This is a genomic window from Deltaproteobacteria bacterium (assembly GCA_028818775.1).
In the GTDB taxonomy this organism is placed as follows: domain Bacteria; phylum Desulfobacterota; class Binatia; order UBA9968; family JAJDTQ01; genus JAJDTQ01.
Genome location: JAPPNE010000107.1, coordinates 1 through 44,958 on the forward strand (window position 1 = coordinate 1; position 44,958 = coordinate 44,958).

Annotated in this window: 38 protein-coding genes and 1 tRNA gene; 19 read left to right on the forward strand and 20 right to left on the reverse strand. The window is 67.4% G+C overall.

Going from position 1 to position 44,958, the window contains the following annotated elements:
• Positions 1–180 precede the first annotated feature (180 nt).
• The 5 genes from OXU42_12650 to OXU42_12670 all read left to right on the forward strand — a co-directional run bounded on the left by OXU42_12650 (position 181) and on the right by OXU42_12670 (position 5,137).
• Positions 181–1,065, forward strand: a complete 885-nt coding sequence (locus OXU42_12650; GenBank protein MDE0030237.1) for an ABC transporter substrate-binding protein — start codon at positions 181–183, stop codon at positions 1,063–1,065.
• An 82-nt stretch (positions 1,066–1,147) separates the two neighbouring features.
• Positions 1,148–2,188, forward strand: coding sequence for an extracellular solute-binding protein (locus OXU42_12655; GenBank protein MDE0030238.1), 1,041 nt, complete (start codon positions 1,148–1,150; stop codon positions 2,186–2,188).
• 49 nt (positions 2,189–2,237) lie between these two features.
• The gene (locus OXU42_12660; GenBank protein ID MDE0030239.1) at positions 2,238–3,338 is read left to right on the forward strand and encodes a prolyl oligopeptidase family serine peptidase; all 1,101 of its coding nucleotides are present in this window, start codon (positions 2,238–2,240) and stop codon (positions 3,336–3,338) included.
• Positions 3,339–3,399: 61 nt separating this feature from the next.
• Positions 3,400–4,437 (forward strand): tripartite tricarboxylate transporter substrate-binding protein, encoded by a 1,038-nt coding sequence (locus OXU42_12665; GenBank protein MDE0030240.1) that lies wholly within the window; start codon positions 3,400–3,402, stop codon positions 4,435–4,437.
• Positions 4,438–4,510: 73 nt separating this feature from the next.
• Positions 4,511–5,137, forward strand: a complete 627-nt coding sequence (locus OXU42_12670) for a GNAT family protein (GenBank protein MDE0030241.1) — start codon at positions 4,511–4,513, stop codon at positions 5,135–5,137.
• A gap of 4 nt (positions 5,138–5,141) precedes the next feature.
• On the opposite strand, the gene OXU42_12675 is transcribed toward OXU42_12670, so the two are convergent.
• Positions 5,142–6,272 carry an amidohydrolase family protein gene (locus tag OXU42_12675; GenBank protein ID MDE0030242.1) on the reverse strand — a complete coding sequence of 377 codons (1,131 nt, stop codon included), beginning with the start codon at positions 6,270–6,272 and terminating at the stop codon, positions 5,142–5,144.
• A gap of 230 nt (positions 6,273–6,502) precedes the next feature.
• Here OXU42_12675 and OXU42_12680 point away from each other — a divergent pair, with 230 nt between their 5' ends.
• From OXU42_12680 to OXU42_12695, 4 genes are all read left to right on the forward strand, one after another.
• A complete protein-coding gene (locus OXU42_12680; GenBank protein ID MDE0030243.1) occupies positions 6,503–7,702 on the forward strand; it encodes an iron-containing alcohol dehydrogenase in 1,200 nt (399 codons plus the stop codon).
• 3 nt (positions 7,703–7,705) lie between these two features.
• A complete protein-coding gene (locus OXU42_12685) occupies positions 7,706–9,829 on the forward strand; it encodes a hydantoinase/oxoprolinase family protein (GenBank protein ID MDE0030244.1) in 2,124 nt (707 codons plus the stop codon).
• Positions 9,830–9,847: 18 nt separating this feature from the next.
• Complete coding sequence (locus OXU42_12690) at positions 9,848–11,941, forward strand: hydantoinase B/oxoprolinase family protein (GenBank protein ID MDE0030245.1); 2,094 nt, start codon at positions 9,848–9,850, stop codon at positions 11,939–11,941.
• A gap of 285 nt (positions 11,942–12,226) precedes the next feature.
• Positions 12,227–13,378, forward strand: coding sequence for a helix-turn-helix transcriptional regulator (locus tag OXU42_12695; GenBank protein MDE0030246.1), 1,152 nt, complete (start codon positions 12,227–12,229; stop codon positions 13,376–13,378).
• Here the strand turns inward: OXU42_12695 and OXU42_12700 are convergent.
• Entirely contained in the window at positions 13,375–13,821 is a 447-nt protein-coding gene (locus tag OXU42_12700; GenBank protein MDE0030247.1) for a hypothetical protein, read from the reverse strand. The genes OXU42_12695 and OXU42_12700 overlap by 4 nt on opposite strands.
• Positions 13,822–14,171: 350 nt before the next feature.
• On the opposite strand from OXU42_12700, the gene OXU42_12705 reads away from it, so the two are divergent.
• Complete coding sequence (locus tag OXU42_12705; GenBank protein MDE0030248.1) at positions 14,172–14,600, forward strand: hypothetical protein; 429 nt, start codon at positions 14,172–14,174, stop codon at positions 14,598–14,600.
• Between the two features lie 44 nt (positions 14,601–14,644).
• Here OXU42_12705 and lipA read toward each other — a convergent pair whose 3' ends face one another.
• From lipA to OXU42_12720, 3 genes are all read right to left on the reverse strand, one after another.
• Positions 14,645–15,565, reverse strand: coding sequence for a lipoyl synthase (gene lipA / locus OXU42_12710; GenBank protein ID MDE0030249.1), 921 nt, complete (start codon positions 15,563–15,565; stop codon positions 14,645–14,647).
• Positions 15,566–15,781: 216 nt separating this feature from the next.
• Entirely contained in the window at positions 15,782–17,077 is a 1,296-nt protein-coding gene (locus OXU42_12715) for a hypothetical protein (GenBank protein ID MDE0030250.1), read from the reverse strand.
• A gap of 80 nt (positions 17,078–17,157) precedes the next feature.
• Positions 17,158–18,462: a nucleoside permease nupX gene (locus OXU42_12720; protein MDE0030251.1), complete on the reverse strand. Its 1,305-nt coding sequence runs from the start codon at positions 18,460–18,462 to the stop codon at positions 17,158–17,160.
• Between the two features lie 232 nt (positions 18,463–18,694).
• Between OXU42_12720 and OXU42_12725 the strand changes: the two genes are divergently transcribed.
• Positions 18,695–19,774, forward strand: coding sequence for an amidohydrolase family protein (locus OXU42_12725; GenBank protein ID MDE0030252.1), 1,080 nt, complete (start codon positions 18,695–18,697; stop codon positions 19,772–19,774).
• Between the two features lie 32 nt (positions 19,775–19,806).
• Here OXU42_12725 and OXU42_12730 read toward each other — a convergent pair whose 3' ends face one another.
• The 7 genes from OXU42_12730 to OXU42_12760 all read right to left on the reverse strand — a co-directional run bounded on the left by OXU42_12730 (position 19,807) and on the right by OXU42_12760 (position 27,333).
• Positions 19,807–19,989, reverse strand: coding sequence for a hypothetical protein (locus OXU42_12730; protein ID MDE0030253.1), 183 nt, complete (start codon positions 19,987–19,989; stop codon positions 19,807–19,809).
• A 124-nt stretch (positions 19,990–20,113) separates the two neighbouring features.
• Positions 20,114–22,081 (reverse strand): tripartite tricarboxylate transporter permease, encoded by a 1,968-nt coding sequence (locus OXU42_12735; protein ID MDE0030254.1) that lies wholly within the window; start codon positions 22,079–22,081, stop codon positions 20,114–20,116.
• Positions 22,082–22,193: 112 nt separating this feature from the next.
• The gene (locus OXU42_12740; GenBank protein MDE0030255.1) at positions 22,194–23,249 is read right to left on the reverse strand and encodes a hypothetical protein; all 1,056 of its coding nucleotides are present in this window, start codon (positions 23,247–23,249) and stop codon (positions 22,194–22,196) included.
• A 20-nt stretch (positions 23,250–23,269) separates the two neighbouring features.
• Positions 23,270–24,073 carry a VOC family protein gene (locus OXU42_12745; protein MDE0030256.1) on the reverse strand — a complete coding sequence of 268 codons (804 nt, stop codon included), beginning with the start codon at positions 24,071–24,073 and terminating at the stop codon, positions 23,270–23,272.
• Between the two features lie 142 nt (positions 24,074–24,215).
• Complete coding sequence (locus OXU42_12750) at positions 24,216–24,668, reverse strand: VOC family protein (protein MDE0030257.1); 453 nt, start codon at positions 24,666–24,668, stop codon at positions 24,216–24,218.
• An 8-nt stretch (positions 24,669–24,676) separates the two neighbouring features.
• Positions 24,677–26,008: a hypothetical protein gene (locus OXU42_12755; GenBank protein ID MDE0030258.1), complete on the reverse strand. Its 1,332-nt coding sequence runs from the start codon at positions 26,006–26,008 to the stop codon at positions 24,677–24,679.
• The gene (locus tag OXU42_12760; GenBank protein ID MDE0030259.1) at positions 26,005–27,333 is read right to left on the reverse strand and encodes a glycine/betaine/sarcosine/D-proline family reductase selenoprotein B; all 1,329 of its coding nucleotides are present in this window, start codon (positions 27,331–27,333) and stop codon (positions 26,005–26,007) included. The genes OXU42_12755 and OXU42_12760 overlap by 4 nt, the downstream gene beginning before the upstream one ends.
• Before the next feature lie 276 nt (positions 27,334–27,609).
• Here OXU42_12760 and OXU42_12765 point away from each other — a divergent pair, with 276 nt between their 5' ends.
• From OXU42_12765 to OXU42_12790, 6 genes are all read left to right on the forward strand, one after another.
• Positions 27,610–29,109 (forward strand): hypothetical protein, encoded by a 1,500-nt coding sequence (locus OXU42_12765; GenBank protein ID MDE0030260.1) that lies wholly within the window; start codon positions 27,610–27,612, stop codon positions 29,107–29,109.
• 93 nt (positions 29,110–29,202) lie between these two features.
• Positions 29,203–30,423, forward strand: a complete 1,221-nt coding sequence (locus OXU42_12770) for a Rieske 2Fe-2S domain-containing protein (protein ID MDE0030261.1) — start codon at positions 29,203–29,205, stop codon at positions 30,421–30,423.
• A 20-nt stretch (positions 30,424–30,443) separates the two neighbouring features.
• On the forward strand, positions 30,444–30,761 hold the full coding sequence (locus OXU42_12775) for a cupin domain-containing protein (GenBank protein MDE0030262.1): 318 nt from the start codon (positions 30,444–30,446) through the stop codon (positions 30,759–30,761).
• Positions 30,762–30,803: 42 nt separating this feature from the next.
• Positions 30,804–31,889: a hypothetical protein gene (locus tag OXU42_12780; protein ID MDE0030263.1), complete on the forward strand. Its 1,086-nt coding sequence runs from the start codon at positions 30,804–30,806 to the stop codon at positions 31,887–31,889.
• Between the two features lie 80 nt (positions 31,890–31,969).
• The gene (locus OXU42_12785; protein MDE0030264.1) at positions 31,970–33,664 is read left to right on the forward strand and encodes an iron ABC transporter permease; all 1,695 of its coding nucleotides are present in this window, start codon (positions 31,970–31,972) and stop codon (positions 33,662–33,664) included.
• Positions 33,665–33,721: 57 nt separating this feature from the next.
• Positions 33,722–33,805 (forward strand) — tRNA-Leu (locus OXU42_12790).
• A 91-nt stretch (positions 33,806–33,896) separates the two neighbouring features.
• On the opposite strand, the gene OXU42_12795 is transcribed toward OXU42_12790, so the two are convergent.
• Genes OXU42_12795 through OXU42_12810 form a run of 4 tightly spaced genes read right to left on the reverse strand, consistent with a single transcriptional unit; the run spans position 33,897 to position 39,047 of the window.
• A complete protein-coding gene (locus OXU42_12795; GenBank protein ID MDE0030265.1) occupies positions 33,897–35,831 on the reverse strand; it encodes a molybdopterin biosynthesis protein in 1,935 nt (644 codons plus the stop codon).
• A gap of 12 nt (positions 35,832–35,843) precedes the next feature.
• Positions 35,844–37,097 (reverse strand): molybdopterin-binding protein, encoded by a 1,254-nt coding sequence (locus tag OXU42_12800; protein MDE0030266.1) that lies wholly within the window; start codon positions 37,095–37,097, stop codon positions 35,844–35,846.
• A 38-nt stretch (positions 37,098–37,135) separates the two neighbouring features.
• Positions 37,136–38,248, reverse strand: coding sequence for a deoxyhypusine synthase (speY, locus tag OXU42_12805; GenBank protein MDE0030267.1), 1,113 nt, complete (start codon positions 38,246–38,248; stop codon positions 37,136–37,138).
• Positions 38,249–38,297: 49 nt separating this feature from the next.
• Entirely contained in the window at positions 38,298–39,047 is a 750-nt protein-coding gene (locus tag OXU42_12810; protein MDE0030268.1) for a VacJ family lipoprotein, read from the reverse strand.
• Between the two features lie 152 nt (positions 39,048–39,199).
• On the opposite strand from OXU42_12810, the gene coaBC reads away from it, so the two are divergent.
• The gene (gene coaBC / locus OXU42_12815) at positions 39,200–40,432 is read left to right on the forward strand and encodes a bifunctional phosphopantothenoylcysteine decarboxylase/phosphopantothenate--cysteine ligase CoaBC (GenBank protein MDE0030269.1); all 1,233 of its coding nucleotides are present in this window, start codon (positions 39,200–39,202) and stop codon (positions 40,430–40,432) included.
• A 4-nt stretch (positions 40,433–40,436) separates the two neighbouring features.
• Here coaBC and nbaC read toward each other — a convergent pair whose 3' ends face one another.
• The 4 genes from nbaC to OXU42_12835 form a co-directional block, all read right to left on the reverse strand.
• Positions 40,437–40,979, reverse strand: coding sequence for a 3-hydroxyanthranilate 3,4-dioxygenase (gene nbaC / locus OXU42_12820; protein MDE0030270.1), 543 nt, complete (start codon positions 40,977–40,979; stop codon positions 40,437–40,439).
• A gap of 29 nt (positions 40,980–41,008) precedes the next feature.
• Positions 41,009–41,908 carry an NAD(P)-dependent oxidoreductase gene (locus OXU42_12825; GenBank protein MDE0030271.1) on the reverse strand — a complete coding sequence of 300 codons (900 nt, stop codon included), beginning with the start codon at positions 41,906–41,908 and terminating at the stop codon, positions 41,009–41,011.
• Positions 41,909–41,981: 73 nt separating this feature from the next.
• A complete protein-coding gene (locus OXU42_12830; GenBank protein ID MDE0030272.1) occupies positions 41,982–43,211 on the reverse strand; it encodes a Rieske 2Fe-2S domain-containing protein in 1,230 nt (409 codons plus the stop codon).
• 31 nt (positions 43,212–43,242) lie between these two features.
• Entirely contained in the window at positions 43,243–44,073 is an 831-nt protein-coding gene (locus OXU42_12835; GenBank protein ID MDE0030273.1) for an NAD(P)-dependent oxidoreductase, read from the reverse strand.
• Positions 44,074–44,364: 291 nt separating this feature from the next.
• Between OXU42_12835 and OXU42_12840 the strand changes: the two genes are divergently transcribed.
• Entirely contained in the window at positions 44,365–44,877 is a 513-nt protein-coding gene (locus OXU42_12840; protein MDE0030274.1) for a TRAP transporter small permease subunit, read from the forward strand.
• Positions 44,878–44,958 lie beyond the last annotated feature (81 nt).

A 44,958-nucleotide genomic window follows, 5' to 3' on the forward strand; every position in this document is an offset into this window, starting at 1 on the left:
GGGTTCCCCGCGGCCTCTCGGGGGGGGGGCCCGTGCAGGCGTCCCCCACCCCCGGGGGGGGGGGGGGCCCCCCCTCCCCCGCGGCCCCCGGGGGGGGGGGGGGGGGGGGGTTTTCTGGGGGGGGCCCCCCGCTTCCGTTGAAGCCGGAGGCGCGTGGGCGCGTCCCGGCAAGGAGTTCCCATGGAGCTGACACTCGCACACTACCGCAACCGCTTCTGCATGTTCCGCACCTACTACGCGCTGGCCGAGGGCATCGTGAAGCCCGAGGGCTTCGATCTCAAGGTCATCGAGGTGGCCGATCCGCCCAGCCACGAGCTGGAGGAGGTGCTGATCCGGGGCGAGGTGGCGTTCGCCAACGTCTATCTGCCGAACTTCCTCAAGCGCAAGCTCGGCGGCGCCCCCATCGTCGGCCTGTCCACCGAGTGGAAGTCCACCGCCAAGGGCAACGGCGTCTTCGTGCTCAAGGACGGGCCGGTGCAGACGCCCAAGGACCTGGAGGGCCGGCTCATCGCCAGCCACCACTCCGATCCCCACGCCATGCACTGCTACCTGCTGCGCAAGCACTACAAGGTGGACGACTCCACCATCCGCTGGGAGTCCCATCCCCAGGAGGAACTCGTGTCCATCCTCAAGGAGGGCAAGGCCGACGCCGTCACCCTCATCGACCAGGTCTTCTGGCACGGCGAGAAGGACCCCGACGTGCGCTGTCTCTACACCGACGGCGACGCCTGGCGCGGCCTCCACGGCCTCCCCGAGATCATCAAACACATGCTCGCCACCCGCGAGGACCTGTTGCAGGAACACCCCGAGTTTGCCGGCCAGATCCTCGACGCCTGCCGCAAGTCCATCGCCTACAGCGACGCCCACCTCGAAGAGGTCGCCGACAAGTTCATCGCCAGGTACGGCGGCGACAAGCAGGACATCCTCGCATCCGCCGGCTACCCCAAGATCGAGTTCACCTTCACCGACACCGAGCGCAAGGAAGCCGAAGCCACCATGGAGATGCTCATCGAGACCGGCCGCCTGGAGGGAAGGGTGGACCTGTCGACGGCGTTCGTGTCGTGAATGTCAAGGTCTTGACGCTCACCCCATAGCTCTATAGGGTGGGCCGCACATCACCGTCTCAGACGAATCGAGGGAGGTTTCCATGCGAAGCTTGATTGCAAAGATATTGGCATTCTCACTGGGCGCGGCTCTGTGTTTCTCCGGCATGGCGCTGGCGTCGAGCGCCGATCTGGTGGCCGCGGCGAAGAAGGAAGGCAAGATCCGGGTCATCATCTTCTCCAGCTACAAGAAGGCCGCCCAGGAGTTCGAGAAGAAGTACGGCATCACGGTGGAGGGTACCTACGTGGGCGCTCCCGACATTCTCCGCAAGGTGAGCCAGGAATCGCAGGCGGGCATATTCGCCATCGACGTTTTCGCCACCTCGCCGGGACCGCTGAGCGGGCTCAACCACTGGACGCAGCCCTACAAGCCCGCCGGATACGAGAGAGTGGCCCACGTCATGGAACCGCTCCCCAAGGAGTGGAACCAGATCCCGCTCTTCAACCACGTGGTGGGGGCGTCCTACAACAAGAAGCTGGTGCCGCCGGACAAGGCCCCCCGGAGCATCCAGGACCTGATCAAGCCCGAGTACAAGGGGAAGATCATCTCCCGCACACCGTGGCTGGGCTCCAACTATCTCGTGCACATCGCGTCCTTCTACTCGTGGTTCGGAGAGAACGAAGAGAAGTGGGCCGACTACTGGACCAAGTTCAAGGCCAACGTGGCACGGTACGAGCCCAAGTGGGGCCAGCTCCACGCGGCAGTGGGACTCAAGGAGTTCTCGCTGGGTATCTTCACGCTGCCCTACACGCCCTACACGTTCGGGCGGAGCTATCCCGACCTCGGCTACTCCACCTTTCGGGAACCGGCCATCTGGTGGCCCAACATGGCGGCCATCCACAAGAACGCGCCCCATCCCAACGCGTCCAAGCTGTTCGTCGATTTCCTGGTGAGCACCGAGGGCCAGAACATCTTCCGGGATGAAGGGCTGCTCGTCGCCGACAAGACCGTGGAGCCCCTGGATGCGCTCAAGAAGGAGTTGACGGGTGTCAAGTTCTTCGACCCGTCGCCGCAGATCATCGCCCGCGAGGTGAGCCAGAACGGGGCCGAGTGGAAGGCGCGCATCCAGAAGCTCTATCAATAAACAGCTTCCGATAGCCTGAAACGGCGGTGCCGGAACGACGCGAGGGGCCATGTTCGAATTCTTCCCGGGGAACCGGAGCTGGTCCTTCGCGTGCATCCGGCTGCTGGCCGAGAGCTACTACGGCGGCGGCGAGTTCAACGAGATCCACCGCACCGCGCAGCGCATCAAGCCGGGCGACGTCGAGAGCTGGCACGCCGAGTGGCTCGAGACGGCGGAAAGGGTGGGCGCCCACGGCCGCGAGCAACAGGCCGCCGGCCATCCGCAGAGCGCGGTCAAGGCCTTCTTCCGCGCCTCCAACTACTACCGGGTGGCCGAGTTCCTGCTGCCCTTCACCGACGACCGGAAGATCCCCACCTACCGGAAGTCCACCGAGAGCTTCCAGGCCGCCGCGGCGCTTTCGCCCGGCATCGAGCGCGTGGAGGTGCCCTACGAGGACACCGCCATGCCCGGCTACTTCTTTCACGCTCCCGCCTCGGCCGGAGAGAAGCCGCCCGTGCTGATCTTCACCGGCGGCGCCGACTCCACCGCCGAGGAGGTCTACTTCGTCGGCGGCCCCGAGGCCGCCAAGCGGGGCCTCGCCCTGCTCATCGTCGACGGCCCCGGACGCGGCGGCATGCTCCGGCTGCGCAACAGCCTCGCCATCCCCGACTTCGAGCGTCCGATCACGGCCATGGTGGACTACCTCGAAGCCCGCGGCGACGTGGACATGAACCGCGTCGCCCTCATGGGCATGAGCATGGGCGGCTACTACGTCACCCGCGCCGCGGCCTACGAGAAGCGCGTCCGGTGCTGCGTGTCCCACTTCGGCCCCTACGACTGCTACCGCGACATCTACGAGTACTACGAGCCGCTGAGGGGACAGTTCCGCTGGATCACCGGATCGGACAGCGAAGACGAGGTGCGCCGCCGCCTGAGCCGGTTCACCCTCGCCGGCAGCATCGAGAAGGTCGAGTGCCCGCTGCTCATCCTCCACGGCGAGGACGACATCATCACCGACCCCCGGTGCGCTTACCAGACCTACGACGAGGCCCGGTGTGAGAAGGAGCTGCGCTACCTCCGCGCCGGCGAACCCGGCGCCGTCCACTGCTCCTACGACAACCACGCCGAGATCTTCCCGTTCATGCACGACTGGGTGGCGGCGCGTCTTTGAAGATGTGTTATAAGGGACCATGCGTTGTCCCATCCGTTCAACCACGACACGGGAGGCCCTCATGACCAGGAAGATCGTGCGCTCGACGTTCGCCGTGCTCTTGGCTCTGGCCCTGTCCGGCGTCGCGGCCCATGCCGCGGAAAACTTCTACGCCGGCAAGACCGTCCGCATCATGGTCGCCTATTCGCCCGGCGGCGGGTTCGACGCGTACTCGCGCCTTCTGGCGCGCCACCTGCCCCGGCACATTCCGGGCAACCCCACGGTGGTGGTTCAGAACCGGCCGGGGGCCGGCGGCCTCATCACCGCCAACTTCATCTACAACAAGGCCAAGCCTGACGGTCTTACCATCGGCCACTGGGTCGGCGGGCTGATCCTGCAGCAGTACCTGGGCAACAAGAAGGTGCGATTCGACGCGGCCAAGATGGGCTGGATCGGCGCGCCGGTGCGGATCACCAACGTGTGCATGACCCACAAGAAGAGCGGCGTCGTCGACCTGGCCTCGTGGCGCGCGGCCAAGCAACCGGTCAAGTTCGGCGGCAGCCAGCCCGGCTCTACCCTGTGGGACATCCCGCGCATCCTCATCGCCCACACGGACCTGCCCATGAGGCTCATCGAGGGCTACGGCGGCACCGCGCCCGTGCGGGTGGCCGCGGAGAAGGGCGAGGTCGCGGGCGTGTGCGCGAGCTGGGAAGGGCTCAAGAACCCCTGGGCCGCGCAGCTCGCCAGCGGTGACGTGCGCGTGCTGGCCCAGTTCGTGGACAAGCCTCACTCGGAGTTGGCCGGCATTCCCCTGACCAACGACGTGATCAAGTCCGACGTGGGGCGGCAGGTGATGAACATCGTGATCCGCGACATCGGCGGCGCCCTCAACCGGCCGTACTCGCTGCCTCCGGGAACTCCCAAGGACCGGCTGATGGTGCTGCGCCGCGCGTTCGACGCGACCATGAAGGACCCCGAACTGCTCGCGGAAGCGAAGAAGTCCAGGTTCCCCATCACTCCGGTCTCCGGCGAGGACGTGGACAAGCTCGTGGCCGGTGTCGCCGGTCTGCAGCCCGAGTTGCTGGCCACCATCAAGAAGACCTTTGCGCCCAAGAAGTAGCGGGCTACCCCGCTCAGGGGCAGGGGGGAAGAGCTTCGGGTCGAGGCGCCTTCACCCGTCGGCGACTCGACTCATGGCTCAATCTCCGGGACTGGCATACAGCATCCACACGCCGCGCTTGATCCTGCGCTGCTGGCATCCCACGGACGCCAACCTGTTGCAGCGGGAGATCAACGACAACCTGGAATACCTGCGCCCCTGGATGGACTGGGCCCAGCAGGAGCCGGAGTCCCTGGAGATGAAGACGGAGCGGCTGCGGCATTTCCGGGACGACTTCCTCTCGCGGCGGGAATTCGTCTACGGGATATTCGCCCCGGACGGCCTGCGCATCATCGGCGGCACCGGCCTGCACACCCGCGAGAGCAAGGACGCGCGCGAGATCGGCTACTGGATCGGCCGGTCCCACGCCAACAAGGGCCTGGCCACCGAGTCCACCGCCGCGCTCACGCGGGTGGCCTTCGAGGTCAACCGCGTGGAGCGCCTGGAGATCCGCTGCGACCCGCGCAACAGGGCCAGCGCGCGGGTGGCCGAGAAGCTCGGCTACGTTCACCGCGGAACGCTCTACCGCAACAAGACCGACGCCGAGGGACGCCTGCGGGACACCATGGTGTGGAGTCTGGACGCGGAGGAATATCCCGACAGCCGTGCGTCGGGCGCGTCCGTGGCCGTCTACAACCGCGGGAAAGTCAGGATACTTTAGGCGTCTACTGGATATCGTACAGCCGCGCCACGTTGTCGGCGGTGAGGCGCCGGCGCATCTTGTCGCTCAACTCGCCCATGGTCTGCTGGATGAACTCCTGGGAGTCGGGCCAGATGCCGTCCCGGTGGGGGTAGTCCGAGGCCCAGCAGAAGTTTTCCGGAGCGTACTCCTCGGCCAGGCGCGCGCCGACCTTGTCGTCCTGGAAGGTGGCCCACATCTGGCGCCGGAACAGCGCACTGGGCGGTGTGCTGATCATCCCCTCGTACTCGCCTTCCCGGAACTTGGTGTCCAGCCGCTCCAGCACGTACGGGATCCAGCCGATGTGGCTCTCGGCCATGACAACCTTGAGGGCGGGATGGCGCTCCAGGGTGCCGCACAGGATGATCGACACGAGACACTCGTCGGCCTGCATCGCCACCACCGCTACATGGGCTTCCCGGGAAACCTTCGGGATATCCCCCCTGAGCTTTTCCTCCGCGCTCCGGGGGCCGACCGTGGTGGTGCCGTGGCCCGCGCCGATGTGGAAGGACAGCGCCACTTCCTCCTCCTCGGCGGCGTCCCACATGGGTTCCCACATCTCGTGCCAGATGGGCGCGGGGCCGTTGAAGAAGTCGAACAGCGCGCCCTTGAGCCCGAGCCCGTTCCTGCCGATGCGGCGGATCTCCGCGGCCGCGGCGTCGGCGGAATGGGCGGGGATGTCGGCGATGCCGATGAAGCGGTTGGGATCGTGCTCGCAGAACTCGGCGATGAAGTCGTTGTAGGCCCGGTAGGTCGCGGTGATAACGTCCGGGTCCTTGATGCTGTCCTCGACGAAGCGGATGCCGTAGATGACCTCGGCGGCGATGCTGTCGATGTCCAGGTCCCTGGCCCTGAGCTTCGGATCCGAGGGATGGGTGGGTTCCCACCCGGCCTCGCGCATCCTGCGGCCCCGGTGGTTGGTCATGGGCTGCCGCCCCATCCAGGCCCGGTGTCCTCCCATCATGGCGCCGTCCCCAACCCACGTGGGTTTGCCGTCGACGGTGTGCACGTTGGGCACGCGGTCCTTCAGCTTCGCCGGCGCGCGGGACCGGAACGTATCCTCGTCGAGGTAGAAGAGGTCCATGTGTCCGTCTGCAGAGATGATTCGGTCGCTCATGATCGTTCCCTCCGGTTCCCACTTCTCTCACAGTCTTCCGGTACTGGCAAGTCTGACGACGTCGTGTCGCCCCCGCCGGGAGCCCGTGTCAGGCCCGGGATGACGGAGGGCGGACCCAACGTCATCCCGGGCCTGACGCGGGATCCGGGGCATGCCCGTGCCGAACGGCCTTCCCGATTTGACTGGCTCGATCGGGCGTGCAACCATCCCGGAACCGAGGAGGACCATCCATGACCACGACGGCCAACGATCTCCAGGGCGAATGGCGCGACCGCGCCGCGGTGCCGGACCACGTGATCTGGGGGCCTGGATCGCATGAGCGCCTGAAGGGGCTGCTGGAAGAGATGGGTTGCGGCCGGGCGCTGCTTCTGACCAGCGGTTCGCTCAAGAAGCGCACGCCGTGGGTGGACAGGATCGTCGACGGGCTGGGCGGCATGGTGGCGGCGGTCCGCAGCGACAGCGCGGAGTTCACCCCCGACTGGCTGTGCTTCGACACGGCCCGGCAGGCGCGGGAGGTCGAGCCCGACGTCATCGTCACCGTGGGCGGCGGCAGCGTGGCGGACTGGGGCAAGGCGGTGGCGTTCATCCTCGCCCAGGGCCTTGAATCGGTAGAGGAACTGGACGGGTATGTGGCCTCCCCGGACAACCAGCGGCTGGCTTCGCTGCCCCGACCGCCGATACCGCAGGTGGCGATGCCTACCACCCTGTCGGCCTCGGAAGCTACCTGGTCGGTGACCATCAACCGCCCGGAGCGCAAGTTCAAGGACCACGTGCGGCACCCGGACCTGGTGCCCAAGGCGGTGATCCTCGACGCCGCCATCGCCTCGTCCACCCCGGCCGGCCTGTGGTGCGCCACCGGCCTCAAGGCCATGGAGCACGTGGTGGAGAAGCTCTACACCGTGGACCGCAACCCCGTGGTGGACAACATGTGCCTCAAGGCCGGCGAGCTGCTGTACCGCTACCTGCCGCGCTGCAAGGACAACCCCGAGGACCTGGAGGCCTTCACCCAGTGCCAGGTGGCCCTGGTAGGCGTGGGCTTCCACGGACGCGGCGTGCACAAGGGACTGTCGCAGGTCATCGGCTGGCAGCTCGGCGCCTACGGCGTCTCCCACGGCCACACGTCCTGCGTCATCCTGCCCCACGTGATGGAGTTCAACCGCTCCATCAGCCTCTCCGCCCAGGCCGCTCTCGGCCGCGCCCTGGGCGGCGACGCCGCCACGGACGACGAGGCGGCGGAGAACGCGCAGGCCGCCGTGGCCGGGCTGGTGCGGGACCTGGAGCTGCCGAGCCGGCTGCGCGACGTCGGGATCCCGCGCGAGGACCTTCCCGAGATTGCCAGGAAGGTCATCGTGTCGCCCAACATCATCTACAACCCGAAGCCGGTGACGCAACCCGGGGAGGTTCTGGGGGTGTTGGAGAGGGCGTGGTAGCCAATGGTCTTGAATGCATCGCCAAATCGGTACTTAGTCGGCGTCGACATTGGCGGCACCTTCACCGACTGCGTTGCCATGGATGCGGGCGGCACCATGACCGTGGGCAAGGCGCTGTCCACGCCGGACGACTACTCGGTCGGGGCGCTGAATGCGGTGCGTGACGCCGCCGGAAACCTCGGGCTCGGAGACGAGGACGAGCTGCTCGCGTCGGCCCGCCTCTTCTTCCATGCCTGCACCATCGGCGACAACGCGCTTCTAACAGGATCGGGCGCGGTTACCGGCCTGATCACCACCAGGGGGTTCGCCGACACGCTCCGCATCATGCGCGGGCGCTTCACGGACGGAGTGCCCGAGTCGGAGATCTTTCATCTGTCCCGGCTCGACAAGCCCGCGCCCATGGTGCCGCGTCCGCTGGTCAAGGAGGTGGACGAGCGGGTGGACTACAAGGGGGCCGTGCTGGTGCGGCTGGACCCGGCCCAGGTGGCAAGGGTCGTGGAGGAGTTGGTGGCGGACGGCGCCGAGGCCCTCGCCGTGAGCCTTATTTGGTCCGTGGCCAACGAAAGCCACGAACGGGCCATCGCCGACATGGTCGCGGGGAGCCACCCGGAAGTATTCCTCAGCCTCTCCAGCGAGGTGGCGCCTTACCTGGGTGAGTACGAACGCACCGCCACCACCGTGTTCAACGCGTGCATCGGGCCGCGCATCTCCACCTACATCAACCGGCTCGGGGCACGGCTTCAGGAGCGCGGGCTGGCGGGCGAACCCCTGATCATGCAGTCCTACGGCGGCGTGCTGGGAGTCGATGCCACCGCCCGGAACGCCATCGGCACCATCGAGTCGGGTCCCTCGGCCGGAGTCACGGGGAGCGCTTGGCTCGGCCGGCTCATGGACCTGCCCGACATCCTGGCCACGGACATGGGCGGCACCACGTTCAAGGTGAGCGTCATCCGGGATGGGGTCATCGAGAAGGACTACAAGCCGGTGCTGCTGCGCCACCAGATCTACGCCACCAAGATCTGGGTCGAGTCCATCGGCGCGGGCGGCGGCAGCATCGCCTGGACCGATGCCAAGACGGGGCTGCTCAAGGTGGGGCCGGAGGGCGCCGGCGCCCAGCCGGGCCCCGCGTGCTACGGCCTCGGCGGCGCCGAGCCCACGGTCTCCGACGCCGACCTCGTGCTCGGCTACCTCAATCCCGACTACTTCCTGGGCGGGCGCCTGTCGCTGGACGCCGGGCGCGCGCGGCGCGCCATCGAAGAGAAGGTCGCCGAACCCCTGGGCCTCTCGGTGGAGGCCGCGGCCGGCGGCATCTACCGCATCATCAACGCGCACATGAGCGACCTGATCCGCCGCGCCACGGTGGAGCGGGGCTACGACCCGCGGGACTTCACGCTGTTCGCCTTCGGCGGTGCCGGGCCGGCGCACGCGGCGCGCTACGCCGCGGAGCTGGGCATCAGGCAGGTGGTGGTGCCGCTCACGGCGTCGGTGCACAGCGCCACGGGGCTGGTCAGCTCGGACGTCGTCTACCAGTACGGCAAGTCGGACCGGATGCAGGTGCCGGCGGAACCGGAGCGCGTCAACCGCGCCTTCGACGAACTGGTGCGGCGCGCCCGCGCCGATCTGGCCAGCGCCGGCTTCGAGGGCGGCAGCGTGCGCATCGAGCGCAGCCTCGACATGCGCTATCGCTACCAGGTGCACGAGTTGAACGTGGTCATGCCCGAGGGTACGACGCCCCTTTCGGAAGAGATGCTCAACGGCGTGTACGAACGTTTCGACGACCTGTACGAACGGACCTACGGCCGCGGCTCCGGCTACCGCGAGGCGGGGAAGGAGATCATGAACTTCCGCCTCACCGCCACCGGCGTGCTGGACAAGCCGCGGATCCAGTCGTACCCTCTGTCCTCGGCCGCTCCGGACGCCGCGCTGAGGGGCCGCCGCCGGGTTTTCTTCGAGGAGTTCGACGAACCACGGGACACCCCGGTGTACGACTTCGACGCGTTGCGTCCGGGGAACGAGACGGCCGGTCCCGCCATCATCGAGACCCCGGTGACCACCATCGTGGTAAACCCGGCGGATCGGGCCGTCATGGACGCCTACCGCAACGTCCGGCTCCTCGTCGGCGGTTGAGGCACGAAAGGGATTCCCATGGACACGCGCATACACGGCGTCGATCCCGTCACCTTCGAGATCCTGTCGCACCGGCTGCACCAGGTCACGCGCGAGATGGGCATTACCCTGGAGCGCACCGGCGGCACCGTCAACACCACCCAGCAGCGGGACTACATGGCGTCCCTGTACCGCCCGGACGGCGACATCCTCTCCGCCGGGGCCACCCTGGGACAGCACGTGGTGTGCGCCTCCTACGCGGTGAAGCGCATCATCGAACGCTTCCCGCCGGACGAAATCTTCGAGGACGACGTCTTCCTGCTGAACGATCCCTACCTCGCCGCCATCCACCAGTCGGACATCTACGTGGTCTCGCCGATCCACCATGGCGGGCGGCTGGTGGCCTGGAGCGCCACCTTCGTGCACGTGAACGACGTGGGCGCGCTGTCGCCGGGCGGGGACTCGCCCGACGCCACCGAGATCTTCCACGAGGGGCTGCGTGTTCCCGGCATCAAGCTCGTGGAGCGCGGCGCGCTGCGCCGGGACGTCTTCGACACCCTCACCAACATGACGCGCCAGCCGGGCATGGTGGGGCTGGACCTCAAGTGCGAGATCGCCGCCAACAACGTGGCCAAGGCGCGCCTGCGGGAGATGTACGCGCACTACGGCGCCGAGCTGCTCGATGCCGTGGCCGGCGAGATGATCCGCTACACCGAGGCGATCTTCCGGGAGCGCATCGCGTCGTTCGAGGACGGCGAGTGGACCGAGGAACTGGCGCTGGAGGCCCAGGACACCTGGCGCATGAAGGTGGCGCTGCGCAAGCGCGGAAACCGGCTCATCTTCGACTTCACCGGCACCGACCCCCAGGCGGTGACCGGCGTCAACCTGCCGTTCCACGGCACCGCCGGTTTCTGTTTCGCCGCGGTGTTGACCACGCTGGTGCACGACCTTCCCAAGAACCACGGGGTGATCCGGCCGCTGGAAGTCATCGCTCCCGAGGGCACGCTGGTGAACGTCAGCTATCCCGGCCCGGTGTCCCTCAACACCACCTCCTGCGGCTTCAGCATCGGGTTCCTGGCCAGTTCCGTGCTGATGCAGATGCTCGGCACCCACGAGCACTGGCGCGACGAGATCGTCACCCCCAACGCCAGCCACCGGAACGGCAAGCACTCGGGGCTGAACCAGTCCGGCCGCTACTGCGTCTTCAATCTCGCCCACGGCGCCATGGACGGCAACGGCGCCCGCGCCCACGCCGACGGCATCGACTCCGGCGGCAACTACATGAACTGCCCCAACGCCGAATGGTTCGAGCTGAACTTCCCGGTGCTCTACCTGTTCCGCCGCCACGCGACGGACTCGGCCGGGCCCGGACGCTACCGCGGCGGCCTGGCCGTGGAGACCGCGCACACGCCCCACGACGCCCCCGAGGGGCGCCTCGGGGGCGTGGCCTACGGCGTGGCCGGACTCAGGAACTCCGGCCACGGCATGTACGGCGGCTACCCCGGCGCGCCCAGCGTCATCGTGCTGCGGGAAAAGACTCGGGTGCGCGAGGTCATGAGCCGCGACCGCAACGCCGTGGACCTCGACGAGGTGGGCGGCACCGAGCGCGTCCTGCCGTACTGCAACTTCGAGTTCAACGACGGCGACGTGCTCTACATGCGCGTGGCCAGCGGCGGCGGCTACGGCGACCCGCTGACGCGCCAGCCGGACCGGGTGCGCGCGGACCTGGTGGACGGAGCGGTCTCGGAGGGCGCGGCGCGGGACATCTACGGGGTTGCATTCAGGCCCGAGACACGGGAGGTGGACGACGCGGCAACCGAAGCGTTGCGGCGACGCCTGCGCGGTGGGGACGGCGCGTTGCGGGAACAAGACGGAGCGCGGGACAAGGCGAACCGCGCGGCAAGCCGAGCGGCGGTCGTTCCCGGCGGGGACGACACGACGCCGTGCCCGCGGTGCGGCTCCGCCAACGCGCCGATTCAATCAGAAGCGGACGGCGCCCTCGAAGAGCATACTTTCCCACCGACCGAGGCAGGCCCGCTCATGAGCGACCTTCACGGCCGCTACCTGTTCGAGAAGCTCTACTGCCCGTCGTGTCATGTCCTGCTCAAGGCTCACATGGTGTCGGTGACATGACCGCAGTCACCATTGACGCCCGGAAGCCGCGCGGCGGCGCCCGTCCTACGCCCGGACCGACGAAGCCCTTGCCACATGGACTTGGTCCGCCCAAGACGCGGCAGTAAAGTGCCAATCCTCCCCAATTTTGGGGAAGCGCGAGGCCGCGAAATCGGCTTACGTTCCAAGAACCTGTCGGCGAGTCGTTTCCGAATCGATCGCGAGGTTGGTTGTTCGGTGTAGGCTCCTGGTGCTGGAAACAATGGGAATCGGGTCCACGGAAAGTCGGCCCGGAACGGCGCGGTCATGAACGAAGAGGGGACCTTCGAGCGCATCCTCGCTTCGCTGCACGAGGCGGCGCTCGACCCTGCCCGCTGGCCGGGCGCGTCCTTGCTGATCGACGAAGCCTTGGGCACGCACGGCAGCAGCTTGGTGTGTGCCGAGGGCGAGTCGGTAGAGGACATCCGGTTCCATCTGTTTCAGACCTACTTCCGTGGAGAACGGCACCCGGAAGTGGAGCGTCTCTACTTGGAGACCTATTATCCCCTGGACGAACAAGTACCCCGCGTGTTGCGCGCGCCCTTCAACCGGTTGTTCCGCATCACCGACTTCTACACCGAGCAGGAGCTGAAGACCTCCGAGGCGTACAACGCGCACCGGACCCACGGCCATGCCGGGGATGCCATCGAAGTGCGGCTCCGAGGGTCCCACCGCTTGCGCATCCTATGGCAAGTCAGCGACCCGGTGGACGGGGACGGCTGGTCGTCAGGGCAACTCGACCGTATTCGAGGTCTCCTTCCGCACATCCGTCACTTTTTGCGCGTGCAGCAGACTCTCGCCGGCGCCGATGTCCTGGGGGAGCCGCTCACGGACCTGCTCGAGGTCTCCGGGCTGGGCATCATGCAACTCGACGGGCGCGGGCGGATCGTGGCGGTGAACGACCATGCCCGGGATCTGCTGCGGACCGGCAACGGCGTGCTCGACAGGGACGGGTTGCTGTGCGCCCGCTTGCCGCGGGACAACGACGGTCTCCAGAGGCTCCTGAACCGCGCGTTGCCGCAATTCGGAGTTCGAGGCGCCGGCGGGTCGACGGTCGTGACACGCGCGGATACGCTGCTCCCGCTGGTGCTGCATGTGCATCCGGTGGAATGGCAGAAGACGGACTTTCCGTTCGCGCCGGTGGGGGCGCTGGTGCTGGTCGTGGACCCGGTGAGCGGGACCGCCTTCGACCCCGCCTTGGTTGCGGCGGCCCTCGGTCTCACCGGGATGGAAAGCCGGGTCGCGATACTGCTCGCCCAAGGCATGAGCGTGCGCGACATCGCGAAGACCACGGGCCGCAAGGAGAGCACTATCCGCTCCCACGTGAAGCACATTTTCGCCAAGCACGGGCTCTCCCGGCAGGCGGAGCTGGTGCGCCTGGTGGGCCTTCTGGCCCGCGCTCCCAAGGCCGGACGTTAACCGTCTGGATCGAGGGCCAGAAGGTCACGGTAAGCGCGAGATTCCCGCTCCCCGTCGTGACCATCGCGCCGGTCGAGTACACGGCTGGGTTCCGGGTCACGGCGCACTGGTGAGCGCCGACGTGCCAGGACAGGTGGCGATGAGCGGACCGGAAGGGACGCGACGCGGCGTGACCGGCACCGGGCCGGCCTCGCGCGGGGTGCGCCGAACGCGTGCCAGACGGTAGACGCGGTGAAGGGGTTGACGGTGTCGGTCAGACCGAACGGAACCGCCATCTTGCCGATGCTGGCAAAGAAGGGCGTCCGGTCAAGGTTGCCGAACAGGACATAGGCCCGCCGGACCTGGACCTGGTTGCGTTCGAGATCGGTATTCGTGCCCTTCCCGAAACTCTGTTCCGGGTCGAACAGCGTCACCGCGTGGCCCGAGATCCAGTCGCCGAGCATAGCTGTTGCCCCAACCCCCCGCTATTGCCGCAGGCTCGGCGCGAAACGCCGCTACCTCCCCTGACGACCGACGGCGACAATCGTATCTTGTCCCTCTTGATCACATGTCTCCCTTGTCTGTACGGTTCGCGCCGGAGCCGCCTCCGGAGACGTTGATACGGAAGATAAAGCCGATTGCGCGCCTTCGCGCTTCACCCATATTGGGGAGACTAGCGCATTTCTTGCCGTCTCTTTCCGCTGAGCGCCTCCAGCCCCCTTGACCGGACGCGGTACGGAATGCGGCGGCCGGCTCGGTGTCTCCGTCCGCACGGCCGTGGCGAGCCTCGAGGGCGAGGGCGAACGCCGGCTGGGTGGAGGCGGGCTTCGGGCTGCGCTACGTTGCCTCGGCCCGGGGGCTCACGGTGGAGGGCCGCGTGCGCGGGCTGCTCACGCACTCGGACGGCACCTACGAAGAGTGGGGCGCGGCCCCGGGCGGCGCGGAGCGGTTGTGGACCGCGGCTCCCGCCCCGGGTCTCGCGCCGGACGAAGCGTTCGCGGCGAAGGCCGGGCTCAAGGCGGAACTCGGCTACGGCCTGCGCCCGCCCGCGGGCGCCGGCGTGCTCACGCCCTACGCGGGCTTCTCCATGGCCGGCAACGGTGCCGCACGCACCTACCGCATCGGCACACGGTGGACCGCCCAGCCGGCGTTCGCCCTCGCCCTCGAGGCTCGCCACGGCCGTGCGGACGGAGACACCGAGCCGGCCGTCGCTGCCCTGCTCCGCGCATCGTTCCGCTGGTAGCTCTCGGCCGAGCGGGTCGCGTCTTCATTGCGACCGCCTGTCCGCTAAGTCTCGGTATCGTTCTGTTCCTTGGGCACGGAGGCGAGCATTCTCTCCACGAAGAACTCTGCGGCTTTGTAGGAGCTGCGCACCATGGGGCCGGCAGCGACGTAGCGGAACCCAAGCGCCACCGCCTGCTCTTCGTAGTCCCGGAAACGGTCCGGGTGCACGAACTCCGCTACGGGGAGGTGCTTCCGTGTGGGCCGGAGGTACTGGCCGAGGGTGAGGATGTCTACGTTGCGGGCGCGCAGGTCGTGCATGGTGGCGAGGACCTCGGCGCGGGTCTCGCCCATGCCGAGCAGGATGGCGCTCTTGGTGTAGATGCGCGGGTTCAGTGCCTTGACGTTCGTGAGCACGTCCAGGGTTTGCTCGTAGCCGCAGCGCCGGTCGCGCGCATAGCGCGTAAGGCGGCGGACGGTCTCGATGTTCTGTCCGATGACCTGGGGCGCGACGTCCACGACCTTCCCGAGGGCGCGGATGTCGCCGCGAAAATCCGGGATCAGTGCTTCGATGATCAGCTCCGGGCAACGGCGCCGGGTCTCGTGGATGGTGTCGGCGAAGGCCCCGGCGCCGCCGTCTTCCAGGTCGTCCCGGTCCACGGAGGTGAGGACCACGTAGCGCAGGTCCATGCGCGCCAATGCCTCGGCCACCCGCCTGGGCTCGTCCGGATCCACGGGCGTGCCCGCCTTGGCGGTCTTTACCGCACAGAACCGGCACCCGCGCGTGCACACGTCACCGAGGATCATGATGGTGGCCGTTCCCGCGCGCCAGCACTCGGCCAGATTGGGACAGCGCGCCTCCTCGCACACGGTGTGCAGCTTGAGCCCGCGGAAGTTGTCCTTGAGGCGGTTGTAGTCGGGACCGGCGGGCAGCCGCACCTTGAGCCACGGCGGCTTGCGCGCCGTCTGTGCAAGCGTGTCGATCATCGTGTTTCCAGCCTAACCCACGAACCGCGAAATGACCACCGTACTTCGGACACGTCATTCCCGCGGAAGCGGGAATCCAGGCCGGGGGAGGCCGGAAACGCCGCTATAGTGCCCCGCCACCACCCCTGGATTCCCGCTTTCGCGGGAATCACGGAAAGGGGAGTTAGGTGCTGTTTCGTGGTTGGGCCGGGCCTTGACGCAGCCTGTTTCGGGCCTTCAGCGCGTGAAGAACCCCTCCACGATGGCGTCGTGCCACAGCCGGCACACCGGGGGGATGATGCCGCGCGGGAGGTCGTCGTAGGTGAGGCCCCAGGTATGGATCCCGGCGCCCAGGGAGACGCAGGCCACCTTGGGCGCCGGGTCCATGGCGGCGTAGAGCGGCTGCGCGTCGCAGCAGCGCCGCAGGGTGACCGTGTCGTCGTCCAGGCCGTGCAGCGAGAGCATGGGAGGGACGGGCTTGGCGCCGGGACCGGACAGCTCCCGCAGGTAGCCGAGATAGCGGGCCACGAGCCGTTCCTCGTCCGCGCCGCTCATCTTCAGGCGCCGGGCGGTGACGCGGGCGGCTTGGTCGAGGGCGCCGGCGCCGTTCTTGTGGACGAAGTCCTCGGCCTTGAAGTTGGTGCGCTTCTTCGACACCTCCCACTTCTCCATGGTGAGCTCCATCAGCATGGGCAGGCCGTAGCCCTTGTCCTTGAGCCCTTCGTAGAGGTAGCGCGCCGTGTCGCGCCAGGTGCGCAGGCGCAGGTGGTTGAAAGGGAACTCCCAGCGGTCGCCGGTGGTGGCCGTGTAGATGTAGGCGAACGTGGAGGAGCCGTAGCCGAGCACGCCCTCGACATTGGAGACGCGTTGGGCCGTGATCATGGCGAACGGTCCGCCGGTTGAGTGGCCGTGGACGTAGAGGGCGTACTCGGACGGGTCGAACTCGCGCCGGCAGCTCTCCCGCAATGCTTCCTCGAAGGCCACGGGCCACGCGGCCATGCGGTGATAGAACTCGGTGCCCTCCCGCGCCACCAGCGAAATGACGGTGCCGTAGCTCTCGCGCCGGGCCTCATCGCGCGCCACTTCGTACTGGTCGCGCGTGATGCGCGTTTCCTTGGTCCACAAGGGCGTCCGGCCGCTGCCGTCGGGCTCGAGCGTATCGCCCGGCCAGTCCCTGGAGGGGTCCGGCAGGTAGAGGCGCCCGGGAAAGGTCATGAGCGTGACCTTGAAGCCGAACTTCGTGGCCAGCATGCGCGCCACGGGCTCCAGCGACTTGAAGTCCGAGGTGCCGCCGTGCAGCAGGAAGATGCCGGCGCGCCTGCCGTCCGGGGCCTTGGGGATGCGCGCTGGGTCTTCCGGCGCGTAGGTCATCGTGCCGATGTCCCAGTCCATCTCCAGGGCGCGGATGCGGAAGATGTCCTCGCGGTTCCCCACCGGGATGTCGGGCAGGTCGAGGGTTTCGCGGGAGAGCTTGACCACCTCGGGACGGGGGATGGTGTCCGGGGGCGCCCACGCGCCGTTGCCAGCATTCATTCGTTACCTCCAATCACAATCCGTTCGCCCTGAGCGTAGCAAAGCGAAGTCGAAGGGCGCCATCTTCGGGACGCAGGGGCTCACATGCCCAGCAACCCTTGCTGCCCGTAGTAGTAGAAGCCCGCGACCGCGCCGGTCATGAGGGTCGCGAGGGTGGCGCCTACGAGGGCGCGGAGTCCCAGCGCGGACAGGTCGCCGCGGCGCGCCGGGGCGAGGGCGCCGATGCCGCCGATGAAGATGCCCATCGAGGCGACGTGGGCGAAGCCGCACAGCGTGTAGGACAGGACCAGGATACCGCGCGGCGAGATCGCGCCGTCGGCCGCGAGCCTGCCCAGCTCCTGGTAGGCGACGACCTCGGTGAGGATGGCGCGCCCTCCGAGCAGGCGGCCGGCGGCCGTGAGATCGGTCTCCGCAAGACCCAGGAGCCACGCCAGGGGCGTGAAGATCCAGCCCAGGAGGCGCCGCAGGTCCACGGGTCCGGCGAGAGCATCGCTCAACGGCGCGGTGAGCTTGAGCAGGCCGTAGTCGATGAGGGCGACGAAGCCCAGGATGGCCACGAGCAGGGTGCCGATGCCCGCCGCAAGCTTGAGCCCTTCCCAGGAACCGTCCATCAGCGCCGCCATGGTGTTCTGCTTGCGTCCGCTCTCGGCCATGGGCGGCACCCCACCCAGGGTGTCCGGAGTCTCGGTTTCCGGCAGGATCAGCTTGGACACCAACGCCGCGGCCGGTATGGACATGACCGAGGCCGAGACGAGGTGGCCGGCGATGAGCGGAAAGCTGTCCTTCAGAAACAGCACGTAGAGCGCCAGGGTGGTGGACGCCACCGTGGCCATGCCGCAGGTGATGAGCGTGAGCAGCTCGGAGCGCGTCATGCGGTCGAGATACGGCCGCACGGTCATGGCCGACTCCACGCCGATGAAGATGTTGGAGGAGCCCGCCAGGGACTCGGCCCCGGAGAGCCCCATGGTGCGGTGAAACAGGACCGCGAAGAGCTTCACCACCGGTTGCAGGATGCGCAGATGGTAGAGCGCGGCCATGAGCGAGGCGAAGAACACCACCGCCGGGAACACCTGCGCCGCCAGGATGAAGCCGATGGACGGCGACCCGCCCGCGGTGGTCTCGCCCGGGTTGAGCGCCAGCGGGCCGAAGAGGAAACGCGCGCCCTCGTTGCCCGCCCGCAGGATCGTGATGACGGCGTCGTTGATCCATATGAGGGCCGTGCGGGTCCACGGGATCCAGAAGACCACCGCCCCCAGCACCAGCATCAGGCCGCCGGCCGTGAGCACCGTGCGCCAGGGGACGGGCCGCCGGAAGCCGCCCGCGGCCCAGGCCAGAAAGGCCAAGGCGATGAGGCCTCCGAGGGAACCCAGGTTGAGCCAGCTCATGGGTTCCACCGTTTAGCGCGACGTGATCGGGCGCGCAAGATTCGGTCCGCGCGACGCAAGCTGCGATTCACACGGGTAGTGGTTCAGTTTGGTGGCTACTTTCGCGCGACGTTTCTTGACAATCTCCCGTGGAGCGGGTTAATACCCGAAACATCCGGCGCGACACGAATCAGCGAGTCGGCGCCGCGCTCCTCACGCACAACCTTACAACAGGGCCGACCAGGAGGTTCCCATGGCGAACAAGTATCAGATCATCGACGGCGACGGGCACGTGGTGGAGGACATGGAGGCCATCACCAGCCGCTTCCCGGAAGCGGTGCAGCAGCAGATGCGCTGGTCCAATCCGTTCCCGCCGCTGGATCACCTGCACTCGGCCAACGCCCACAAGCTCCCGGAGGGCTCGTTCCAACAGGTGGGTTACGACGGCTGGGTGGAATTCCTGGAAGACGTGGGCATCGACCGGACGGTGCTCTATCCCACCGTGGGCCTGTCCTACGGCAAGGTGATCAGCCAGGACTGGGCCATCGACCTGGCGCGCGCCTACAATGACTGGATCGCCGAGAACTACGTGAAGAAGAGCCCGCGCTTCCAGGCGGTGGCGCTGATTCCGCTGCAAGAGCCCGCGGAGGCGGTGAAGGAGCTGCGCCGCGCGGTGGAGGAACTGGGAATGTGCGGCGCCATGCTGCCGTCCACGGGAATCCAGTTGCACCTGGGCCACAAGTACTACTGGCCCATCTACGAGGAGGCGGACAGGCTGGGCTGCTGCATCGGCATCCACGGCGGGGCGCACGAGAACCTGGGCATGGACGACCTGCATCCCTACGCCCCGGTGCACGCCCTCGGCCATCCCTTCGGGCAGATGATCTCCATGGGCGGCATCGTCTTCAACGGCATCTTCGACCGCTACCCCAACGTGCGCATCGGCTTCCTGGAAGGCGGCGTGGCTTGGCTGCTGATGTGCCTGGAGCGCTTCGACCGTTCCTACGAGACCCACATCCAGCACGATCCCCGGAGCGAGTTCCTGCAGCTCCGGGGCGGCGAGGCGGTGAGCGATTACGTGAAACGGCACATCGAGGAAGGCCGGATCTTCGTGGGCTGCGAGGGCCACGAGCCCGACCTGGCGCACGCCATCCGCACGGTGGGCAACAAGCCGTGGGTCTACTCGTCGGATTTCCCTCACGAGGTCAACAACGAGTTCTGCAAGGAAGAGCTGGGCGAGGTGATCGAGAGCGATGAGCTGACCGACGATGACAAGGCCGCGGTGCTGTCGCGCAACGCGGAACGTTTCTACAACCTGCCGGCGGGACTGTAACGTCGACGAGGCGCGGGAGGAGATTCCCGGGTTCACTGATCCCGGAGAATCTTCTCCAGCTCCTTCCGTTCCCCCTCCGTTATCCGGCCGCCACCCTGGGCATTCTCTCCCGGTCGGCGTGAAAAGTCGATCCCGTCGAACCGGAAGGCCACGAGGCTCACGATTTCGTGCCGGTAGAGCCAGCCGAGCATCACCGCTAGTATGATTACCGGCAACAGGAGCCATCCGCGCCATCCCTGAGGTTTCCTCTTGCGCGTCCGCGGTCGTTTCCTGTTGGCTCTGGCCATTGGGGCTGAGATTCCCTGTCCAGCTTTTCGATCGATTGGCGTGTTGCGCCCCTCAACTCCAACTCGAGATCAGCAGAGGCTCGGGCCACAGCACGTGCAACAACTCATCGAATACCAGATAGAGGTAGCCTTCGGCCAACGCGCCCAGCAGCAGGGCCGTGCGCCAGCGGGCGCCGTAGGCGAAGGCGTAGCCGGCGGTGAAGAGCGGCAGCGTCACGTGGAAGCCGATCAGGAGGATGCCTCCCACCAGCGCGGCGATCCAGAGGATTACCTCTCCGGTGCGGCGCAGCACGTCGGGCAGGCCGCTGTCGGTCGCGGCCTCGGCCGCGGATCCGCCAAGGTGCTTCCGGATACGCAGGATGTCCAGCGTGACCTGGAGCAGCGCTAGGGGAATGCCCACCCCCGCCAGGGAGTAGATGATGAGCGCGCTCCGCAGCGGCCACTCTTGCGCGACGCTCGCCCCCCACGCCAGCAGCGCGATGAAGCCCAGCGTGTACAGGATGTTGCCGGCGCGCAGCCGGGGGTCGTCCGGCGGCGCGGCCGGGGCGTCGCCGCGCTTGGCCTCGCGCCGCTTGCGGATAACCGGCAGCATGAGAGTGAAGACCACCAGCGCCAGCAGCAACATCACCGAGGGGCGCAGCAGCCAGGCGAAGTCGTAGCGGGCGATGGAGAGCCAGAGGTAGGTCTCCATCTGGAACCCCAGCACCGCGGCCACGAGCACCGGAGGACGGGGCCAGTCGAAGAGCTTCATCAGGTAGCCGACGGCCGAGAAGACCAGGAACGCGTACAGGTCTTCGTGGGCGTAGCTGGCGGCGAACGAGGCCGAGGCGCACAGCACCAGGGTCACCGGCACGATGACGTAGAAGGGCTGGAGCGAGAGCCGGGCGAAGGTGCCGGCGAAGCCCATGGCCAGGCTGGTGGCCATGAGGTTGGAGATCACCAGCACCCACACCATGGCCAGGGTCAGGTGAAGTTGGTCGGTGAGCATGCGGCTGCCGGGATGGATGCCGACGGAGACAAAGGCCGCCAGCATGATGGCCAGGGACGTGCTGCCCGGGATGCCGAAGGCGATGGTGGGGATGAGCGCGCCGCCTTCCTTGGCGTTGTTGGAGCTTTCCGGCGCGATGACGCCGCGCACGTCGCCGGTGCCGAAGCGCTCGCTCTGCTTCTCGGTCTGCACCGCGTGGGCATAGGCGAACCAGTCGGCGACGCTGCTGCCGAGGCCCGGCAGGACGCCCACCCATACGCCGATGGCGCTGCACCGTACCACCATCCACCAGTGCCGGAACACGTCCTTGATGCCTTCCACGAGGCCGCTGCCGAGGTCCTCGGTCTCCGAGATGCTGGTGCGTCGCACCGCCAGGTCGATGAGCTCGGGCACGGCGAAGAGGCCCAGCCCGATGAGGATGACGTTGACCCCTTCCCACAGGTAGGCGGTGTCCAGGGAGAACCGTTCGATGGCGGTCTTCTCGTCCACCCCCACCGTGGCGATGAGCAGGCCGAGGATGGCGGCCAGGAGCCCCTTGAGCGGCGCCTTGCCGCTGAGGACGCCGATGGCGCTGAGGCCCCAGACCACCAGCACGAAGAACTCCGGCGAGCCGAAGCTCAACACCAGCGGGCGCAGGATCGGCAGCGACGCCACAAGCACGATGGCGCCCAACACGCCGCCCACCGCCGACGCCATGAAGGCGGCGCCGAAGGCGCGCTTGGCTTCGCCCTTGCGGGCCATGGGGTAACCGTCCAGGATGGTGGCCTGGGAGCCCGCGCTGCCGGGCACGGCGATGAGCACAGAGGGGAAGGTGTTGGCCGTGTTGGATACCGCGCCGATGCCCAGCAGGAAGGCGATGGCGTGGTAGGGGCTCATGGTCAGGCTGAAGGGGAGGACCACGGTGAGGATGAGCAGCACGCCCACCCCCGGGAGCGCCGCGAACACGCTGCTGAGGAGCACGCCTCCCACCATCAGCAGCATGGCCTGGGGCTCCAGGATCCCCAAGAGGCCCTGATAAGCGGCCTCGATCATGTCGTTATCGGCTTTGACCCGGCGGCCCGCCGGCGCCCATGGTCAGGGCGGCGCGGCAGGCTGCCGGAACCTGAAGGAGCCCTTTGGGGGCCCGTCAGGGAGGAGTTCCCGATCAACGCTCTGGGACGTCGTACTTCTTGCGCAGCTTCGACGCGTATTGGAGGACTTCCTTGGGGACGTCGACGATCTGCGGGATGCGCTTGTTCAGCGACTCCCCGGTGACGGAAGTGAGGTCGAGGCTGAACTGCTTGCGCGCGAGCTTGAGGAACTCGGGGTCATGGACGGCCTTCTGGAAGGCTGCGCGGTAGACCTTGACATATTCCGCCGGGGTCTTCGGGGGCAGCGCCTGCCACTTGTCAATGGTCGACGGGCCCATCCACGACTCGTACCCTGCCGTGGCCAGCTTGCCGATTTTCTTTTCGGCCATGAGTTCGGGGAAGATGGGTACATCCTTGAACGACGAGCGCGGCGAGTACCCGTCAACATTGCGGACGCCCTCCTGGGCGATGAGGTTGATGACGCCGGCCTCCTTCAACTCGTTGATGATGTAGGCGTTCTGCGTCCCCAGGACGTCGATCTCTCCCTGGCTGATGGCCTTGACCAGCGCACCCGTGCCGGGATAGCCGACGATCCACTTGAGGTTCCAGCCCAGGAACTCCGCGCCCCACACGTTCATGGCCTGCCATGCGCGCGCGCCGCTGATGCCGCCGACGTTGACCTTGGCCGCTTTCTTGTCCGTCAGCCGCTTGTGGGCGTCCTTGCGGATGAACAGCACGCTGCCGCCGCGGTGAATGCCGCCGATGGCGATGAACTTGCGCGGGTCGTACTTGATCACCTTCCGCCGGAGCACGTGGGGCTGAATCGGGCTCGAGTCCGTCTGCATGAAAGTCATGCCGTCCGGCTTGATGCGGTTGGCCAGGTAGTTCGCCGCCTTGATCTTGCCGCCGCCCGCCCCCATGTACTGGTAGACGAAGCGCGGGTTGCCGGGCAGGTACTTCTGCATGAAACGGTTGATGAGCCGCCCGGAAAGGTCGGTGCCGCCTCCGGCGTTGGAGGCGACGATCACCTTGATGGTCTTCCCTTCGAAGGATACGTCGGCCAGGGCCGGCGCCGCCGCCACGGCCCACAGAGCGCAGGCCAGAATCGCGCCTGAAAGAATGCGTGCCATCTCGCACCTCCTTTCTTGGGTCAGTGCTCGCTGATATCGATCATCACGCCGTCCGGGTCGGCGAGCTGGTATTCGCCGAACTTGCACTTGGCGAACAGCTCGAGCCGCGCCTCCGCCTCCGGCCCCGCGCCCACCGGACCGGGGCTCAGGTAGGGGTTGCGCTTGGACAGCTCCTCGAGCCGGTCCTTCACCGCCTGCACGCTCTCCACCTTGAAGCCGATGTGGTCCAGCGCCGGCCGCTCGATGCCCGTGCCCGCGTAGTCGGAGATCTTCCACGGCGAGATGATCAGGGTCACCCGGCCGTCGGTCAGGTAGCAGTTGGGATCGTCCGCGGGCTTCTCCGTCTCCAGCAGGTCGAACACCTCGCGGTAGAACTGCGCCACGCGCTCGGGCTCCACCGCCCGCAGGACGAAGTGCTTCACGTAGCGGTCGGCCTCGCGGTCCCCGTCCACGTACACGTCCCGGCGGTTCTCCATCCCTTCCTGGGAGAGGTCGAACACGTTGCCCGCCGGATCGTGGGTGCTCAAGCCGGCGAACGGGCGGTTGCCCGGACGCTTGAGGATATGCACCTCCGGGTACTTCTCGGCCATGCGCGCGGCCACGCCCTCGACGTCGTCCACCTCGAAGCCGAAGTGGTCGAACCCCCCCTGGCGACCGGGCCGGCGCGGGTTGATGTTGATGCCCACGTAGCCGTCGCTCACCACCGAGGCGCTCTCGATGCGCGCGCGCTCGGCGGTCTTCATGCCGAACACCGCCTGGTAGAACTTCTCCTCGATGGCGTAGTTCTCGCTTACGATGGCCAGATGCTTGATCCTCGTCGCCATGTCGTCCCTCCCTTTGCCGAAATTGCTCTCTTCGCGTCCTGCTCAAGCACGAATGCGACAATGCACTAAAGCTCCCGCGCAAGCAAGGGCGAGGCGGAAGCCGCGAATACGTCCCAAAAGGCCGCCAACGCAACGGCCCGATTCACGACCCGGCTGCCGCGTCCCAATCGAACATGCGCCGCCGCCTGCGCGAGTTGAAGTTGATCACCTCCAGCAGCAGGCCGTCGGGGTCGGAGAAGAAGGTCGCGTAGTAGTCGGGGGAGTACTGCGTGTAGGCCTGCGGTTCGGTGGCCTCGATGCCGGCTGCGCGAAGCTCACGGCAGCCCCTGTCCACGGCTTCTTCGTCAGCCACGCGGAAGCAGAGGTGCGAGGGCGCCGCCGTGGCCGAGCCCGGCTCCACTGAGGCGTCCTCGCGCGCGACGATCCAGTAGGTGAGGTGCCGGTTGTCGTAGCGCGCCCGTGGCGACACCTTGTCGGAAGCCCTGCCCTTGCGGAAACCCAGGATCGGCATCACCGTGTCGTAGAACGCCTCCGCCACGGCGAGGTCCCGGACGGGAATGAAGATATGGTCGATGCAGATGACTTCAACGGGCATGGCAACTCTCAGTGCGCCCGGCACGTCCAGTCGCGGGCGCCCCACAGGTCGGTGCCGCCGATGATCGCGTCGGTGGCGTCCAGCGTGATGGCGTCCAGGGCCGAAACCACGGGGGCGCCGGGGTAGTTGAGCACCTGGAGTTCCCGGTAGGCGCCGGCCACCCGGTCGGCGGGCGGAAGCTCCAGGATGCGGTCGCGGCTGCCGGTGCTCACCACCGCGTCGGCGTGGGTGTCGTAGAACAGCAGCGGCGAGTCGATGCCCTCCTGTCCGCCGTACTCGTACGTGACCAGCACCGTCCTGATGCCCTTCTCCTCGCATGCGCGCACCGTCAGCATCACCTCCAGGAATGCGTTGCCCGAGCCGAGCCAAGTGATGAGGGCAGCGTCCGCCCCCAGCGCTCGCGCCACTTGCGACGCGTTGTGCGCCGCGACTTCCTTCTCCCGGAAGACCTCGAAACGGATGCGCTGCAGGATGACGCCAGCGAAATCGACCCGCTTGCCGTGCTCCCGGGAAAGGCGCATGGCCAGCGGCTGGTTTTGCCAGTCCCAGGTGGTGGGGTAGTAGGCGATGGTCTTGAGGGTGTTGCCGGTGACCGCGCCGTCCATCAGCTCGTTGGGGTGCACCACGGTGGCCAGGGACTCGCGCACCGGCAGCCCGTAGTATCCCAGGCCGGTGGGCAGGTGTTCCGACTCGGTGATGCAGCCCACGATCACCACGGCCTTGGGCAGATCCGCGTTGCCGTGCGCGGCGCCGAACGTTTCGACGTTGGCGGGTTCGGCCGCGGCCGTGGTCTCGGCCAGCCTCTGCGCAACGCGGTACTCGGCGGCCTGGATCACCTGGTGCGCCTCGGCCTCGATCAGGTCCGACGGCAGCCGCAGGTTCAGCACCAGGCTCGGAACGCGGCTGAAGCCCGACAGGTCGGCCCCCGGCCCCCACATGTCCAGGATGGCGCTCCGCTGCGCGGTGGTGCCGGTGCGGATGGTTCCCTCGTAGGCGGCGGTGGTGATGAGGGTCATGCCCGTGAGACGGTGGGTGCGGCCTCGGCCCACGGGCGCCACGGGACTGGTGATGCCGGGGAACACCTGCGTGTCGCCGCCCACCTTCACCCTGGGCTCCACCACGTCGCGGATGCCGGTGACCCGCACCCGCTCGCCCGGGCGGACGATGTCGAGCCCGGCCTCGAGGATACGGGGATCCCGCGACGCCAGCTCCACCAGCTCGGCTTCCGCCACCTCCAGCGCGCCGCCGGCGTATTGCAGCGTGCCGCCGAAGCGAAGCTCCCGCACCGGGAACTCCGCCAGCTCCAGCAGCCTCGCGTGCCGGGCGTTGCCAGCGCTCATGACGCCGCGTCCGGCGTGAACACGGTGCTCTCCTCCACCTCTTCCTCGAGGGCCTTGAGAGCGGTCTCGACGATGGACTTGCGCAGCTTCTCGTCGACCTCCGGCGGCAGGCTCGGGTCGCCGCACGGATGGGGGATCTTCACGCCCTTGACGATGCGGCTGGCGCCCACCTGTTCCGCCAGCGGGAACATGGCGCTGATCATCGACACGGGAACTCCGGCACGGTCCAATTCCTTGCTGATCACAGCTCCGCTGCGACTGCAGGTCCCTCACGTGCTCACCAACAGCGCGGCGTCCACGCTGTTGGCCTTGAGCTCCGCGGCGATCTCCTCGCCCACCCGCTTCATGGCCGCGGGCGAGCCCTGGTTGCCGGGTATGACGTAGTAGGCGGGGTAGAGATCCTCGTACTTCCCTTCCTGCTGAAGCTCCCGCAGGGCGTCCAGGGGAACGCCGTAGAGCGGGTTGGCGTTCATGTTGGCCACGTTGTAGCCGCCGTGGACCGCTTCCCACATGCCCGGCTCCATGGTCTTCAATTCCGCCACCGGATACTTGCGCCAGAACGTATTGCGGAAGGTCTTGAAGCCGTCCGGGTTGCCCCACGGCACCACGCCGCTGGTGGTGACCAGGGCGATCTTGGCCCTGCCCACGTCCTTGACCGCGGCGGCCGGCGCCACCCGGTCCCAGGTCTGCATGGGAATTTCGGTGGCGAAGGGTTTGCCCTCGATCTTGTCCAGCAGCATGTCCAGAGCCCGGTCCGCGCCGGTCCGGCCGCTGCGCTCCTGGAAGCGGATGCCCCGCGGCAGGTAGCCCTCGTCCTCGGCCGCGCCCACGGGTTCATCCTGGAGCCGCCTGAGAACGAAGCGGGCGAGTTCTTCCAGCGCCTTGCTCATGCCCGCCGCGGTCTCCGTGGTGGGGAAGAGGAACAGCCGCGCGTCGTGGTACTCGCGGTACGCGTCCACCGCCGGGTTGTCCTCGTGCATGGCGGTCACGCACACGCGCTCCAGTTCGGCCGCGACCATGTGGCCGATCTCGACGCAGGCCAGCCCGTAGCGCCCGGCGTTGAACGCCGGCCCCAGCACCACCACGTCCGCCTCGGCCGCCACGATCTCCCGCAGCAGCGCCGCCCGCGCCTCCTTGGGCTCTTCGTGGAAATGGTTGTCGCCGAAGTAGATGGTGGGCGCCACCTCCGCCTGGCCCTCCAGCAGCCGCTGCAGGCCGCGCGACGGGCCGGCGAGGGCGTCCAGGGTTCCGGCGGGGACGTCCGCCTTCTCCTCCCCGCCGATGCCGGCGAAGAACTGGTTCACGACGTGTGCCACGCGCTTCATGTTGGGCCTCCTTGCCGTTGCGTCACCGTGCCGTTTGCTGACTGCGTCTCACGGCCCACGGTAGCGAAGAGGAGTACGCCGCGCAAGGGTGCGCCTGGGGCGCTTTGACAGGTCTCGTTCGCCTGCGTATGGTTGCCGCCGGGCAAGATGGCGCCCTTCGACTTCGCTTCGCTACGCTCAGGACGAACGGTTACGGGACTCCTGACGAAGCGAGGTGGAAGGGCGCCATCGCAATCGATCAGGATCTTTCACACGAAGAGGTCGATCGCGGAAACCATGAAGGTGCGTGGAACCATGTCCCTGTCCGTGGTCGCCGCGTTTGTGGCGGTCCTGTCTCTTGGCGGCGCCGGCTTGTGGCTACGCGGGGCGGGAGGTGAACCGCCGCCGGCCCCGGCCGACTCCACGGCGCCACCCGGCGTCCGGCCGGGAAGCGCTCCCGCGCTACCGCTGCAACGTCCGTCTGACGCGGTCTACGCGCCCACGATCCATCTTGACGACTCACTGCACGTGAACCCGGGCGTAGCGCCCGCACCGGGATCCCTCGACGTCGTGGGTGAGCATGGAAACGTCCGGGTGGCGTACGGCCATGTCGCCGACGGCGCGGGCGCGCGCAGGCTGATCGAGTATCTCACGGCCGAAGCCGAGGAGACTTCCGGCATCCGCAAGCCGCACCGCGTGAGGATGACCGTCCGCGTGGTCGAGGGAGCGACTCCGGAAATGGTCGATCATACGGTGCGCGCGGTGCAGTGGATCAACGCGGCCCTGCCGCGGCAGCACCGGTTGAGGTTCGACGGCGTTCTCATCCCGCGCGAGGTCGCCGAAGGATTCGGCACGTTCAAGTGTGAGGATGTCCCGTGTGATCGGCCTCCCATACCGAACGGGGAGATCTTCGTCCGGTTCGCGCCGGCGGAAGTATGGCTCGGGGCCGAACGCGCGGCGGAGGCTCCGCACGTTTCGGGGCAGGGCGAGTTCGACGGCTGGGTCTTGAGGCGCGGTACGGGTGAGCACCGTCGCTCCCATTGGGCGGGCCAAGTGTGGATGGACCCGGCGCGAGCCGCGGGCGAAAACCGTCTGCATGTCCTGGCGCACGAGATTTTGCACGTGCTCGGGCGCCATCACGCCGACCCCGAGCGGTTCCCCGAATCGGTCATGCGTCCCGTGTACGGACCGGTGAGTCCGGGCGAGATACTCGATCCGCTGGACCGCGAGGTCCTTCTCGCCGTCCACGGAAGGCTCGCGCCCGGCGCGATGCCCAAGGACATCGCCCGCGCCCTGGAGTCCTGGGAGGACACCTCGACGCACGTCCTGGGGGAGTTGGGTCCGGCAGGCGCGGCGGTGGCGTTCGGCGCCGGGCGCCGGAACGGCCTGGCGCGGGCATGGGCCGCGGGACCCGCGTCGCGCACCCATGCCGCGGAAGACAGGCCTCTCTCCGGGAAGACGACCTGGACGGGCCGTGTCTTGGGATTCACCCCGGACGGCGAGCTGGTAGGCGGTGCAGCCTATCTCGCGGTTGGATCCGATACCCTCGACGGCGTGCTCCGGGTCACGGCGTTGGAGTCTTGGCCGAAGGGACAGCCACCGGGCGAAGTCGGCACCGGCGCCCCGTTGGGCGACGGCGAGATCAACTACCGGGTCCGCGTGCGCGGAAGCAGCTTGGTGAGCACTGACGGCGACGGCGGCCAAGTCACCGCCGCATTCTTCGGGGACGCCCGCCAGGGAATGGGCGGTGTCGTCGAGCGCGAGGACCTCACGGCAGGCTTCGCGGGCCGGCGTTAGCGCGCCTGTCGACCGTTGACGCGCCGCGAACACTTGGCCTATAGGTGAACTGACTCCGGCTGACACACTGGACCGGACGGGAGGTGGTTCACCATGGCGATGACGACGCGGGAGGAGAACGCGCTCCTCACCCAGACCGGGCGGGGCACTGCCATGGGCGAGTTGCTCCGGCGTTACTGGTGGCCGGTGGGCATCTCCGCGCACCTGAAGGACAAGCCCACGTTCATCCGGGTGATGGGCGAGGACTTGGTACTGTTCCGGGACGGCAGGGGCCGGGCCGGGGTGCTGGGAGCGTACTGTGCGCACCGGCGCGCGAACCTGTGCTTGGGGGACGTGGAAGCGGGCGGCCTGCGCTGCCGGTACCACGGGTGGCTCTACGACGTCGAGGGCCGTCTCCTGCAGACTCCCGGAGAGCCCCCGGAGAGCACGCTCAAGGACGGCATCCGCCAGCTCGCCTATCCGGTGGAGGAACTGGGCGGCCTCGTCTTCGCTTATCTCGGCCCCGAGCCCGCGCCGCTCCTTCCCCGCTACGACTTCCTCGTGGGCGACGGCGAGACCTACGTCACGGTGCAGGGTCTTCAGGACTGCAACTGGCTCCAGTGCGTGGAGAACGGCCTCGACCCCGTGCACCCGAGCTTCACCCACGGCGGCGCGTGGCCGGACATCGCCAGCACCGAGCCCGACCTGGGATTCGAGGAAACGGAGTGGGGGCTCGTCTACAAGGCCTACCGCAAGTCCGACAAGGCCGGTGAGTTCAACTACCGCGAGCATCACCTGCTGATGCCGGGCATAAGCTGCGGCGGCAGCGGCGGGCGCTATCTCAAGGGGCCTTCCGGCGGCACGCCGGTGTCGGCCGCGCGCTGGAGCGTGCCCATCGACGACACACATACGCTGCTGATGCGCGTGCGCTTCAAGCCCGCGGACAATCCCGGCAAGTACGAAGGCGACCCGTTCAGCAAGCGCTGGAAGCCGCCCGAGGACTTCATCCAGCCCTACAAGGAGTACCGGGACTCCGACAATCCGGTGCTCGGCTACGAGATCCCGCCGCTCCACTTCATCGAGGACGGCATGGTGGTGGACAGCCTCGGCCCGGTGGTGGACCGGGAAAACGAGAACCTCGGGCCCACCATCGACGACGGCATCATCCGCCTGCGCAACATGTACTTGAGGGAGATGGAGAACGTGCGGCTCGGGCGCGACCCCAAGAATGTCTTTCGCGATCCCGCGAAGAATGAGAATGTGGTCATCACGGCCTACGAGCGATGGGTTTCTCACGCCGAACGACAGGAGCTTGAGGGTTCGGCGTCATCGTAAGGAGAAGGGAGAGCGGCAAGATGGCCGTCCACCACGTCAACGAGAAGAGCGCGGAAATGGTCAAGACCGCGCGGGGCGAAACGAAGTATCTCTACCGCAACGAGCGGGACGGCGGCCCGTCCATCATGATCCGGCACTGGGGTCCCGATACGGACATTCCGGTGCACAGCCATCCGTTCAACGAAATGTTCTACGTGCTCGAAGGGGAGGTGGAGATCGGCGACACCCTTTACACCGCGGGCTCGTGCGTGTTCATCGAGGGGGGCACGCCCTACGGTCCCACGCGCGCGCCCAAGGGGGTCAAGGTGCTGCGTTATGCCGAAGCGTTCCAGAAGTGACCGGACGGTAGACAGTATATTGACAGGAAAGGGGAAACGACGATGAAGATTCGCAATTTGTGCGCGTTCATGACGGTCGGGCTCTTTCTCTTCGCGGCGCAATCCGCATACGGAGCCAACGCCTACGAGCAGCTCGTGGCCGCGTCCAAGGCGGAGATGGCCAAGACCGGCGGCAAGCTCCGCATGTCCCTGGACTGGCCCAAGCCGGATACCAAGAACGTGCTGCCGGCCTTCAGCAAGGCCTACCCGTTCATCAAGGAGATTTCCTACAAGCGCGAGGTGGGCATCGGGCCGTTCGGGCAGTTCCTCATCCAGTTCAAGCAGGGAAAGAACCCGCCCTACGACATCATGCACATCGCCAGCGAGTTCCAGGCCCAGTACTGGAAGGAGGGCGCGTTCGTGAAGCCTCCGTTCAGCTACGAGGAACTCGCGAAGCACACCCCCGCCGGCTGGGCGAAACTGGACCCCAGGGGGATGGACCCGGAGGGCAATTTCCTCTCCACCACGGGCAACGTGCGGGGCAACGCGTGGAACCCCACGCTTGTGCCCAAGGGCAAGGAGCCCACGACCTGGGAGGCGTGCCACGACCCCATGTGGAAGGGCAGGGCGCTGATCGACACGCGCAACAAGCTGCAGGCCTTCCAGCACGATCCCAAGACGCGCGAGAAGCACCTTCAGTGGATCGAGAAACTGGTCGCCAACGACATCGTGCCGGCCCAGGGACAGGGAACCATACTGCGCCGGGTGGCTTCCGGAGAATTTCCCGTGGCGTGCGCGGTCAACTACCACACGGCCAACCGCATGATCGACCGGGGAGTGAAGAACCTCAAGTTCGCGCTGCCTGATCCGGTTCCGTTGGAGATCGGCACCCGGCTCTACGTGGCCAAGTGGTCGCAGACGCCGGCCACCACCCAGCTCTGGGCGGTGTGGATATCCACCGGCGGGCAGGAAGTGCTTGAGAACTACGCCTACCGCGGGTTCCCTTGGGATCCCATATCCAAGAAGTATCCCCTGGCCAAGGGCAAGTACATCGCCATCTGCGGCGCCAAGTGCGCGCTCAAGTGGGACGAGTACAACCGTGAGTTCCAGGAGTTGCTGGGGCTCCCCGCGGCCAAGAAGAAGAAATAAGGTCGGGGACGGCGGCACCCATTACATCCACCGTTTCCGGCCGCGCACCGGGCTGGCTGAGTTGGGGGCGCGAGCACTTCGTGGTCGTGCTGAGCGTTGCGCTGCTCCTTTGGCTCGTGCTCGTGCCTCTGGGCACGCTCATCATCTTCAGCCTTAGGCTTGGCAATCCCTGGGAACCCGGCGGCTTCACCGTCGAGCACTACCTCACCGCCTATTCGACGCCGCAGACCTACTCGATGTTCTTCAACACGGCGTTGCTGGCCGGGTTCAGCACGGTCATCTCCGTCGGCTTGGCGACCCTCTTCGCGTTCCTCACGGAGCGCACCGACATGCCGTTCCGCAACGTCGCCTGGGGGCTGATATTGGTGCCCATGGCGATACCCGGACTGCTCTTCGCCGTGTCGTGGACGTTTCTCCTGTCACCGCAGATCGGCCTCTTCAACGTGTGGATGCGGGACGTGCTGGGATGGTTCGGGGTGGAGGTCGCCAGCGGGCCGCTGAACATCTATAGCCTGTGGGGCATGGTCCTGCTGGAGGGCCTGCGCGGCGTCACCACCACGTTCCTGATCATGGTGGGGGCGTTCAGGGCCATGGACCCGAGCCTGGAGGAGGCGGCGCGGGTCGCCGGCGCCTCGGGCCGCCGGACCTTTTTCGGCATTTTCCTCCCGCTGCTGACCCCGGCCATCTTCGGCGCCACCATGTACAGCTTCATGACCCACCTGGAGTCGCTGGAGATCCCGCTGATCATCGGCCTGCCGGCGCGCATCCACGTGTTCCCGACCTATATCTATTTCACCACGCAGCGCTTCACGCCCCCCGAGTACGGTTTGGCCGCAGCCCTCGGCGCGAGCTTCCTGCTGGTCAGCATCCTGCTGGTGTACGCCTACCGCTACGCCATGCGGCAGGAAGGGCGCTTCGTCACCATCACCGGCAAGGGCTACCGTCCGCGCCTCATGCCGCTGGGCAGGTGGCGCTACGTGGCGTTCGGCGCCTTTTTCGCGTACTTCGCCCTGACCATCGCGGCGCCCAGCTTCGTGCTGCTCTGGAGCTCGCTGCTGCCGGTGTACATGACGCCTTCCTGGGAGCTGTTGCCCGACCTGTCGCTGCAGCACTACCGCGACATCCTGACCGACAGCGACGTCTGGGACGCCACGCGCAACACCATCGTGGTGGCCCTGGGCGCGGCCACCTTGACCATGCTGCTTTCCCTGGTGGCGGCATGGGTCGTCATCCGCAAGCGGTTCCGGGGACGGACGTTTCTCGATGCGGTCACGTTCCTGCCCCACGCGCTGCCCGGCGTGATCATCGCCCTGGCGTTCATGTTCCTCTATCTCCAACCACCCCTCGACGGGCTGGGCCTATACGGCACCGTGTGGATCATCGTCCTGGGGCTGACCGTGAGCTACATTGCCTTCGGCGGACGCGCCATGAGCGGTGCGCTGGCCCAGGTGCACGCGGAGCTGGAGGAGGCGAGCCATGTGTCGGGCGCGAAGTGGCTCACTCTCATGCGGCGCATCGTCCTGCCCCTTGTGCTGCCCGCGTTCATCGGCGGCTGGATCTGGGTGGCCTCGCATGCCCTTCGGAACTTCTCCGTGCCGTTGATCCTGGCCACGCGCGAGAACTGGGTGCTGTCCGTGATCATGTGGCGCACCTGGGAGGACGGCGACCCGGGGCAGACCTCGGCGTTGGGGGTATTGTTGATCATCGCGCTGGCGCTGCTGACGGTGGGCGGGCGCTGGCTGGTGGCGCGCATGAACCGGCGGCAGGAGTCGTGAACGCCGGGCAGGGTTTGGTTGACGAAGAAAGGGCGCTAAGTTATGGAAACGGCTTGCGCCGGGATGGTGGAATGGGTAGACACGCGGGACTTAAAATTCCGCGGGCGTAAGCCCGTGCCGGTTCAAGTCCGGCTCCCGGCACTCCCATCCGGCACCCTGCGGGGACCAACCCGTTCGTCCTGAGCGTAGCGCCGCGCCAGCGGCGCGAAGTCGAAGGGCGCGTGCGGCGCCTCTACCCCTGCTCGTAGAGCACTTCTCCGGCGGCGCTGGTGTCATAGCCGCCGAGGGACTCCATCGCATCCCTGAACTCCCCGGACCTGAGCACCGCCAGCAGGGTGGCGCCTGCAGGCGATTCGTGGAACGACCGCAGCAGCAGCAGGTCGTACTGCTCGTCGCCCACCGGGATGAAGTCGAGCCCCAGCGCCTCGGCCGCGGAAAGGATGCCCAGGCCGGTGTCCGCGAGGCCGCTGGCCACCGCCACGGCTACCGCCATGTGGGTGAACTCCTCGTGCTCGTACCCCTGTATCGCGGCCGGGTCCACGCCGAGACGCGCCAGCTCGAAGTCCAGCAGCACCCGGGTGCCGGAGCCGGGCTGGCGGTTGACGAAGCGCAGGTCGGGTCTTCCCAGGTCGGCGATGCCCGACAGTCCCATGGGATTGCCGCGCGGCACCAGCAGGCCCTGGCGGCGCTTGACGCAGTGCACGAGCACGACGGGCACGCTCGGCAACACCCGCTGGATGTCCGGGACGTTGTAGCTGCCGGTATCGGGGTCCAGCAGGTGGGTGCCGGCCATGTGGGTCTCGCCGCGGCGGATGGCGTGCAGTCCCCCCAGGCTGCCGACGTTGGCGTCGGCGATCTTGAGGCGCGGATCGCGGCGCTTGAGCTGGTCTTCCAGCACGCTGATGGAGAGGTCGTGGCTGCCGGTGCACAGGATGGTGTGCTCCACTTCGTCCGGCGCGCGCAGCAATTCGACGTCGACCTCCTCGCCGGCGTTGATCCCTTCCACCATACCCGGTATGCGCAGGAATCCGTCGGCGCGCACCATGGTGCTGATGACGCCGGCGCCGCGCGCCAGCGGCACGGCCACCAGCCGTTTCTCCACCCGCCCCAGGGTCACGCGGACGAATTCCTCCAGCCCGAGCCTGGAGGGGATCTTGCGCGGCGCCACGGCGCGTACCTTAGGAGGGGATGCCGCGCCCGCGCCCAGCAGCCGTGCGAGCGCGGGCTGCAGGATCTCACGGGCGATGACGATGGCCGATACCGGATAGCCGGGAATGCCGATGACGGGCTTGCCGCCGGCCACTCCCAGCACGGCCGGCTTCCCGGGCATGACTTCGATGCCGTGCACCAGAAGCTCGCCCGCGTCGTCCACCACCTCGGCGGTGAAGTCGTGCGCGCCGGCGGAGGAGCCGGCGATGAGCGCTACGATGTGGTGGTCCTTCAACGCTTCAGCGAGGGCCTGTCTCAGTAGCGCGGGGTCGTCGGGGACCGCGGCAAAGACCGCCGGCGTGCCGCCGGACTCCGTCACCATGCCCCCCAGCACCGTGGAGTTGAAGTCGATGATCTCACCTGGCCGCGCCGCGTCTCCCGGTACGGTGATCTCGTCGCCGGTTGGGATGACGGCCACCCGCGGGCGCGCCTTGACGCGTACAGTGGTATGGCCGGCCGCCAGGATGGCGCCGAGGTCGTAGGGCCGCAGCCGGTGGTTGCGCGGCAGCAGCAGCTCGGTGGCCACCACGTCCTCTCCCACCAGCCGTACGTTCTGCCACGGGGTCGCCGCCTGATCGATGGACACGGTGGCGCCGCCGGTCTCGCGCACGTTCTCGATCATGATCACCGCATTGGCCCAGGACGGCAAAGGCTGGCCGGTGTCCAGGTAGGCGAACCGGCCTTGCGGATCCCCCTCGTCCGCGAGCAACCGCAGCTCGCGCGGGGTGAACTCCGTCGCTCCGAAGGTGTCTTCCGCGCGTACGCAGATGCCGTCCATGGCCGAGCCGTGGTAGTGCGGCGAGGACATCTTCGCGAACACCGGCTCGGCGGTGACCCGGTGGAGCGCGCCGGCCACCGCCACCGTCTCGTCCTCCAGCAGGGTTTCGTCGACGCGGCTCAGGAAGAGGGCACGTGCGTCCTCCAGTGGAGTCTTCTTTAGGTACCGTTTCCGCGCCATCGGCCCACGTTATCAGAAAAGCAGCACCTCCACCTCCTCGCCCTGCTCCAGTCCCTCGCTGTTGAGGTCGATGCACACCATGCCGTCGGCCTTGACCAGGGTGAAGATGGCGCCGGACTTGCTGGGCAGTGGCGCGGCGTATACCGTGTCGCCGCGTCTTTCGAGGGTGACGCGTACGTAGTCTTCGCGGCCGGTCTGCGACGAAACATTGGTGTCCATCGCCGCCCGGACCGTGTTGCGTCCCGTTTGCACGCTTAGCGTGCTCTCGCCCGACAGCGCGCGGATCAGCGGGGCGGCGAACAGGTCGAAGATCACCAGCGCCGACACCGGGTACCCGGGAAGTCCCAACACGGGCTTCCCCGCGGCATGGGCATAGATGGTAGGCTTGCCAGGGCTTACGGAGATGCCGTGGAAGAAGATCCGGGAATCGGGCAGCGAGCGGATCACCTCCACCGCCATGTCCCGCGTGCCCATGGAGCTGCCGCCCGAGAGCAGCACCAGGTCGCCCCAGCCGAGGCCCTCGGTCAGCGCGGCGTGCAACGCCTCCGGTTGGTCGGGCACCACGCCGAGGTCCTTGAGTTCGGCGCCGCATTCGGCGATGAGGCCGGCCAACGAATGCTGATTGATGTTCCGCACCTGTCCGGGGCGAGGCTCCCGGTCCACCGCGACGATCTCGTCGCCGGTGGAGATGAGCGTCACGCGCGGTCTCCGGTACACGGACACCGACGCGATCCCGATACCCGTAAGCGCCCCGAGATCGTGGGCGCGTAGTCTCCGGCCGCGCGCGAACACCGGTTCGCCCTTGCGGATGTCGTCGCCCACCTGGATGACGTTGAGCCAGGGAGAGGCGGCCCGGTATATCTCCACCGCGCCGTCGCCCGTCTCCTCCGTGTGTTCCACCATGACAACGGCATCGCTGCCGGGCGGAAGCATGCCGCCGGTGGAGATGCGCACGGCCTCGCGCGCGCCCAGGCGGCGCGTGGCCTCCTCTCCCATTTCCACAGCCCCCACAAGCCTCAGGTAGGCGGGCAGGGCGGGACTGGCGCCGAACGTATCCCGCGCGATGACCGCGTAGCCGTCCATGCCGGCCCGGTTGAAGTGGGGGAGGTCCACCTGCGAGTAGAGGTCCTCGGCAAGTACCCGGCCCCGCGCCTCGGTCGTGCGCACGACCTCGGCATCCACGGGGGCCGCCTGGCGAACGGTCTCCAAGGCTTCGGCCGGCGTCACGACCTTGAAGAAGGCCTTGGGGTTGCTCGTGGTGCCCATGTTGCCAGTGCGGTGGGCGCCGGCCGGTGGCCGGGCATTCAGCGCTGCGCCAGCGGCACGTTGCCGAACTTCTCGCGGATCTCGGCGGCGATGTGCTCCAGCGCTTCCTCCCGTGTGTCGTAGAGGCGTTTCAGCTTGCGCGGCGCGTGCTTGTGAATGGCATAGGCGGTCATCAGGGGCAAAGCGATGGTGCTGTCGACGTAGCAGACCACGGAGTCGGGCAGTTGGTCCGGGTCCACCTTGCCCCAGCTCACCGCCTCGGCCGGCGTCGCCCCCGACAGGCCGCCCGTGTCCACGCGCGCGTCGGTGATCTGGATGAAGTAGTCGAAGCCCTTTTCCTCCAGCCCCAGGACTTCCTGGATGTGCGGCTCGGTCTGGAGCAGGAAGTTCTTGGGCGAGCCGCCGCCGAGGATCACCGCGGCGCTGCGCCCGCCGCGCCGCTTGGCCTCGAGCACCAGGGCGGCGGATTCGTTGACGTCGCGCGACACGTCGAAGCGCAGGCCGTTGCCCTTGAGCGCCAGGGCCGCCACGTTCATGCCGATGGAGCTGTCCCCGGGCGAAGAGGTGTACACCGGCACGCCGCCCCGGTAGGCGGCGGCCAGGAGCGAGCGCCGCTCCAGTCCCAGGATCTTCTCGCGTTCGTCCAGATAGCGGCCGACGCGGTAGTGCATCTCCGCAGTGCCCATCTCCTTCTGGAACTCCGGCGCCTTGAGGACTTCCCGGAAGAAGTCGTCGGTGGAGATGAGGACGTCGTAGTCGAAGAAGATGTCGTAGATGCGCACCACGCCCTGTTCGCGCAGGTCCACATCGTCGGCGTCGAAGGTGCCGCGGTGCATGGACAGGCCGATGGCGAAGTGGGTGTCGTGGTAGAGGTTGGCGCCGGTGCTGACGATCCAGTCGACGAAGCCGCGCTCGATGAGCGGAATGAACGCCGTCATGCCCAGCCCCGCCGGCGTCAGCGCCCCGGTGATGCTGAGCCCCACGGTCACGTCGTCCGCCAGGATCTTCTCGGTGAAGAGCTGACAGGCCTCCCGCAAGCGTCCGCTGTTGTAGGAGACGAAGTTGTCGTCGACAAGATCGACGATGCTGGTGGCGGCGTCGATGGGGCGGGGATCGATTTTCCGGCCTGAAAGAAGGGATGGTTTGCTCATGGCTTCGTCACCGGAGGTCCGGTCTGCCGCGGTCCTGCCGCGCAGCGGGCTAGTACTCCGATTCGCGCGCCGTCCGGAGCTTGCGCTGCCGGAGTTGCATGTAGGCGTTGCGCGCCGAGCTGTAAGGGTCGATGCTGCGCTCCAGCTCCTCGTAGACATTGTTGTCGAGGGCGCGGTTGTTCACGATGTCGGTGGCGCGGACGGACAGGGGGACGTAGTAGGGCGTGAAATACTGCAGGGGACTCATGAACGCATCGGCGGCCATTCCCAATCCGTCCCGGATCGTGGTCGGAGGCAAGAGCGGCAGCACGAGATAGGCGCCGTGGCTGAACCCGTAGACGCCCAGCGTGATCCCCATGTCCTGATCGCTCGGTTCCAGTCCCAACTTCGTGGCCATGTCGAAGATGCCCGCTATGCCCAGGGTGCTGTTGACGACGAAACGGGCAATCTCCCGGCTGGCGCTGAGGGGCTTTCCCTGGAGCGTGTTGTTGACCACCTTCCGCACCACGTCGAGGTTGTCGATGGCATTGCGGACCCCCCTCTGTGCCGGTGAGGGAAGAACGGAGCCGTAGGTAAGGGCCACGGGTTTCAACACAAAACGGTCGAAAGCGCTGTTGAACAGAAACATTCGCTCATTGAACCACTCGATGCGGTCGTAGTGCTGATCGCGCGTTGCCAGTTCGTCGCGAACGGGTGCGTCGCCTCCAGCGGCGCCGGCGGGTTCCTCCTGGGAGGCGGCGGGTTGGACGAGGCTCAGGTGGAGCAGCAGCAACAGAAAGGGCAGCCGTAAATTTTTCATGAGTGTGGCGGGGCAGGAAGTGGCATTAGAATAGCATTGGCGCGTTCGAAATCAAGCGCCCCCCGCCAATGTATTCCGGTTTGAAAACCGCCCGTCGATGGGATACCTTGACCTTCGGGTCGCGTGCGCAACGCACCCGGGAAGACGGGACCGTGGAAAAGCGAAACATCGTCCTGGGCGTGACAGGGGGCATCGCCTGCTACAAGGCGCTTGAACTGGTGCGGCTCCTGGTCCAGGATTCGTGCTCCGTCCGCGTGGTGATGACACGGGGAGCCGCGGAGTTCGTCATGCCGCTGAGCTTCCAGACCCTGTCGGGCGCGCCCGTGGCCACCGACCTCTTCAGCCTGACCCAGGAATCGGAGATCGGCCACATCGACCTGGCCGACAGCGCCGACCTGCTGGTGATCGCCCCCGCCACCGCCAACGTCATCGGCAAGCTCGCCGCCGGCATTGCCGACGACCTACTCACCACCGTGGTCCTGGCCACCCAGGCGCCCGTGCTGGTGGCGCCCGCCATGAACGTGCACATGCTGGCGCATCCCTTGGTGCAGGCCAATCTGGCGAAGCTGCGCGGCGCCGGGTACCACGTCATGGAGACCGCGTCGGGCTCCCTGGCGTGCGGCTACGAGGGCAAGGGCCGGCTTCCGGAGCCGGCGGTCATCGTCGAGGAGATCCGCGCGCTGTTACGGTCCAAGGACCTTGCGGGCGAGCACATCGTGGTCACCGCCGGCCCGAGCCGGGAGCCGCTGGACCCCGTCCGGTACCTCTCCAACCGCTCGTCCGGCAAGATGGGGTACGCGCTGGCGCGGGCGGCGGCGCGGCGCGGCGCCCAGGTGACGCTGGTGAGCGGACCTACGGCGCTGGCGCCACCCACCGGCGTCAGGACCGTCCCCGTGGTCACGGCCGAAGAGATGCGCGGGGCCGTGCTGGCGGAGTTCGAATCCGCCACCGCGGTCTTCATGGCGGCCGCGGTGGCGGACTACCGGCCGCACGCGGCCGCGGCTCAGAAGATGAAGCGCGGCGACGGCTCCCTCAGCGTGGAGTTCGTGCCCAACCCCGACATCGTGGCCGAGCTGGCCGCCCGCAAACGTCACCAGGTCGTGGTGGGCTTCGCCGCCGAAACCGAGTCCCTGCTCGCCAACGCCCGCGCCAAGCTCGAGAAGAAAAACCTCGACCTGCTGGTGGCCAACGACGTCACCCAGGCGGGCAGCGGTTTCGACGTGGACACCAACGTGGTCACGCTGCTCGGCCGCGACGGCACCGCCATCCCGCTCCCCCTCATGAGCAAGGACGCGGTGGCCGACCGCGTCTACGACTGGTACCTCCAGTACAAGAAACAATCCCCCCGCCGCATCAAGAGCCCGTCCCGGCGCCGTACGGCGTGAGGCTCTAACCTTTCCAGACATGGGCCGGTCCTTCGCTTCGGACCGGCGCCTCGGTATGTCCGCATTGGGTGCAGCGGCGCAGGGACTCGTCCGCGGCCATGACTTCGTAGGCTTTCTGCACCGTGTCCGCGGGTTCATTGAACCGGGCCGTGGTCTCGTAGAGCGTGTGGGTGCACTTGCCGCACACCCAGATGAAGCCGTCGATCTCGTCCGGGCGGCGCACCCGCTCCACCACCAGGGTGTAGGAGCCGTCCTCCCGGCGCGGCGAATGCGGCACCAGAGCCGGCAACAGAAACATCTCGCCCTCCTGAAGAACGGCGACTTCCGGCTTGTGCTCGGGGGTGAGGTAATGGAGGTTCAACTCGCCTTCGAGTTGGTAGAATATCTCGTCGCCCGGATTGACGTGGAAGTCGGTGCGGGTATTGGGGCCACGGGTCACGAAGGCGATGAAGTCCGAGTCCTCCCAGATGACCCGGCGCCGGCCCCAGTCGCCGCGGTTGTCGTCGATCCATTGCTTGAGATTGAAGCGGGTGAGGTGTGGGAACATGGGGTCTCCTTTCCGACACGGCGCGGGGGTCAGCCGTCGGGTCCGTGGCGCGGGCTGAACCCCAGACTCTTCCGCGCCTTGTCCGAAGCGTAACCACAACAGTTCCCATCCGCCTGGAAAGCCACCGTTCGAACGCCCGGAAGATGCCGTTCGAGCAGCGCCTGGGTGGGCATGATCAGATAAGTCGTGGGCGCGCAGATGTTGAAGGCCTCGTGACCTTCGAAGTCCGCTTCCAGGGCCAGACGGCAGGCCGCGGCCGCGTCGCGCACGTCGACGTAGCTCCAGAAGCTGCCGACCCCGCGGCTCATGGGATCCTCGCGGCGTTTCCTGAGCCGCTGGTAGACGCGTTCGTCGGCAATGCCGGCGAAGCGCAGGCTGGCGATGCGCGCGCCGCTGCCTTGGGCGAAACCGTCGCACAACGCCTCGCCCGCCAGCTTGGACAGGCCGTAGGGGTCCTGAGGCCGTCGCGGGTGCTTCTCGTCGATGGGAAGGTAGTCGGGAAGAACGGGGCGCAAGGGATAGTACAGGCCGTACACGGCCAGGCTGGAGCCGATGACGAGCCTGCGGATGCCGAGCGACGCGCCCGCGGCGAGGACGTTGTAGGTCATGGCGACGTTGCGCTGGAAACGCAGGCTGTCGCCGGCGACGTCCGGGGTCTTCCAGGTCCCGGTGGCTGGGTCGAACAGGCCCTGCTCAGTGTAGGGGAAGCGTTCGCGCGCGAGGTGGATCACCGCCTCCGCGCCTGCGAACGCTCGTTGCACCGCCTCCGGGTCGGTCAGGTCCACGGCATCCGGGCAGGTTGGTTCCTCCGGCTTGGAGCCGTCGTTGCCGGCCAGGTCCAGCGGCACGACGGTGTACCCTTGGCGCGACAGCAACTCGGTCACGTATCGCCCCAGCCTCCCGGCGCTGCCCGTGACGGCGACCTTCATGCCGCGGCCTTTCGATGCCGCCTCATCCGGTGGTGTCCTGTCGGGTCATTTCGAATGCCGGTTCGGCACGGGATCATTCGGACGGGGCGCCGTTCTCCGCGTCCGGCTTCGGCGGGTAGGTCCGGATTCCCGTGAACGAGTCCATGCGTATCAGCCGGTCGCTCTCCTCCGGCGAAAGTACCCCTTGCGGCCGCAACCCCTGCTGCGCCCGCGCGACGGCGTTCAGGATGATGCGGCGCTGGAGGATGATGCCCTTGTCGGACGCCGCCAACCGTTCCTCGCGGCCGGCGACATTGCCTTGGGTGGACTGGGTCATGATGTCCTCGAGGCGCACGCTGCCCCGAAACGGCGACAGCGGCCGGCGGTCGTGCTCGGGCTTTTCCGCGGTGGCCACCGGCCGTCGGGACGGCGCCAGCTTGGCCATGAAGTCGGGATCCGGCCCGGTGTAGTGGTCCACCGTGTACAGCGTAAAGTGGTCATCGTCGTCCGGCGTGATGAACATCCAGTGCGCGTTCCTGGAGCCACGGGCCAGGGCTTCCCTGGGCTCCTTGAAGTGGGTGAACTCGGTGTCGCCGATCTGCATCACGCTGGGCAGCGCGTAGCTTTTCTCGTCCACGTAGCTCATGCCCGGCTCGGGGGCGGGCTTGTTCGATACCACCTTCATGCCGTAGTCCGTCTCCACGGCATCGAACGGCGGCACGTCCTTGGCGTTGAAGAACCAGCTCCGCCAGGTGCCGTCGTCCGGATCGGAGAGGTGCAGGGTGGAGAAGTGGGCAGGGTCGGCGCCGTTCTCGATGAAGTTGTACCAGTTGTAGTCGTAGTGGCGCGCCGCCTCGATGCGCCGTTGACCGCCGGGCTCCGCCAGGGGCGCATACCGCGGCAACGGCGGCTCCAGGTCCGGCGGCCCGAGGTAGGCGAAGATCAGCCCGCCCTGCTCCCGCACCGGGTAGGCGAGGTGGCGCACCTTCTCGTGGAACACGCTCCCCGGCGGCTCCGCGGGCTGCTCCAGGCACGCGCCCGCCACGTCGAAAAGCCAGCCGTGGTACGGGCAGCGCAGCCCCGAGGGCTCGACATCGCCGTACTCCAACGAGGTGCCCCGGTGCGGACAGTGGAGCCCCAGCAGGCCGAGCCGTCCCTCGCCGTCGCGGAACAGCACCAGGTCCTCTCCGAGAACCCGCACCCGCATGGGAATGTCCCGCAGGTCGTCGCCGCGGCCCACCGCCATCCAGTAGCGCCGGAACCACTCGCCGGCGGGCGTCCCCCGGCTCACCCGGGCGAGATCACGCGCGGTCAGCGCTGCCATGCCTGTATCTCCTCACGCCGGTTTCCGGGTGCTAGCGCCATGTGTGCTGCGGTTTCCATCCGAGCAGCTCCTTGGCCCGGTCGTTGGCAAACACGCCCCGGGTGCCGGTGAGCCCTCGAGCGCGGTCTCCGATGGCCGGCTTGAGTCGCGGCAGGAGATCGCACAGGGGCTCCGCCACGGTGCTGTCGTCGGCCACCACGAACATCACGGTGCCGCCGGGCAACGGCCGCTCCACCGCCAGCCGGAACGCCACGGCGAGGTCGCGCACGTCGATGTAGCTGTACTCGCGCCATTCGCCGGGCTCGCGCCCGCCGGTGCGCCGGATTTCGTCGAGCGCCTCGGGCGTGACCACGCCGCTGGGGCGAATCACTACCGACTCGACCCCCTTGCGGGCGTAGGAGTGCGCGATGGTCTCGCCCACCTGCTTCGACAGTCCGTAGGCGTCGATGGGGCGGCACGGGTGCTCCTCGTCGATGGGCAGGTAATCGGGCAGGAACGCGCCTTCGCTGTAGGCCCAGCCGACGGCGGCGTTGCTGCTGGTGGACACGACGCGCGGGATGCCCAGCCGGAATGCCGCGTGGTGCGCGTTGAACGTGCCGGTGACGTTGGTCTCGAACACCACGCCTGTCGGGGCGACGTGGGGATTGTGTATCGCGGCCAGGTGGATGACGGCGTCGCAACCGGCGGCCGCTTCCACCATCTGGCCGAGGTCCTGCACCTCTCCCACCAGATACTTGGCCGCGCCGCCGTCCCGCGGGCCGGGCAGGCGGTCCAGCACCGTCACCTCGTGCTCGCCCCGCAACAGTTCGTCCACGACGTGCCCGCCGATCTTGCCCAGACCTCCGGTGACCAGAATCCTCACGGTATACCTCCTGTGCGCGCCCCGGCGCGGTCCGCGGCCCGAACTCACGTCCGTCCGTGACACGGCCGGCCCGATTGCGCATCAAAAACACGTTACCCCGTCGCCTCGGTTTCAATGATCGTCCTTGCGGCGCGGGACATCAGGGTGGTACCACCGCGCGGCGTTTTTCGTCAAGAAAGGCGCATTTCCCCACAAACGGCTTTGACAGCCGGGGAACAAGGCGATACAAGCAGAGGATTTCCGTTACGGGCGCGTTGAACAAGGGTTCCGCAAAAGCGTCGTGGAGGCAGGATGCAAAGAATATCGCGGGCTTACGAAAAGCTCCTGGATCTTTTCAAGATGGGCGCGGAGATCGTGATCTTCCTGATCTTCTTGCTGATCGTGATCGACGTATTCGTACGTCTCCTGAAGTTCCAGCCGTCCGCCTACACCCTGGGCGTGGTGGAGTATGGTCTCCTGTGGTTCACCATGCTGGGGGCGCCATGGCTGGTGCGCATGAAGGGCCACGTGTTCGTGGACTCCCTGGTTTCGCTTCTGCCGCTGACCGTACAGTACGTGCTGGCGAAGTTCGTCTATGTCGTCTGCATCGTCTGCTGCCTCTTCTTCATCTACTACTCCACGGACCTCACCATCGCCGCGTACCTCTCGGGCGAGCTGGACTACCGAGGTGAAGCACAGCCGCTTTGGCTGCTCCTCGTGCCCATACCGGTGTCGTTCACGATGATCGCCATCGAGTTCCTCCGGTTTCTCGTGGGGATCGACACCATGTACACCTCGCGCACCGAGGTGCGGGAGAACGTGTGATGGAATGGTACTGGGCTTTCGCTCTCCTGGTGGGCATGGTCGTCTGTCTGATGGCCATCGGGGTCCCCGTGGCCTTCGCCT

Excerpts from the sequence above, each read along its gene's own strand:
- OXU42_12685 (MDE0030244.1), top strand. The coding sequence starts at position 7,706 with ATGGTCTTGAATGCATCGCCAAATCGGTACTTAGTCGGCGTCGACATT.
- OXU42_12720 (MDE0030251.1), bottom strand. The coding sequence starts at position 18,462 with ATGAGCTGGCTCAACCTGGGTTCCCTCGGAGGCCTCATCGCCTTGGCC.
- OXU42_12725 (MDE0030252.1), top strand. The coding sequence starts at position 18,695 with ATGGCGAACAAGTATCAGATCATCGACGGCGACGGGCACGTGGTGGAG.
- OXU42_12780 (MDE0030263.1), top strand. The coding sequence starts at position 30,804 with ATGAAGATTCGCAATTTGTGCGCGTTCATGACGGTCGGGCTCTTTCTC.
- OXU42_12810 (MDE0030268.1), bottom strand. The coding sequence starts at position 39,047 with ATGAAAAATTTACGGCTGCCCTTTCTGTTGCTGCTGCTCCACCTGAGC.
- nbaC (MDE0030270.1), bottom strand. The coding sequence starts at position 40,979 with ATGTTCCCACACCTCACCCGCTTCAATCTCAAGCAATGGATCGACGAC.
- lipA (MDE0030249.1), bottom strand. The coding sequence starts at position 15,565 with ATGATCGACACGCTTGCACAGACGGCGCGCAAGCCGCCGTGGCTCAAG.
- OXU42_12755 (MDE0030258.1), bottom strand. The coding sequence starts at position 26,008 with ATGAGCGCTGGCAACGCCCGGCACGCGAGGCTGCTGGAGCTGGCGGAG.
- OXU42_12765 (MDE0030260.1), top strand. The coding sequence starts at position 27,610 with ATGAAGGTGCGTGGAACCATGTCCCTGTCCGTGGTCGCCGCGTTTGTG.
- speY (MDE0030267.1), bottom strand. The coding sequence starts at position 38,248 with ATGAGCAAACCATCCCTTCTTTCAGGCCGGAAAATCGATCCCCGCCCC.
- OXU42_12795 (MDE0030265.1), bottom strand. The coding sequence starts at position 35,831 with ATGGCGCGGAAACGGTACCTAAAGAAGACTCCACTGGAGGACGCACGT.
- OXU42_12695 (MDE0030246.1), top strand. The coding sequence starts at position 12,227 with ATGAACGAAGAGGGGACCTTCGAGCGCATCCTCGCTTCGCTGCACGAG.
- OXU42_12670 (MDE0030241.1), top strand. The coding sequence starts at position 4,511 with ATGGCTCAATCTCCGGGACTGGCATACAGCATCCACACGCCGCGCTTG.
- OXU42_12675 (MDE0030242.1), bottom strand. The coding sequence starts at position 6,272 with ATGAGCGACCGAATCATCTCTGCAGACGGACACATGGACCTCTTCTAC.
- OXU42_12830 (MDE0030272.1), bottom strand. The coding sequence starts at position 43,211 with ATGGCAGCGCTGACCGCGCGTGATCTCGCCCGGGTGAGCCGGGGGACG.
- OXU42_12690 (MDE0030245.1), top strand. The coding sequence starts at position 9,848 with ATGGACACGCGCATACACGGCGTCGATCCCGTCACCTTCGAGATCCTG.
- OXU42_12660 (MDE0030239.1), top strand. The coding sequence starts at position 2,238 with ATGTTCGAATTCTTCCCGGGGAACCGGAGCTGGTCCTTCGCGTGCATC.
- OXU42_12655 (MDE0030238.1), top strand. The coding sequence starts at position 1,148 with ATGCGAAGCTTGATTGCAAAGATATTGGCATTCTCACTGGGCGCGGCT.
- OXU42_12840 (MDE0030274.1), top strand. The coding sequence starts at position 44,365 with ATGCAAAGAATATCGCGGGCTTACGAAAAGCTCCTGGATCTTTTCAAG.
- OXU42_12745 (MDE0030256.1), bottom strand. The coding sequence starts at position 24,073 with ATGGCGACGAGGATCAAGCATCTGGCCATCGTAAGCGAGAACTACGCC.
- OXU42_12775 (MDE0030262.1), top strand. The coding sequence starts at position 30,444 with ATGGCCGTCCACCACGTCAACGAGAAGAGCGCGGAAATGGTCAAGACC.
- OXU42_12825 (MDE0030271.1), bottom strand. The coding sequence starts at position 41,908 with ATGAAGGTCGCCGTCACGGGCAGCGCCGGGAGGCTGGGGCGATACGTG.
- OXU42_12750 (MDE0030257.1), bottom strand. The coding sequence starts at position 24,668 with ATGCCCGTTGAAGTCATCTGCATCGACCATATCTTCATTCCCGTCCGG.
- OXU42_12665 (MDE0030240.1), top strand. The coding sequence starts at position 3,400 with ATGACCAGGAAGATCGTGCGCTCGACGTTCGCCGTGCTCTTGGCTCTG.
- OXU42_12650 (MDE0030237.1), top strand. The coding sequence starts at position 181 with ATGGAGCTGACACTCGCACACTACCGCAACCGCTTCTGCATGTTCCGC.
- OXU42_12715 (MDE0030250.1), bottom strand. The coding sequence starts at position 17,077 with ATGAATGCTGGCAACGGCGCGTGGGCGCCCCCGGACACCATCCCCCGT.
- OXU42_12700 (MDE0030247.1), bottom strand. The coding sequence starts at position 13,821 with ATGCTCGGCGACTGGATCTCGGGCCACGCGGTGACGCTGTTCGACCCG.
- OXU42_12680 (MDE0030243.1), top strand. The coding sequence starts at position 6,503 with ATGACCACGACGGCCAACGATCTCCAGGGCGAATGGCGCGACCGCGCC.
- OXU42_12770 (MDE0030261.1), top strand. The coding sequence starts at position 29,203 with ATGGCGATGACGACGCGGGAGGAGAACGCGCTCCTCACCCAGACCGGG.
- OXU42_12735 (MDE0030254.1), bottom strand. The coding sequence starts at position 22,081 with ATGATCGAGGCCGCTTATCAGGGCCTCTTGGGGATCCTGGAGCCCCAG.
- OXU42_12740 (MDE0030255.1), bottom strand. The coding sequence starts at position 23,249 with ATGGCACGCATTCTTTCAGGCGCGATTCTGGCCTGCGCTCTGTGGGCC.
- OXU42_12800 (MDE0030266.1), bottom strand. The coding sequence starts at position 37,097 with ATGGGCACCACGAGCAACCCCAAGGCCTTCTTCAAGGTCGTGACGCCG.